General features: G+C 72.1%; 53 protein-coding genes and 2 pseudogenes (1 of these 55 only partly in view). 48 read left to right on the forward strand and 7 right to left on the reverse strand.

All coding sequences use genetic code 11. The annotated features are described in order from the left end of the window. Positions 1 to 257: 257 nt before the first annotated feature. Positions 258 to 443 (reverse strand): 50S ribosomal protein L28, encoded by a 186-nt coding sequence (rpmB, locus tag AC07BF_RS20420; protein ID WP_014138233.1) that lies wholly within the window; start codon positions 441 to 443, stop codon positions 258 to 260. A 299-nt stretch (positions 444 to 742) separates the two neighbouring features. On the opposite strand from rpmB, the gene AC07BF_RS20425 reads away from it, so the two are divergent. From AC07BF_RS20425 to mutM, 10 genes are all read left to right on the forward strand, one after another. Further along, the gene (locus AC07BF_RS20425; RefSeq protein WP_363624916.1) at positions 743 to 2,374 is read left to right on the forward strand and encodes a DAK2 domain-containing protein; all 1,632 of its coding nucleotides are present in this window, start codon (positions 743 to 745) and stop codon (positions 2,372 to 2,374) included. Between the two features lie 51 nt (positions 2,375 to 2,425). Beyond that, complete coding sequence (gene recG / locus AC07BF_RS20430) at positions 2,426 to 4,642, forward strand: ATP-dependent DNA helicase RecG (protein WP_478333704.1); 2,217 nt, start codon at positions 2,426 to 2,428, stop codon at positions 4,640 to 4,642. 105 nt (positions 4,643 to 4,747) lie between these two features. After that, a complete protein-coding gene (locus AC07BF_RS20435) occupies positions 4,748 to 5,281 on the forward strand; it encodes a hypothetical protein (protein WP_363585723.1) in 534 nt (177 codons plus the stop codon). 132 nt (positions 5,282 to 5,413) lie between these two features. After that, positions 5,414 to 5,998, forward strand: coding sequence for a 16S rRNA (guanine(966)-N(2))-methyltransferase RsmD (gene rsmD / locus AC07BF_RS20440; protein WP_363585724.1), 585 nt, complete (start codon positions 5,414 to 5,416; stop codon positions 5,996 to 5,998). A gap of 49 nt (positions 5,999 to 6,047) precedes the next feature. Further along, a complete protein-coding gene (gene coaD / locus AC07BF_RS20445; RefSeq protein WP_363585725.1) occupies positions 6,048 to 6,539 on the forward strand; it encodes a pantetheine-phosphate adenylyltransferase in 492 nt (163 codons plus the stop codon). 206 nt (positions 6,540 to 6,745) lie between these two features. After that, a complete protein-coding gene (locus AC07BF_RS20450) occupies positions 6,746 to 7,957 on the forward strand; it encodes a cell division initiation protein (protein ID WP_363585726.1) in 1,212 nt (403 codons plus the stop codon). Positions 7,958 to 8,129: 172 nt separating this feature from the next. Then, positions 8,130 to 8,774: a YceD family protein gene (locus tag AC07BF_RS20455; RefSeq protein WP_063347695.1), complete on the forward strand. Its 645-nt coding sequence runs from the start codon at positions 8,130 to 8,132 to the stop codon at positions 8,772 to 8,774. Positions 8,775 to 8,776: 2 nt separating this feature from the next. Then, positions 8,777 to 8,950 carry a 50S ribosomal protein L32 gene (gene rpmF, locus AC07BF_RS20460; protein WP_030056747.1) on the forward strand — a complete coding sequence of 58 codons (174 nt, stop codon included), beginning with the start codon at positions 8,777 to 8,779 and terminating at the stop codon, positions 8,948 to 8,950. 20 nt (positions 8,951 to 8,970) lie between these two features. Next, on the forward strand, positions 8,971 to 9,762 hold the full coding sequence (rnc, locus tag AC07BF_RS20465) for a ribonuclease III (protein WP_350882931.1): 792 nt from the start codon (positions 8,971 to 8,973) through the stop codon (positions 9,760 to 9,762). 51 nt (positions 9,763 to 9,813) lie between these two features. Beyond that, positions 9,814 to 10,692 (forward strand): bifunctional DNA-formamidopyrimidine glycosylase/DNA-(apurinic or apyrimidinic site) lyase, encoded by an 879-nt coding sequence (mutM, locus tag AC07BF_RS20470; protein ID WP_363624908.1) that lies wholly within the window; start codon positions 9,814 to 9,816, stop codon positions 10,690 to 10,692. A 31-nt stretch (positions 10,693 to 10,723) separates the two neighbouring features. Here the strand turns inward: mutM and AC07BF_RS20475 are convergent, their stop codons facing one another. Further along, the gene (locus AC07BF_RS20475) at positions 10,724 to 11,644 is read right to left on the reverse strand and encodes a DMT family protein (protein WP_363585728.1); all 921 of its coding nucleotides are present in this window, start codon (positions 11,642 to 11,644) and stop codon (positions 10,724 to 10,726) included. Between the two features lie 293 nt (positions 11,645 to 11,937). Here AC07BF_RS20475 and AC07BF_RS20480 point away from each other — a divergent pair, with 293 nt between their 5' ends. The 5 genes from AC07BF_RS20480 to ftsY all read left to right on the forward strand — a co-directional run bounded on the left by AC07BF_RS20480 (position 11,938) and on the right by ftsY (position 19,654). Beyond that, positions 11,938 to 13,296 (forward strand): hypothetical protein, encoded by a 1,359-nt coding sequence (locus AC07BF_RS20480; RefSeq protein WP_478333705.1) that lies wholly within the window; start codon positions 11,938 to 11,940, stop codon positions 13,294 to 13,296. A 121-nt stretch (positions 13,297 to 13,417) separates the two neighbouring features. Beyond that, positions 13,418 to 13,717, forward strand: coding sequence for an acylphosphatase (locus tag AC07BF_RS20485; protein ID WP_350882923.1), 300 nt, complete (start codon positions 13,418 to 13,420; stop codon positions 13,715 to 13,717). Positions 13,718 to 14,119: 402 nt separating this feature from the next. Then, positions 14,120 to 14,323 carry a hypothetical protein gene (locus AC07BF_RS20490; RefSeq protein ID WP_063347689.1) on the forward strand — a complete coding sequence of 68 codons (204 nt, stop codon included), beginning with the start codon at positions 14,120 to 14,122 and terminating at the stop codon, positions 14,321 to 14,323. A gap of 190 nt (positions 14,324 to 14,513) precedes the next feature. Continuing rightward, positions 14,514 to 18,164: a chromosome segregation protein SMC gene (smc, locus tag AC07BF_RS20495; protein WP_478333706.1), complete on the forward strand. Its 3,651-nt coding sequence runs from the start codon at positions 14,514 to 14,516 to the stop codon at positions 18,162 to 18,164. 239 nt (positions 18,165 to 18,403) lie between these two features. Beyond that, positions 18,404 to 19,654 (forward strand): signal recognition particle-docking protein FtsY, encoded by a 1,251-nt coding sequence (ftsY, locus tag AC07BF_RS20500; protein ID WP_363585731.1) that lies wholly within the window; start codon positions 18,404 to 18,406, stop codon positions 19,652 to 19,654. A gap of 213 nt (positions 19,655 to 19,867) precedes the next feature. Here ftsY and AC07BF_RS20505 read toward each other — a convergent pair whose 3' ends face one another. Next, positions 19,868 to 20,545, reverse strand: coding sequence for a bifunctional DNA primase/polymerase (locus tag AC07BF_RS20505; RefSeq protein WP_363585732.1), 678 nt, complete (start codon positions 20,543 to 20,545; stop codon positions 19,868 to 19,870). A gap of 604 nt (positions 20,546 to 21,149) precedes the next feature. On the opposite strand from AC07BF_RS20505, the gene nsdA reads away from it, so the two are divergent. The 7 genes from nsdA to ftsH all read left to right on the forward strand — a co-directional run bounded on the left by nsdA (position 21,150) and on the right by ftsH (position 31,861). Next, on the forward strand, positions 21,150 to 22,604 hold the full coding sequence (gene nsdA, locus AC07BF_RS20510; RefSeq protein ID WP_350882914.1) for a transcriptional repressor NsdA: 1,455 nt from the start codon (positions 21,150 to 21,152) through the stop codon (positions 22,602 to 22,604). 309 nt (positions 22,605 to 22,913) lie between these two features. Continuing rightward, positions 22,914 to 24,350 (forward strand): ammonium transporter, encoded by a 1,437-nt coding sequence (locus AC07BF_RS20515; protein ID WP_363585733.1) that lies wholly within the window; start codon positions 22,914 to 22,916, stop codon positions 24,348 to 24,350. Further along, on the forward strand, positions 24,347 to 24,685 hold the full coding sequence (locus AC07BF_RS20520; RefSeq protein ID WP_063347683.1) for a P-II family nitrogen regulator: 339 nt from the start codon (positions 24,347 to 24,349) through the stop codon (positions 24,683 to 24,685). Before AC07BF_RS20515 ends, AC07BF_RS20520 begins: the two co-directional genes overlap by 4 nt. Positions 24,686 to 24,888: 203 nt before the next feature. Next, a complete protein-coding gene (locus AC07BF_RS20525) occupies positions 24,889 to 27,312 on the forward strand; it encodes a [protein-PII] uridylyltransferase (RefSeq protein WP_400806211.1) in 2,424 nt (807 codons plus the stop codon). Between the two features lie 242 nt (positions 27,313 to 27,554). After that, positions 27,555 to 29,120, forward strand: a complete 1,566-nt coding sequence (ffh, locus tag AC07BF_RS20530; protein ID WP_350882982.1) for a signal recognition particle protein — start codon at positions 27,555 to 27,557, stop codon at positions 29,118 to 29,120. A 59-nt stretch (positions 29,121 to 29,179) separates the two neighbouring features. Beyond that, the gene (locus AC07BF_RS20535) at positions 29,180 to 29,722 is read left to right on the forward strand and encodes a GNAT family N-acetyltransferase (protein WP_363375916.1); all 543 of its coding nucleotides are present in this window, start codon (positions 29,180 to 29,182) and stop codon (positions 29,720 to 29,722) included. A gap of 195 nt (positions 29,723 to 29,917) precedes the next feature. Further along, positions 29,918 to 31,861, forward strand: coding sequence for an ATP-dependent zinc metalloprotease FtsH (gene ftsH, locus AC07BF_RS20540; RefSeq protein ID WP_363585735.1), 1,944 nt, complete (start codon positions 29,918 to 29,920; stop codon positions 31,859 to 31,861). A gap of 186 nt (positions 31,862 to 32,047) precedes the next feature. On the opposite strand, the gene AC07BF_RS20545 is transcribed toward ftsH, so the two are convergent. Then, positions 32,048 to 32,872 carry a class I SAM-dependent methyltransferase gene (locus AC07BF_RS20545; RefSeq protein WP_400806205.1) on the reverse strand — a complete coding sequence of 275 codons (825 nt, stop codon included), beginning with the start codon at positions 32,870 to 32,872 and terminating at the stop codon, positions 32,048 to 32,050. A 274-nt stretch (positions 32,873 to 33,146) separates the two neighbouring features. Between AC07BF_RS20545 and proS the strand changes: the two genes are divergently transcribed. The 17 genes and pseudogenes from proS to AC07BF_RS20630 all read left to right on the forward strand — a co-directional run bounded on the left by proS (position 33,147) and on the right by AC07BF_RS20630 (position 48,278). Then, entirely contained in the window at positions 33,147 to 34,559 is a 1,413-nt protein-coding gene (gene proS / locus AC07BF_RS20550; protein WP_363585737.1) for a proline--tRNA ligase, read from the forward strand. 398 nt (positions 34,560 to 34,957) lie between these two features. After that, entirely contained in the window at positions 34,958 to 35,536 is a 579-nt protein-coding gene (locus tag AC07BF_RS20555) for a hypothetical protein (RefSeq protein ID WP_063347677.1), read from the forward strand. Positions 35,537 to 36,005: 469 nt separating this feature from the next. Then, complete coding sequence (gene rpsP / locus AC07BF_RS20560) at positions 36,006 to 36,434, forward strand: 30S ribosomal protein S16 (protein ID WP_063347676.1); 429 nt, start codon at positions 36,006 to 36,008, stop codon at positions 36,432 to 36,434. Between the two features lie 2 nt (positions 36,435 to 36,436). Continuing rightward, entirely contained in the window at positions 36,437 to 36,676 is a 240-nt protein-coding gene (locus AC07BF_RS20565) for an RNA-binding protein (protein ID WP_030056773.1), read from the forward strand. Between the two features lie 129 nt (positions 36,677 to 36,805). Beyond that, positions 36,806 to 37,438: a ribosome maturation factor RimM gene (gene rimM / locus AC07BF_RS20570; protein ID WP_478333707.1), complete on the forward strand. Its 633-nt coding sequence runs from the start codon at positions 36,806 to 36,808 to the stop codon at positions 37,436 to 37,438. Positions 37,439 to 37,473: 35 nt separating this feature from the next. Further along, complete coding sequence (gene trmD, locus AC07BF_RS20575; protein ID WP_063351119.1) at positions 37,474 to 38,292, forward strand: tRNA (guanosine(37)-N1)-methyltransferase TrmD; 819 nt, start codon at positions 37,474 to 37,476, stop codon at positions 38,290 to 38,292. 154 nt (positions 38,293 to 38,446) lie between these two features. After that, complete coding sequence (rplS, locus tag AC07BF_RS20580) at positions 38,447 to 38,797, forward strand: 50S ribosomal protein L19 (protein ID WP_063347674.1); 351 nt, start codon at positions 38,447 to 38,449, stop codon at positions 38,795 to 38,797. A gap of 323 nt (positions 38,798 to 39,120) precedes the next feature. Then, the gene (lepB, locus tag AC07BF_RS20585; RefSeq protein ID WP_363631480.1) at positions 39,121 to 39,837 is read left to right on the forward strand and encodes a signal peptidase I; all 717 of its coding nucleotides are present in this window, start codon (positions 39,121 to 39,123) and stop codon (positions 39,835 to 39,837) included. A 211-nt stretch (positions 39,838 to 40,048) separates the two neighbouring features. Next, positions 40,049 to 40,906, forward strand: a complete 858-nt coding sequence (lepB, locus tag AC07BF_RS20590) for a signal peptidase I (RefSeq protein ID WP_478333708.1) — start codon at positions 40,049 to 40,051, stop codon at positions 40,904 to 40,906. A 240-nt stretch (positions 40,907 to 41,146) separates the two neighbouring features. After that, positions 41,147 to 42,163, forward strand: a complete 1,017-nt coding sequence (lepB, locus tag AC07BF_RS20595) for a signal peptidase I (RefSeq protein ID WP_478333709.1) — start codon at positions 41,147 to 41,149, stop codon at positions 42,161 to 42,163. A 145-nt stretch (positions 42,164 to 42,308) separates the two neighbouring features. Then, positions 42,309 to 43,064, forward strand: a complete 756-nt coding sequence (gene lepB / locus AC07BF_RS20600; protein WP_478333710.1) for a signal peptidase I — start codon at positions 42,309 to 42,311, stop codon at positions 43,062 to 43,064. Positions 43,065 to 43,176: 112 nt separating this feature from the next. Then, positions 43,177 to 43,650, forward strand: a complete 474-nt coding sequence (locus AC07BF_RS20605; RefSeq protein WP_363585743.1) for an NUDIX hydrolase — start codon at positions 43,177 to 43,179, stop codon at positions 43,648 to 43,650. Positions 43,651 to 43,705: 55 nt separating this feature from the next. Continuing rightward, the gene (locus AC07BF_RS20610) at positions 43,706 to 44,032 is read left to right on the forward strand and encodes a DUF2469 domain-containing protein (RefSeq protein ID WP_030056781.1); all 327 of its coding nucleotides are present in this window, start codon (positions 43,706 to 43,708) and stop codon (positions 44,030 to 44,032) included. A 168-nt stretch (positions 44,033 to 44,200) separates the two neighbouring features. After that, positions 44,201 to 44,770: a YraN family protein gene (locus AC07BF_RS20615; RefSeq protein WP_363631477.1), complete on the forward strand. Its 570-nt coding sequence runs from the start codon at positions 44,201 to 44,203 to the stop codon at positions 44,768 to 44,770. Between the two features lies 1 nt (position 44,771). Beyond that, positions 44,772 to 45,503, forward strand: a pseudogene (locus AC07BF_RS20620) (magnesium chelatase domain-containing protein); the annotation flags it as partial. Positions 45,504 to 45,531: 28 nt separating this feature from the next. Next, positions 45,532 to 47,067, forward strand: coding sequence for a recombinase family protein (locus AC07BF_RS20625; protein ID WP_478333711.1), 1,536 nt, complete (start codon positions 45,532 to 45,534; stop codon positions 47,065 to 47,067). Positions 47,068 to 47,465: 398 nt separating this feature from the next. Continuing rightward, on the forward strand, positions 47,466 to 48,278 hold the full coding sequence (locus tag AC07BF_RS20630; RefSeq protein WP_478333712.1) for an HNH endonuclease: 813 nt from the start codon (positions 47,466 to 47,468) through the stop codon (positions 48,276 to 48,278). A 216-nt stretch (positions 48,279 to 48,494) separates the two neighbouring features. On the opposite strand, the gene AC07BF_RS20635 is transcribed toward AC07BF_RS20630, so the two are convergent. The 3 genes from AC07BF_RS20635 to AC07BF_RS20645 form a co-directional block, all read right to left on the reverse strand. Next, positions 48,495 to 48,656 carry a hypothetical protein gene (locus tag AC07BF_RS20635; protein ID WP_478333713.1) on the reverse strand — a complete coding sequence of 54 codons (162 nt, stop codon included), beginning with the start codon at positions 48,654 to 48,656 and terminating at the stop codon, positions 48,495 to 48,497. 322 nt (positions 48,657 to 48,978) lie between these two features. Beyond that, a complete protein-coding gene (locus tag AC07BF_RS20640) occupies positions 48,979 to 49,560 on the reverse strand; it encodes a recombinase family protein (protein ID WP_478333714.1) in 582 nt (193 codons plus the stop codon). Positions 49,561 to 49,713: 153 nt separating this feature from the next. Further along, positions 49,714 to 49,929, reverse strand: a complete 216-nt coding sequence (locus AC07BF_RS20645; protein WP_478333715.1) for a hypothetical protein — start codon at positions 49,927 to 49,929, stop codon at positions 49,714 to 49,716. A gap of 449 nt (positions 49,930 to 50,378) precedes the next feature. On the opposite strand from AC07BF_RS20645, the gene AC07BF_RS20650 reads away from it, so the two are divergent. The 9 genes and pseudogenes from AC07BF_RS20650 to AC07BF_RS20690 all read left to right on the forward strand — a co-directional run. Then, positions 50,379 to 50,606, forward strand: coding sequence for a hypothetical protein (locus tag AC07BF_RS20650; RefSeq protein ID WP_400843047.1), 228 nt, complete (start codon positions 50,379 to 50,381; stop codon positions 50,604 to 50,606). A 46-nt stretch (positions 50,607 to 50,652) separates the two neighbouring features. Further along, on the forward strand, positions 50,653 to 51,096 hold the full coding sequence (locus tag AC07BF_RS20655; protein WP_400803970.1) for a DUF6879 family protein: 444 nt from the start codon (positions 50,653 to 50,655) through the stop codon (positions 51,094 to 51,096). Then, positions 51,093 to 51,920 (forward strand): helix-turn-helix domain-containing protein, encoded by an 828-nt coding sequence (locus AC07BF_RS20660; RefSeq protein WP_478333716.1) that lies wholly within the window; start codon positions 51,093 to 51,095, stop codon positions 51,918 to 51,920. Before AC07BF_RS20655 ends, AC07BF_RS20660 begins: the two co-directional genes overlap by 4 nt. A gap of 718 nt (positions 51,921 to 52,638) precedes the next feature. Further along, positions 52,639 to 52,890 (forward strand): DUF7848 domain-containing protein, encoded by a 252-nt coding sequence (locus tag AC07BF_RS20665; RefSeq protein WP_478333717.1) that lies wholly within the window; start codon positions 52,639 to 52,641, stop codon positions 52,888 to 52,890. After that, positions 52,890 to 53,066, forward strand: a complete 177-nt coding sequence (locus tag AC07BF_RS20670) for a hypothetical protein (RefSeq protein ID WP_478333718.1) — start codon at positions 52,890 to 52,892, stop codon at positions 53,064 to 53,066. The genes AC07BF_RS20665 and AC07BF_RS20670 overlap by 1 nt, the downstream gene beginning before the upstream one ends. Positions 53,067 to 53,170: 104 nt before the next feature. Continuing rightward, positions 53,171 to 54,049: pseudogene (locus tag AC07BF_RS20675) on the forward strand (ATP-binding protein); the annotation flags it as partial. A 266-nt stretch (positions 54,050 to 54,315) separates the two neighbouring features. Beyond that, complete coding sequence (gene dprA / locus AC07BF_RS20680) at positions 54,316 to 55,482, forward strand: DNA-processing protein DprA (protein WP_363631474.1); 1,167 nt, start codon at positions 54,316 to 54,318, stop codon at positions 55,480 to 55,482. A gap of 338 nt (positions 55,483 to 55,820) precedes the next feature. Continuing rightward, positions 55,821 to 56,768 (forward strand): RNA polymerase sigma factor WhiG, encoded by a 948-nt coding sequence (gene whiG / locus AC07BF_RS20685; RefSeq protein WP_478333719.1) that lies wholly within the window; start codon positions 55,821 to 55,823, stop codon positions 56,766 to 56,768. 272 nt (positions 56,769 to 57,040) lie between these two features. Beyond that, on the forward strand, positions 57,041 to 57,316 hold the 5' portion of the coding sequence (locus AC07BF_RS20690; protein WP_363585763.1) for a TetR/AcrR family transcriptional regulator. It continues 309 nt past the right edge of the window; the window shows 276 of its 585 coding nt (coding positions 1-276); it begins with the start codon at positions 57,041 to 57,043; its stop codon lies beyond the right edge, outside the window.

Genomic DNA, 57,316 nt, shown 5'->3' on the forward strand with positions numbered 1-57,316 from the left:
ACATCTGGAGCAGAGGCGCGGGTTCTCTCGCTTGCTGGTCTGACGTCTTCCCGCCCACCCCCACCGGGCCCTGGCGCCCCCCCGCCGGGGTGTCCCCCCCGGCCCCCCCCCCACCACCACGGATGTGGCGGGGAACACGGGTGCGGCGGGAAGCCGGCGGGAAATCAGCGGCCGGAAAGCGCGGCGGAAAAACAGTGAAGCCGGTTCATCCGAGGATGAACCGGCTTCACTGGAGGACCGGCATGCCGGTCTGCGCGTCAGCGCGAGACCTTACCGGCCTTGATGCACGAGGTGCAGACGTTGAGCCGCTTCGGCGTCCGCCCAATCACAGCGCGCACCGTCTGAATGTTGGGGTTCCAACGACGGGGGGTACGGCGGTGCGAGTGGGAGATGCTGTTGCCGAAGCCCGGCCCCTTGCCGCAGACGTCGCAGTTGGCAGCCACAGGAGTCACTCCAAGACTTCAGATCATTTACGTTCGACAACCCCGCTGGACCAGCGGAGCACTCGCGTGAACCTGACCGGACCGAGGGGTGAGCCTGGATTGTTCCAGGCAACCGGAAGAGCATACAACGCCTGTTCCGGTTCAACGAAACTACCATGTCCGGCAGGGTGATCGCTCCGGTCGCCGGTCCGGGCGACCCTCCCCGGCCCCCGATAACCTGCCGGTATCACCCCTCGCCGCGGCCTTGGCCGTGCTGCTGCCCCGCAGGCCGTCGCGGCGTCCCACCCGGAGGAGACCTGGTGCTGCACACGCTCGACGCCCCGGCCGTGCGCACCTGGTGCCAGCTCGCCCTGCGTGCGCTCGGCCAGGCCCGCGAGGAGATCGACGCGCTCAACGTCTATCCCGTCCCGGACGGTGACACCGGCACCAACCTCTACCTGACCGTCGAGTCCGCCGCCGCCGAGGTGGAGAGCCGCTTCGCCGACCCCGCCGCCGACCCGGCCCCCGGCCTGGCCGACACCGCACGGGCGATGGCCCGCGGCGCGCTGGTCGGCGCCCGCGGCAATTCCGGGGTGATCCTCGCCCAGTGGCTGCGCGGCACCGCCGAGACGCTCGCCGAGGGCGGCGGCGCCGACCAGCTGCGGGCCGCCCTGCAACGGGCCGCCGACTCCGCCTACCAGGCCGTCGCGGAGCCCGTCGAGGGCACCCTGCTGACCGTCGCCCGGGTCGCCGCCCGGGAGGCCGTCCGGGCCGGGGACGGGCTCGCGCAGGTCGCCGACACCGCCTACCGGGCCGCCCGGGACGCGCTGCGGCACACCCCCGAACAGCTCGCCGTGCTGGCCGAGAACGGGGTCGTGGACGCCGGCGGACGCGGCCTGGTCGCCGTGCTCGGCGCGCTCGCCGACGCCGTCGCCGGGCAGCAGCCGATGGGCCCGGTCGCGCTGCGCGGGGACGTCCGGGAGGTCGACAGCTGCGCGGTGCACCTGAGGCCGCCGGGCCCCGGCCACCCCGCGTTCGAGGTGATCTACCTGCTCGACGCGCCCGACGAGGCCCTGCCCGCGCTGCGCGAGCGGCTCGGCGCGCTCGGCGACTCCCTGGTGGTCGGCGGCGGCGACGGCCTGTGGAACGTGCACGTCCACGTGGACGACGCGGGCGCCGCCGTCGAGGCCGGGGTCGAGGCCGGGCGGCCGCACCAGATCCGGATCACGCACTTCGCCGAGGCCGCCGCCCGGGCCGGCAGCGCCGCCGAGCGCGGCGAACGCCGGGACCGGGCCCGCGCGGTGCTCTGCGTGGTGTCCGGCGGGGGACTGGCCGAGTTGTGCGAGCAGGCCGGCGCCGTCGCCCTGCACGCCGACCCGGACCGCCCGCCGGCCAGTGCCGAACTCGCCGCCGCCGTGCGCCGCTCGGCCGCCCGCGAGGTCGTCCTGCTGCTCAACGACCCCGAACTGCGCGCCGCCGCCGGGGCCGCCGCCGACCAGCTGCGCGAGGAGGGCGTGCGGATCGCCGTGCTGCCGACCCGCTCGCCGGTGCAGGGCCTGGCGGCGCTCGCGGTGCACGAGGGCGGGCGCCGCTTCGACGAGGACGTGGTCGCCATGACCTCCGCGGCAGGTGCCACCCGGTACGCCGAACTCGCCGTGGCCGAGGGGGAGTCCTGGACGATGGCCGGGGTCTGCCAGGCCGGGGACGTGCTCGGCCTGATCGACGGCGACGTCGCGGTGATCGGCACCGGGCTGGCCGAGGTCGGGGCGAGCGTGCTGGACCGGATGCTCGGCGCGGGCGGCGAACTCGTCACCCTGGTCCTCGGCGAGGGCGCCGACGAGGCGCTCGCCGACCGCCTGGTGGCACACGCCCGGCACCGGCGGCCCGAGGTCGACGCGGTGGTCTTCCACGGCGGCCAGGAGTCCGCGCCGCTGCTCATCGGGGTGGAGTAGGGCACGCCGCGGAGCCCGGAATGTCGGCCCCGTGGTGTAAACAGGGGCCTGATGGGCGCTCTCGATGAACCACTGACCAAACTCGTCGGCGACCGCACCGCGAAGGTGCTCGCCGACAGCCTCAAGCTGCGCACGGTCGGGGACCTGCTGCACCACTATCCGCGCCGCTACGTCGAGCGCGGCCAGCTCACCAGCCTGGACGAGCTGGAGATCGACGAGCACGTCACCGTGCTGGCCCGGATCGAGAAGGTCACCCTGATCCCGTTCCGCGGCCGCAAGGGCGACCGGCTGGAGGTCGTCGTCACCGACGGCCGCAGCCGGCTCTCGCTGGTCTTCTTCAACCAGGGCTGGCGGCAGAAGGAGCTCAAGTCCGGCGCCCAGGGCCTGTTCGCGGGCAAGGTCGGGGTCTTCAACCGCAGCCGCCAGCTGGTCTCGCCGGACTACCAGCTGCTCGACGAGGAGGCCGGGTCGGACGCCGCCCGGCAGTTCGCCGGCCGGCTGATCCCGGTCTACGGCGCCAGCGCGCAGATGCCCAGCTGGAAGCTGTCGATCTGCGTCGAGACGGCCCTCACCAAGCACCTGGGCGACGTCGGCGAGCCACTGCCCGCCGAACTGCGCGAGCGGCACGGGCTGATCCCGCTGCCCGAGGCGCTGGAGCTGATCCACCGCCCGCGCGGCCAGGCCGACCGCGAGCTCGCCCAGAGCCGGTTGCGCTGGGACGAGGCCTTCGTCCTCCAGGTCGCCCTGGCCCAGCGCCGGGCCGCCGAGTCCGCGCTGCCCGCCGTCCCGCGCAGGGCCCGCGCGGGCGGCCTGCTGGACGCCTTCGATGCCCGGCTGCCGTTCACCCTCACCGAGGGCCAGCAGAAGGTGTCCGCCGAGATCGCCGCCGATCTCGCGAGCGAGCACCCGATGCACCGGCTGCTCCAGGGCGAGGTCGGCTCCGGCAAGACCCTGGTCGCGCTGCGCGCCATGCTCGCCGTGGTCGACGCGGGTGGCCAGGCCGTGCTGCTCGCGCCCACCGAGGTGCTGGCCCAGCAGCACCACCGCTCGATCGTCGAGATGATGGGAGACCTGGCGGAGGGCGGCATGCTCGGCGGCTCCGACCTCGGCACCCGGGTGGTGCTGCTGACCGGCTCCATGGGCGTCCCGGCCCGCCGCCAGGCGCTGCTCGACATGGCCTGCGGAGATGCGGGCATCGCCATCGGCACCCACGCGCTGATCGAGGACAAGGTCCAGTTCCAGGACCTCGGCCTGGTCGTGGTCGACGAGCAGCACCGCTTCGGCGTCGAACAGCGGGACGCCCTGCGCGCCAAGGGCGAACAGCCGCCGCACCTGCTGGTGATGACCGCCACCCCGATCCCGCGCACCGTCGCGATGACCGTCTTCGGGGACTTGGAGACCTCCGTCCTCGACCAGCTGCCGGCCGGCCGCTCGCCGATCTCCACCCACGTCGTCCCCGCGCTGGAGAAGCCCAACTTCCTCACCCGGGCATGGGAGCGCGTGCGCGAGGAGGTCGCCAAGGGCCACCAGGCGTACGTGGTCTGCCCCCGGATCGGGGACGAGGAGCCCGCCGCCGAGCCGAAGAAGAAGCGGAAGGCGGCCGAGGAGGACCTGGAGGACGTCGCCGACGCCGGTGCCGGGAGCGACGAACGGCGGCCCCCGCTCTCGGTGGTGGAGACCGCCGGGAAGCTGGTCGGGGGGCCGTTGCAGGGCCTGCGGGTGGAGATCCTGCACGGCCGGCTGGCCCCGGAGGCCAAGGACGAGGTGATGCGCCGCTTCACGGCCGGCGAGGTGGACGTGCTGGTCGCCACCACCGTCATCGAGGTCGGCGTCAACGTCCCCAACTCCACCGCGATGGTCATCATGGACGCCGACCGCTTCGGTGTCTCCCAGCTCCACCAGCTGCGCGGCCGGGTCGGCCGCGGCAGCGCCGCGGGCCTGTGCCTGCTGGTCAGCGACATGCCCGCGGGCAGCGCCGCCCGGGCCCGGCTGGACGCGGTGGCCGGCACCCTGGACGGCTTCGAGCTGTCCCGGATCGACCTCGAACAGCGCCGCGAGGGCGACGTGCTGGGCCAGGCGCAGTCCGGGGTGAAGTCCTCGCTCAAGGTGCTCTCGGTGCTGGAGGACGAGGAGGTCATCCTCACCGCCCGGACGGAGGCCACCCGGCTGGTCGCCGAGGACCGCGAGCTGACCGCCCACCCGGAGCTGCGCACCGCGCTGGAGAGCCTGCTCGACGAGGACCGCGCGGCCTACATGGAGAAGGGCTGAGCGGCCGCCGCCGGCCCCGGAATTGTCAGACCCCCGCGAGAGAATGAAGGTGTTCAGGGCGCACCCCCAAGGTGCGTACCTGGCACGACATTTGGGGGTCCTGCCATGGCATTCCGTCATCTCAACGAGCTCCCGCTGGGCGACAAGGTCTTCCGGATCGAACTCGCCAGCGACGACGACCGCGAGGTCACCCTCACCCTGACCGGCTGGCGCGAGGGGGCGGCCGCCCAGCCGCTCGCCTCGGGCAAGCTCCGCCTGCCGGTCGAGGACGTCGCCTCGCTGCGGATCGCGCTCAACCGCGCGCTGCGGGCGCTGGCGATCGTCGCCGACGTCTCCGAGCCCATCCCCGACCGTGACGTGCTGCGCGAGCTGTACCCCGGCCACGGCGCCCCCTGGGTCCCGCAGCACGAGGAGGAGCTGGTCCGGCGCTTCCACGACGGCGAGACCGTCGCCCGGATCGCCGCCCGCTTCGGCCGCACCCCCGACTCCGTCCGCACCAAGCTGCGCGAGCTCGGGCACGACCCGCGCCGCCCCGAGTTCTGCCCGCCCGACGGCTGCCTGTCCTGGTCCCGCTACGCCTCGCCGGCGCTGCTCGGCGCGGCCGTCCCGACCCCGCCGGCGGGCTCCGAGGCGAGCTGAGACGCGCCCCGGGGCCGGCTGAGGCGGGCTCCGGGGCGGGCTGAGCCGTGACCCGGGGGCCCCACCGATCCGTCGGTGGGGCCTCGACCCGTATAGCGTGGTCGGGCAGCGACGAAAGGACCTTCCCCCACCATGACCCGCGTGATCGCCGGGCTGGCCGGCGGCCGCCGGCTGGCCGTACCGCCAGGCCGGGGCACCCGCCCGACCTCCGACAAGGCCCGTGAGGCGATGTTCTCCACCCTGGAGGCGCTGCGCGGCACCCTGCACGGGATCCGGATGCTCGACCTGTTCGGTGGATCGGGCGCGGTCGGCCTGGAAGCGCTGTCGCGCGGCGCCGAGCACGTCCTGCTGGTCGAGGCGGACGGCCAGGCGGCCCGGGTGATCCGGGAGAACGTCCGCACGATCGGCCTGCCGGGCGTGGAGGTGAAGGCCGCCAGGGCCGAGCAGGTGATCGCGGGCCCGCCCCCGCAGACCCCGTACGACCTGGTCTTCCTCGACCCGCCGTACGCCGTGACGGACGACGAGCTGCGCGAGATGCTGATCACACTCCTGGCCGGGGGCTGGCTCGCGGAGGACGCACTCGTCACCGTGGAGCGCAGCACCCGTGGCGGCGACTTCGGCTGGCCCGAGGGCTTCGAGGTGCTGCGCTCGCGCCGCTACGGCGAGGGCACGCTCTGGTACGGTCGCGCCGCCGCCGAGACCAGTCAGCACGAGTAGCGGGCCGAGGCCCGCAGCAGCCGTCACCCCACGAGGGAGCACCCACGCCATGCGCCGCGCCGTCTGTCCCGGTTCGTTCGACCCGATCACCAACGGTCATCTCGACATCATCGGGCGGGCCTCGAAGCTGTACGACGTCGTGCATGTCACGGTCCTGATCAACCGCAACAAGCAGGGCATGTTCAGCGTCGAGGAGCGGATGGGCCTGATCGAGGAGGTCACCGCGGACTTCGGGAACGTGGTGGTCGAGTCGTACCACGGCCTGCTGGTGGACTTCTGCCGGGAGCGCGGGATCCCCGCGATCATCAAGGGCCTGCGCGCGGTCAGCGACTTCGACTACGAGTTGCAGATGGCCCAGATGAACCACGGCCTGTCCGGGGTGGAGACGCTGTTCGTGCCGACCTCCCCGACGTACAGCTTCCTCTCCTCGACGCTGGTCAAGGAGGTCGCCTCGTACGGCGGGGACGTCTCCCACCTGCTGCCGGAGACGGTGCACCGGCGGCTGGTCGAGCGGATCGCGGAGCGCAGGGCCCAGCAGTAGGCGGGAGCGTCGGCATCGCGGGGCGGGCGTCCGTTTCTGCTGGTTCGTCATGACTTGTCCGATGCCCGGTCGACCGGTTCGGCTCGGGCGTTGTGACCACGCCGCGCGGTGGCCGTACAGTCTGTATTCCTGCCCCTGCGGTGAGGTTCACCGCGTCGGGCCTGCCTCCGCCGGACCGTCGGCGGCACACGGAAAGACGAAGCCCCGTGGACGTGCAGAACAAGGTCGACGAGATCGTCGCGGCGGTCGAGAACGCCCGCTCGATGCCGATGTCGGCCTCCTGCGTGGTGAACCGGGCCGAACTGATCGGCCTGCTCAACGCCCTCAAGGCGGAGCTGCCCGCCGAACTCGCCCAGGCCCAGTCGATGATGGCCGACCACGAGCAGGTGGTGGCCGGGGCCCAGGCCGAGGCCGACCGGATCATCCAGGGTGCGCACGCCGAGCGCGGCTCGCTGATCTCGGACACCGAGGTGGTCCGCCGGGCCCAGGCCGAGGCCGACCGGATCCTCGCCGAGGCCCGTGGCGAGACCGAGGCCAAGCGTGCCGAGGCCGACGACTACGTGGACAGCAAGCTCGCCAACTTCGAGGTCGTGCTGACCAAGACGCTCGGCGCCGTCGGCCGCGGCCGGACCAAGCTGCGCGGTGACTCCAGCGTCTTCGAGACCGAGTTCGACGGCGAGACGGACGGCGAGGAGTTCCAGCCGCAGCGGATCACCCCCAGCCCCGAGGTCGACGAGTACGTCGATGTGAAGCTCGCCACGCTGGAGAACGTCCTCAGCGCCACCCTGGAGGCCGTCGGCAAGGGCCGCGACAAGCTGCTCGGCAAGCGGCCGATCGACGAGCTGGGCGCCTACCTGGCCGCCGCCGACGAGGCGCAGCAGGCCAAGGAGCGCGCCGAGGCGGTGGCCGCCGGCTTCGCCACCGACGCCGAAGCCAACGGCGACGACATCGCCTGGTACCGCGAGGACGTCCCGCAGCAGCAGACCTGGCCGGAGCAGACTCCGGCCGCGGCGGGCTGGCAGGCCCCCGGCGTCGACCAGTACGCGGCCGCCCAGCAGCAGGGCGGGCAGCAGCAGGGGCAGTACGCCGAGGTGTACGCCGGCGGCTACGACCCGGCCGGCCAGGGCGACCCGTACGGTGCCCAGTGGGGGCACCAGCAGCAGGGCGCCGCGGACGGCTACCCACAGCAGCAGCACCCGGACTACGCGGCCCAGCAGCAGCACGGGGACTACGGCTATCCGCAACAGCAGCAGCCGGGTTACGGCGCGCAGCAGTACGACGCCTACACCTACCCGCAGCAGCCCGCCGCCCCGCCGGCGGTGCCGCAACAGCAGCAGCAGCCGGGTCTGGACGAGACCAGCTTCTTCGACACCAGCATGATCGACATGACCCGGCTCCGGGAGCTGGGCGGTCGCTGAGCCGGCCCCGCGCGGGCCCGGCGGAAGCTCCTGACGGGAGCGAAGTTGGGCCTGGCGGGAGACTCCGGTAGGCTGACCACTCCGGCCTTTTCGTGTCGGACTGTCGGCTTGCCCGCGCACCGTTGGTGCGGTGGCACCGCGATCGAAGATTCCCCATGGAAGTCAGGACACCTTGAACCGCCTCGACCACCGCGACCCCCTCGTGTTCGACACGCACGAGCTGGGACGTCGCCCGGGCTCGCTGCGCAAGGTGTCCCGCACTCTGGAGGCCCCCGCGGGCCTGGGGATCATCGACGTGATCGGCGTCCCCGAGAAGAGCGAGCTCCGGCTGGAGCTCCGCCTGGAGTCCGTGGTCGAGGGCGTGCTGGTCACCGGCACCGCCGAGGCCCAGGTCGAGGGCGAGTGCGCCCGGTGCCTGGAGCCCGTCGAGGACGACCTCGACGTCGACTTCCAGGAGCTGTACTACTACCCGGAGTCCGACGAGCGTCACCGCGCCCGGACCGCCGGGGCCGAGGACCTCGACGAGGACTCGGAAGAAGATACTTACCGCCTGGAGGGCGACTTCTTCGACCTCCAGCCGGTGCTGCGTGACGCGGTGGTGCTCGCACTGCCGCTGCAGCCGGTGTGCCAGGAAGACTGCCTGGGTCTGTGCTCCGAGTGCGGAGCGCGCCTGAGCGACGACCCGACGCACCACCACGACGCCGCCGACCCCCGGTGGGCGGCTCTGCAGGGACTCTCCGCCGCCCCCGGCGACGAGGGTGACGGGATCAAGAACAGCGACACCCGTGAGGGTCTCGCCGAGAACCAGGAGAAGTAGCCGTGGCTGTTCCGAAGCGGAAGATGTCGCGCAGCAACACGCGCCACCGTCGGTCCAACTGGAAGGCCGTTGTTCCGGCCCTCGTGGCGTGCGACCGCTGCCACGAGCCGAAGCTGGGTCACATCGCGTGCCCGAGCTGCGGCACGTACAACCGTCGCCAGGTCCTCTCGGTCTGATCGGCGGGGTGCACGGATCGATGTCGGACGGTAACTCCACCCGCAAGGCGTCCTCCGCCCCGAAGGGTTCCTCTTCGGGCGGTGGCAAGGCCGGTGGGCCGGCTTCGACCGAATACGACGTCCTGGAAGGGCGCCTCGGGTACACGCTCGAGCGCGCCCTTCTGGTGCGTGCCCTGACCCACCGCTCGTACGCGTACGAGAACGGGGGTCTGCCCACCAACGAGCGCCTGGAGTTCCTCGGCGACTCGGTGCTGGGCCTCGTGGTGACCGACACCCTCTACCGCGTCCACCCGGACGTGCCGGAGGGCACGCTCGCCAAGCTGCGCGCCGCGGTGGTGAACTCCCGCGCGCTCGCGGACGTGGGCCGGGGCCTGGAACTCGGCACGTTCATCCGGCTCGGCAAGGGCGAGGAGGGCACCGGCGGCCGCGACAAGTCGTCGATCCTCGCCGACACGGTCGAGGCCGTGATCGGGGCCGTCTACCTGGACCAGGGTCTGGACGCGGCCACCGAGTTCGTCCACCGGCTGTTCGACCCGCTGATCGAGGAGTCCTCCCAGCTGGGCGCCGGCCTGGACTGGAAGACCAGCCTCCAGGAGCTCACCGCCTCGGTGGGCATCGGGGTGCCCGAGTACGTGGTCATGGAATCCGGTCCGGACCACGAGAAGACCTTCACCGCGGCGGCCCGGGTGGCCGGCGAGGACTTCGGCAGCGGCGTCGGCCGCTCGAAGAAGGAGGCCGAGCAGAAGGCCGCCGAGAGCGCCTGGCGGGCGATCAAGGAGAAGTACGCCGACCGGCTGCCCGCCGGGGCGTGAGGGAGCAGTAGCCTTCCTCCTGCTGATCCCTTCCGCAGGAGGCCTGTTCCCGTGCCCGAACTTCCCGAGGTCGAGGTCGTCCGCCGCGGTCTGGCGAACTGGGTCGCCGGGCGGACCGTCGCCGACGTCCAGGTGCTGCACCCGCGCGCGGTGCGCCGCCAGCCCGCCGGCGCCGCCGACTTCGCCGCCCGGCTGACCGGCACCACCCTCGGCACCGCGCAGCGGCGCGGCAAGTACCTGTGGGTGCCGCTGGCGGGGTCCGGCACGGGCTTCTCGCTGATCGGCCACCTCGGCATGAGCGGCCAACTCCTCGTCCAGGACCCGTCCGTACCCGACGAGACGCACCTGCGGGTGCGGCTGCGGTTCACCGACGGCGGGCGCGAACTGCGCTTCGTCGACCAGCGGACCTTCGGCGGCCTCGCGGTCGAGGAGGCCGAGGACGGCGACCCGGAGGGCACGCCGCTCTCCATCGCGCACATCGCCCGCGACCCGCTCGACCCGCGCTTCGACGACACCGCCTTCGCGGCCGCGCTGCGGGCCAAGCGCACCACCGTGAAGCGGGCGCTGCTCGACCAGACGCTGATCAGCGGGGTCGGCAACATCTACGCCGACGAGGCGCTCTGGCGCTCCCGGCTGCACTACGACCGCCCGACCGCGACGCTCACCCGCCCGCAGGCCGCCGAACTGCTGGCGAACGCCCGCGAGGTGATGACGGCGGCGCTCGCCGTCGGCGGCACCAGCTTCGACAGCCTGTACGTCAACGTGAACGGCGAGAGCGGCTACTTCTCCCGCGACCTCGACGCGTACGGCCGCGAGCACGAGCCCTGCCGCCGCTGCGGCACCCCGATCCGGCGGGCCGCCTGGATGAACCGCTCCAGCTACTTCTGCCCCCGCTGCCAGCGGGTGCCGCGGGCCCGCAGCGGGGGCTGACAGCGAGGGCTGGAAGCGGGGGCAGGGGAGCTCAGTGCTTGGCGAGTTCCGGCTGGTCGGCGGCCGCCTCGCCGGGGGAGCCGTGGGTGTCCTGGCCGAAGTAGGCGACCCCGACCGCGGACACCACCGCGAGCAGGAAGCCGACCACGCCGAGCCAGCCCAGGCCGGACTTGGAGGAGTCGCCGAGCCAGAGCACGCCGATCGCGCCGGGCAGCACCGTCTCGCCGACCACCAGCGCCGCCGTCGCGCCGTTCACCGAGCCGATCTGCAGCGCCACGGTGTGCACGTACATGCCGCCGAGGCCGCCGACCAGGATCGCGTACAGCGCCGGGTCGGAGAGCAGCTTGGCGACGTCGAACGGGTCGATGCCGTTCAGGATGCGCACGCCGACGCCCAGCGCGCCGAAGCCCAGGCCGGAGAGCAGGCCGGCGACGATCGCGCCCTTGGAGCCCATCCGCCGCACCAGCAGGCCGCCGCCGACCAGCAGCACGGTGGTGACCAGCAGCAGGCCCCAGTGGAAGGACATCGACGCGTGGTGGCCGCCCTCCGGGCCGGCCGAGACGGCCAGCAGCACCAGCGCCGAGCAGAGCACGCCGATCGAGGCCCACTCCAGTTGCTTGAGCCGGATGCCGAGCAGCTTGATGCTCAGCACCGCGGTGATCACCAGGTTGGCGCTGATGATGGTCTGCGAGAGGAACAGCGGCAGCAGCCGCGCGGCCAGCGCGCCCAGCCCGAAGCCGATCAGGTCGAGCACCGTGCCGACGATGAACTCCCAGGTGACGGCAGCCTTCGCGGTGGAGGACAGGCTCGGCCCGCCGTGCTCGGTGGTGGCGCCGGCGGCGCCCTTGGCGGCCTCCTCGCGCGCGGAACGGCGGGATCCGACGGCCTGGAGGACTGAGCCGGTGCCGTAGCAGGCGGATGCCGCCACGGCGGTGACGAGGCCGATGATCACCGGGTGCTCCGATCGGGAGATGGGTCAAGAACAGGTAATGGGACCAGTGGTCCGGGACCACTATGCCCGTCCGCGCGGTACGGTCGGCGCACCGCCCGGAACACCCTGGGCCCGCCGGGACGTACGTCCGGGCGCCGGCCGCGGTTCCCGCGCACCACCCGCGTCAGGGGCGAGTGGGGGAAACATCATCCCCGAGGAGGGGTGCGGCCCCGGCGGTCGGCGGGGAATCTTGTCACTACCAGTATGCGAAGGGTATGCCGTGCCTTGACGCCCGTCGGGGTAGCGTCGAGGGCATGAGAACCCTTGCACGACGTTCCCGGGGCGCCGGGCCGCTTGCCCTGGTGGCGGCGCTGCTGGGGCTGCTGCTCCTGCTCGCACCGACGGCCTCGGCCGCGGGCGGGCTGGACGACGCGGCCTCCACCCTGAAGCAGGGTCGGGTCTACGTCGACCCGGCGATGACCAGCCGATTCAGCCAGAGCCAGGCCGACGCCCTGACCGAGAAGATCAAGAAGGCCGACAAGCCGATCTTCGTCGCGGTCGTCCCGGCCAGCGCCCCCTACGGCGAGCGGACCGTCTTCAACGACCTGCGCACCAAGGTCGGCATCGACGGGGCCTACGCGATCTGGCGCGGTGACCAGTTCGCGGCCAGGGCCGACCGCGGCGCGATGGCGCAGGGCAGCGCCGAGCGGATCGCCGGCGCCGCCTTCCGCTCCCACAACGGCGACATCGACGCCACCCTGAACGAGTTCGTCGACAGCGCCGCCCCGCAGGCCAAGGGCACCGGGGTGAACCACAGCACCTCGATCGCCTGGGTGGTCATCCCGGTCGTGCTGCTCGCGCTGGCCGGCGCCGGCGTCTTCCTCCTCTTCCGCCGCGCCAAGACGCGCAAGGAGGAGCAGGCCCGGGCCGAGCTGGAGCAGCTGCGCCGGGTGGTCGACGAGGACATCACCGCCTTCGGCGAGGAACTGGACCGGCTCGACTTCAACCCGGCCGCGACCGGCGCCGACGACACCCAGCGCACCGACTACACCCACGCCCTGGACTCGTACGAGAAGGCCAAGCGGCTGATGGACGAGGCCAAGCGGCCGGACGACGTCAAGCCGGTCACCGAGGCGCTGGAGGACGGCCGGTTCGCGCTGGCCACCCTGGCCGCCCGGCGGGAGAAGCGCCCGGTGCCCGAGCGCCGTCCCCCGTGCTTCTTCGACCCGCGCCACGGCCCGTCGGTCAAGGACGTCGACTGGGCCCCGGCCGACGGCGCCGCCCGCACCGTCCCGGTCTGCCGGTCCGACGCGGACCGGCTGGCCTCCGGCCTCGACCCGGCCATCCGTACCGTCGAGACCGAGCACGGCCCGCAGCCGTACTGGAACGCCGGCCCGGCCTACGCCCCCTGGGCGGGCGGTTACTTCGGCGGATTCGGCGGCGGCCTGCTGCCGGGCCTGCTGGTCGGCACCATGCTCGGCTCGATGATCAGCAGCCCGGCCTACGCCGCGGCGCCGATGATGGACCAGGGCTACCAGGACCAGCACGAGGGCGGCGACTTCACCGGCGCCGACTTCAACTCCTCCGACTTCAGCGGCGGCTTCGGCGACGGCGGCGGATTCGGTGGCGGGGACTTCGGTGGTGGCGGGGACTTCGGCGGCGGCGACTGGTGACCCGCTGAGCCCCACCGCGACACCCCTGCGGCCCCGCCGGACTTCCTCCGGCGGGGCCGCTCCGCGTGGTCGACGGCCCCGTGGACCTGTGACCGTCCGTCGCGTTGGTTAGGCTCGGGGCATGCACGGTCGCGACGCCCACAGTGAGGAACCGGTCCGGGTGACCGCCTGGGTCCGGGGGAAGGTCCAGCAGGTCGGGTTCCGCTGGTGGACCAGGGCACGGGCGCTGGAGACCGGCCTGACCGGCTACGCGAGCAACCTCGGGGACGGCCGGGTGCAGGTGGTCGCCGAGGGCCTGGCCGCCGACTGCGAACTGCTGCTGGACCTGCTGCGCGGCCCGGACACCCCGGGCGAGGTCAGCGGCGTCACCGAGATCTGGACGGCCGTGGGCCCCGGCTACGAGGGCTTCGAGATCCGCTGAGCCCGGCAACACCCGCGCGGGCCGGAACTGATCCGCAACTGCCGGTGTCATGCGGTTGCCATTCGGGCAGACTCGTGGTTGACTCCGCATCGAACGATGATCCACGAGCAGCTGGTGGACCCGGCCCGAGGCCCCCAGGCGTGACGACACCGCCAGGCAGGTGACAGGGTCGCGGTAGCGTGCGGTGATCGTGTTGACCCTTTCCGTCTTTGGTGAGACGCTGGAAACCCGCGCACACGACCGCGTTTTCCCGGCAGGCGCCTGCCCTCGTGAGCCCAGCTCACGATGGTTGTGCCGTAAGTGCCCAGCCAGCACTACCGGTGACGCGCCGCGCGTGCGTCCCCCTTCCCCCTAGACCTGTACCGTTCCGGTTCGGTCACTCAGCGTGGAGGACCATTCATCATGGCAAAGGCGCTTCTCGGGTACGTCGGCGGCCCCGACCCGCGAATGCTCTCCGAGATGCGACGGCTTCAGCAGCGCGTCCAGGACCTTGAATCCGAGCTCCTTCGGATGCAGGCCGAGAACGACGCGCTCGCCGCTGTCGCTGACGGGCACTCGCTGCTCAACAGCATCGATCTGGATCAGCGGGAGCCGGCTCTCACCTGAGTCCCGCCCGGTCCTCGCAGATCGACGCCGCTGTGCACTGAGCCGCTCCGAAAGGGACGCAGCTTGCAAGGGACGCCCGGTTGTGGCGTCCCTTCGTCGTGTCCGGGCCCGGGGCTCGCGGCCCGCCGGGGATACAGTCGCCGTTGACGACAGGCCCTGGGCCCTGGCGAGCGACGAGGAGACCGGCCGCGTGCACCTGAAGAGTCTGACGCTGCGCGGGTTCAAGTCCTTCGCCTCCAGCACCACCCTGCGCTTCGAGCCCGGCATCACCTGCGTGGTCGGCCCGAACGGCTCCGGCAAGTCGAACGTCGTCGACGCGCTGTCCTGGGTGATGGGGGAGCAGGGCGCCAAGTCGCTGCGCGGCGGCAAGATGGAGGACGTCATCTTCGCCGGGACCAGCGGGCGCGCCCCGCTCGGCCGGGCCGAGGTCAGCCTCACCATCGACAACGCCGACGGCGCCCTGCCGATCGACTACTCCGAGGTGACCATCACCCGGACCATGTTCCGCAACGGCGGCAGCGAGTACGCGCTCAACGGCGAGACCTGCCGCCTGCTGGACATCCAGGAGCTCCTCTCCGACTCCGGCATCGGCCGCGAGATGCACGTCATCGTCGGCCAGGGCCAGCTGGACTCCGTCCTGCACGCCGACCCGATGGGCCGCCGCGCCTTCATCGAGGAGGCGGCCGGCGTCCTCAAGCACCGCAAGCGCAAGGAGAAGGCGCTGCGGAAACTGGACGCGATGCAGGTCAACCTCAACCGCGTCCAAGACCTGGTGGCCGAACTGCGCCGCCAGCTGGGACCGCTCGGCCGGCAGGCCAGGATCGCCCGCCGCGCCGCCGGCATCCAGGCCGACCTGCGCGACGCCCGGCTGCGGCTGCTCGCCGACGACCTGCTGGCCCTCCGGCAGGCCGTCGAGGCCGAGATCGCCGACGAGCTGGCACTGCGGCTGCGCCGCACCACCGTCGAGCAGGAGCTGGCCGGTGTCGTCCAGCGCGAGGCCGTGCTGGAGGCACAGGTCCAGCAGCTCGGCCCGAGCCTGGAGGGCGCCCGGCAGACCTGGTACCGGCTCTCCGCGCTCGCCGAGCGCACCCGCGGCACCATCGGGCTGGCCGAGGCCCGCGCCCGGCACGCCGCCGCGGGCGGGCAGGCCGAGGAGCGGCGCGGCCGCGATCCCGAGGAACTGGAGCGGGAGGCCGCGCGGGTCCGCGAGGACGAGGCCGCGCTGGCCGAGGCGCTGGAGGAGGCGCAGTACGCGCTGGCCGAGGCGGTCGAACGCAGGAGTGGACTGGAGCGCGGGCTGGCCACCGAGGAACGTCGGCTGCGGGACGCCGCCCGGGCCATCGCGGACCGCCGGGAGGGCCTGGCCCGGCTGCAGGGGCAGGCCGCCGCCGCCCGCTCCAAGGCGGCCTCCGCCGAAGCCGAGATCGGCCGGCTGACCGAGGCCGGCGGCGAGGCACTGCTGCGGGCCGAGGCCGCGCAGGCCGAGTACGAGGAGCTCCAGCGGCAAGTCGGCGGCCCCGCCGGGGACGACGAGCGGGCCGAGGCCGCCCACCAGGAGGCCCGGGAGCGGCTCGCCGCCGTCGAACGCGACCTCGCCGCCGCCCGGGAGTCGGCCGGCGCCGCCGAGCGCGAACGGGCCGGGCTCACCGCGCGGCACGAGGCGCTCTCCCTCGGACTGCGCCGCAAGGACGGCACCGGCGCCCTGCTCGACGCGGGGGAGCGGCTGAGCGGACTGCGGGGCCCCGCGGCCGCACTGCTGCGGATCGCCCCCGGGTACGAGGTGCCGGTGGCGGCGGCGCTCGGTGCGGCCGCCGACGCGATCGCCGTCGACTCGCCCGGCACCGCCGCCGAGGCGCTGCGGCTGCTGCGTGCCGAGGACGCCGGCCGGGCCGCGCTGCTGATCGAGGGTGCCGGCCGGGCCGCGCTGCCGATCGGGGGTGCCGGTGAACCGCTCGCCGGCGTCGGAGAGTTGCCGGAAGGAGCCCGCTGGGCCGCCGAACTCGTCGACGGGCCGGCCGGGTTGGTCGGTGCCGTGCGGGGCCTGCTGGCCCGGGTGGCGGTCGTCGGCACCCTCGACGAGGCGCTGCGGCTGGTCGCCGACCACCCCGGGCTGACCGCCGTCACCGCCGCCGGGGACCGGCTCGGCGCCGACTTCGCGCAGGGCGGCTCCGACGGTGTGCCGAGCCTGCTGGAGATCCGGGCGGCGGTCGAGGAGACCGCCCGGGCGATCGCCGAACTCGCCCTCCGTTGCACCGAGTCGGCCGCACGCCTGGCCGAACTCGCCGAGCAGCGGCGGGAGTCGGACGCCGCCGTGGAGCAACTCGCCGAGCAGCGGCGGCGGCAGGAGAAGGAGCGCGCCCAGGTGGCGGGCACGCTCGGCCGCCTCGGCGGGCAGGCCAGGGCCGCCGCCGGCGAGGCCGATCGGCTGTCCGCCGCCGCCGCGCGGGCCGACCAGGGCCTGGCGGAACTCCTCGCCACCGCGGAGGAGTTGGCCGAACGCCTGGCCGCGGCCGAGGACTCGCAGGACTCCGGAGAGGACGAGCCGGACACCGCCGAGCAGCAGCGGCTGGCCGAGGCCGCCACCGGCTCCCGGCAGGCCGAGCTGGAGGCCAGGCTCGCGGTGCGCACCCACGAGGAGCGGGTCCGCGCGCTCGCCGGCCGGGCGGACCAGCTGGACCGGGCCGCCCGCGCCGAGCGCGAGGCGCGTGCCCGGGCCGCCGAGCGCCGCCGACGCGCCGAGCACGACGCCGGGGTGGCGAACGCCGTCGCGGCGGGCGCCCGACAGCTGCTGGCCTGCCTGGAGGTGTCGCTGTCCCGCGCGGACGCCGGGCGGGCGGCGGTCGAGCAGGCGCGCGCCGAGCGCGAGACCGAACTGCGGGCGCACCGCGAGCACGGACGCGGTCTCAAGGAGGAACTGGACAAACTGGTCGACGCCGGCCACCGGGACGAGGTGCTGCGGGCCGAGAAGCGGCTGCGGATCGAGCAGCTGGAGGCCCGGGCGCTGGAGGAGTTCGGCATCGACGGCGGCGAACTGCTCGCCACCTACGGGCCGGACCAGCCCGTCCCGCCGTCGACCCCGGAAGAAGGACGGGAGCCGGGCGAGCCGCGCCCGTACGACCGGGCCGAGCAGGAGAAGCGGCTCAGGGCGGCCGAGAAGGCGTACCAGCAACTGGGCAAGGTCAACCCGCTGGCGCTGGAGGAGTTCGCGGCGCTGGAGGAGCGCCACCAGTTCCTCGGGGAGCAACTGGACGACCTCAAGCGCAGCCGGCGCGACCTGCTGGACATCGTCCGGGAGGTGGACGAACGGGTCGAGCAGCTGTTCGCCTCGGCGTACCACGACACCGCCGCCCAGTTCGAGGGCGTCTTCGCCCGGCTGTTCCCCGGCGGCGAGGGGCGGCTGGTGCTGACCGACCCCGACCACATGCTCACCACCGGCGTCGAGGTGGAGGCGCGCCCGCCGGGCAAGAAGGTCAAGCGGCTGTCGCTGCTGTCCGGCGGCGAGCGCTCGCTGACCGCGGTGGCACTGCTGGTGGCGATCTTCAAGGCCAGGCCCAGTCCGTTCTACGTGATGGACGAGGTGGAGGCGGCGCTCGACGAGACCAACCTGCGCCGGCTGGTCGGGATCATGGAGGAGCTGCGGGAGAGCTCCCAGCTGATCGTGATCACCCACCAGAAGCTGACCATGGAGTCCGCGGACGCCCTCTACGGCGTGACCATGAAGGGCGACGGCATCTCGCAGGTGATCAGCCAGCGGCTGCGCGAGGGGCGCCGGGAGCGAAGGGCGCGCCCGATGCCTCCTCGGCGGCGCGAGGAGGCTGTTGTCTCCGGGTCGACAGACTGATCCACCGGCCTGGCCCGGGCAGATGCTCCCGGACGCTCCGATCACGGATACTGGAGCGGTTGTGACTCCTCCCCCTCGCTCGCGAGGGGGCTTCTCGTTCAGCCGTTTGACGACCTCATGACGGCCAAGCCCTGACCGGTGCCGCACGGCACAGCGGTCAGCGTAAGGGAGGCGGCGACGCTCCGTGCGTCGGTGACCGAAGGATCACTCTGTCGTGGGATCCCGAGAAGGAGATTTATGTGGAATACGTGATCCTTGCCGTAGTCATCGCCGTGGTCGCCATCGGCGCGATCGCCGGCCTCGTCGTTTCCGGCAGACGACGCCAGCAACTGCCCCCGAAGTCGCAGTCGCCGGTCATCACGGCGCCGCCGACCACCCCGCAGGAGCCCCAGGTCGGCGAGGAGGCCGCGCCGCCGACCGAGGAGCCCCGCCGCACCGTCGAGGAGGTGCAGCTCCCCGAGACCGAGGCTCCGACCGAAGCCTCGACCGGAGCCCCGGCGACGGCCCCGACCGAGGTCGAGGTCGAGGCCGCCGAGGCCGAGACGGCACCCGCCGTCGAGGTCCCCGAGCCCACCGCGGGCCGACTGGTCCGGCTGCGCTCCCGGCTCTCCCGCTCGCAGAACTCGCTCGGCAAGGGCCTGCTCTCGCTGCTCTCCCGCGAGCACCTGGACGAGGACACCTGGGAGGAGATCGAGGAGACCCTGCTGACCGCCGACGTCGGCGTGGCCCCCACCCAGGAGCTGGTCGAGCGGCTGCGCACCCGGGTGAAGGTGCTCGGCACCCGCACGCCCGACGAACTGCGCGCGCTGCTGCGCGAGGAGCTCGTCGAGCTGATCGGCAAGGACTCCGACCGCACCGTCCGCTCCACCAAGCACGCGGAGGGGCCGGCCGTGGTCCTGGTGGTCGGCGTCAACGGCGTCGGCAAGACCACCACCACCGGCAAGCTCGCCCGCGTCCTGGTCGCCGACGGCCGCAAGGTGGTGCTCGGCGCCGCCGACACCTTCCGGGCCGCCGCCGCCGACCAGCTGCAGACCTGGGGCGAGCGGGTCGGTGCGCGCACCGTGCGCGGCCCGGAGGGCGGTGACCCGGCCTCGATCGCTTTCGACGCGGTCAAGGAGGGCATCGCCGAGGGCGCCGACACCGTGCTGGTGGACACCGCCGGCCGGCTGCACACCAAGACCGGCCTGATGGACGAGCTGGGCAAGGTCAAGCGGGTCGTCGAGAAGCACGGCCCGGTGGACGAGGTGCTGCTGGTGCTGGACGCCACCACCGGCCAGAACGGCCTGATCCAGGCCCGGGTGTTCGCCGAGGTGGTCGACATCACCGGCATCGTGCTGACCAAGCTGGACGGCACCGCCAAGGGCGGCATCGTGGTCGCGGTCCAGCGCGACCTGGGCGTGCCGGTCAAGCTGGTCGGCCTGGGCGAGGGTGCGGACGACCTGGCGCCGTTCGAGCCGGGCGCGTTCGTGGACGCGCTGATCGGGGACTGAGGCCCCGTACGCACGAAGGGTCCGCTCCGCGAGGGGCGGGCCCTTTCGCGTTGCCGCCCGGGGGCCGGCGGGGTGCCCGGGACCGGAGGAGCGTGCCGAGGCGGAGGAGCGCGCCGAGCTGGAGGGGCGCGCCGAGCTGGAGGAGCGCGCCGAGCTGGAGGGGCGCGCCGAGCTGGAGGGGCGCACGCCGAGACGTGCGGGGCGCGCGGAGGCCTACGAGGCGAGCCAGGCAGGTTCGGCGGTGCGCTCGCGGCCGCGGTGGCAGGCGTAGGCGAGGGTGCCGAGCAGCAGCCGGGCCTCGGGCGGGCAGCCGGCGTTGTCGCGGGTGGGGCGGCGCAGCCAGCGGACCGGGCCGAGCGCGCCGAGCACGGTGGGCGGGGCGGCGACGTAGCTGCCCTCGCCGTGGCAGGTGAGGTCGAGCGCGGCGTCGTCCCAGCCCATCCGGTAGAGCAGGTCGGGCAGTCGGCGGGCGGCGCCGGCGGCGACCAGGAACTGCAGCCGGCCGGTGGGCGGGGCGAGCACCGGGCCGACCTGGGTGCCCATCCGCTCCAGCCGGACCAGCGCCTGTAGTCCGGCCTGCTCGGGGACGTCCAGGACGTCGAAGGCGCGGCCGGTGGGGAACAGCACCGAGCCCCCGGCGCCCGCTTCCCGGGACCGGTCCTCGCCGCCCGGTACGGGATGCAGGCCGGGCGCGGCGCAGCGGTCGGAGCCGCAGGGACAGCGGGTCGGGGCGGTGGCGGAGCCGGCCGGGGCGCCGGTGGCGACCGTCCAGCCCCAGCGGCCGGTGTACTCCGCGGCGGCTTGGGACGCGGTGACCTTGGTGCGGCGGCGCGCGCCCAGCGGAGTCAACCGCAGGTGTCCCAGTCGAAGTTCGCCGAACAGGTTGTCCATGCCTCCCCCAACAGGTTCCCGTCGCCGATGGTTACGGGATGGTGACTGTGTGTTGATTGTCCGTTGCGTGGTGCGTTGTGCGGTGGCGGCGTGCAGCGCCCGGTGTGCGCCTGTCGTGGTGGTGCGCCTCGGGCGCCGCCTTGTGGCTGGCGGCACCGATGCCGGATCGTGGGGTGGGCGAGGCGGCCGCCGATCAGGGTGGGCGTCGAACTCGCCTGTGACTGCGGTGGGTTGCCGGGGCTGCCGGGTTTCGCCGGAGGCCTTGGCGGCCCGCATATGCCGGGCCGTCGGACTTCCTAGTGAAGCGCGTGGGCCGTGGCTTCGGTTCACTCGTGGGGGTGGCGAAAGGTGGCGTTTCGCCAGGGCCGCTCCCGTGGGCGCCGCGCGGGGCATTACGTTCAGCACACGGACGTCATCGTGGAATCGACTCCGGTCCGCCAGGGCGCGGGAGTTGGGAATCTGACGGTCCGTCCGTAACGATGGCACACCAGTGCGAGAGCGTGGTACGGCGACACCTCAGGCACGGTACGTCTGGCAAGGGCCCGAAACCGTCGGGCGTCACGATCGGGGCCCCGAGGGGGCCGGGCGGGATGGGGACGTTCCCATGGCAGAGAAGCAACCCAACGAGAAGCTGACCACCTGGTTCGCCCGCAGCGGCTGGTCCAAGGGCGAGTTGGCCCGTCAGGTCAACCGCCGGGCCCGGCAGATCGGTGCCCACCACGTGTCCACCGACACCTCGCGGGTGCGCCGATGGCTCGACGGCGAACAGCCCCGCGAGCCGATTCCCAAGATCATGTCGGAGCTCTTCTCCGAGCGCTTCGGCTCGGTGGTCTCGATCGAGGACCTCGGCCTGCGCGCCGCGATCCCGGTCTCCACCGTGGGCGGCGGCGTCGACCTGCCGTGGAGCGCGCCGCAGACCGTCCAGCTGATCAGCGACTACTCCCGCAGCGACCTGATGCTCAACCGCCGGGGCTTCCTCGGCACCTCGCTCGCGCTGACCGCCGGCGCCGCGCTGATCGAGCCGATGCAGCGCTGGCTCACCCCCGGCCCGACCGGCGCCCCCACCCCGATCCTCGCCGCGGCCAACGGCGGCGATCCGTTCACCGGCCGGCTGTCCGAGCCCGAGCTCGAACTGCTGGAGCAGACCACGGTCATGTTCCGGCAGTGGGACGCGCAGAACGGCGGCGGGCTGCGCCGCAAGGCCGTCGTCGGCCAGCTCCACGAGGTCACCGACCTGCTCCAGGAGACGTACAACGAGAACACCACCCGGCGGCTGTTCCGGCTCACCGCCGAACTCGCCCACCTGGCCGGGTGGATGTCGTACGACGTCGGAATGCACCCGAGCGCGCAGAAGTACTACGTGCTGGCCCTGCACGCCGCCAAGGAGGCCGGGGACCGCCCGTTCGGCGCACTCATCCTCACCGACATGAGCCGCCAGATGATCCACCTCAACCGGGGCGAGGACGCCCTGGAGCTGATCCACCTGGCGCAGTACGGCAGCCGGGACACCGCCAGCGCGCGCCAGCAGTCCCTGCTGTACGCGATGGAGGCGCGCGCCTACGCCACCATCGGCGAGGTGAACCGCTGCGCCCGGGCCGTCCGGCTGGCCGAGGACACCTTCACCGACATCCGCGAGGGGGAGGAGGAGCCGGACTGGCTGAAGTTCTTCTCGCCGGCCGAGCTGAACGCCGAGAACGCGCACTCCTTCCGCGACCTCGCGTACCACTCCGACAACGCCCAGCTGTACGCCTCGATGTCCGCGCCGGTGATGGAGCGCGCGGTCGACCTGTTCCGCCAGGACGGCGACCACGTGCGCTCGTACGCCTTCAACCTGATCGGCATGGCCAGCGTCCACCTGTTGCAGCGGGAGGCCGAGCAGGCCGCGGTGATGGCCGAGCAGGCGGTGGACATCGCCACCAAGGTGCGCTCGGAGCGGCTGAACTCCCGGGTCCGCAAGACCACCGAGGCCGCGGCCGCCCGGTTCAAGGGCGTGGACGCGGTGAGCCGGCTCAAGGAGCGCGTCGTCCAGGACATCCCCGAGTACGTCTCGGTGGTCTGAGCACCCCGAGCCCGTGGGCCGCGGATCCGGCCCGAGGACCCCGCCGACCGTGACGGCCGCCGCCGCCACGGTCGGTGGCCGTCGTGCCACCGGCCGTCCCGTTCGGCGGCACGGTAACCCGTTCGGCCCTGCGGCACGGCCGTCGTTCACGAAGGCGTAACCCGCGCGTCGTACGCGTCACGGCCGCGAAACAACGGGCCGCACTGGCCGAAACCAGCCTTCGGCACTCTCCTCTTCATCGCCGACACCCCGGGTGGCACGGGACGGGTAATCCGGGTTTGGATCGGCTTCCACGCAGAGGAGACGCCGATGCCGGACGGCTTCAGCGCGGGCGACACCGCCTTCGTGCTCATCAGTGCGGCCCTGGTCATGGTGATGACCCCGGGCCTGGCCTTCTTCTACGGGGGCATGGTCAGGGCCAAGAGCACCCTGAACATGCTGGCGATGAGCTTCCTCTCGCTCGGCATCGTCAGCGTGCTCTGGGTCCTCTACGGGTACTCGCTCAGCTTCGGGCCCGACTCCTTCGCCGGTCTCATCGGCAACCTGGACTTCCTCGGGATGCGCGGCATCGGCCTGAACGACCTCACCGGGACCATCCCGGTCACCGCGTTCGCCACCTTCCAGCTGATGTTCGCGATCATCACCCCGGCGCTGATCAGCGGCGCGATCGCGGACCGGGCCAAGTTCGGCGCCTGGGGCCTGTTCATCGCGCTCTGGGTGACCGTCGTCTACTTCCCGGTCGCGCACTGGGTGTTCTTCTTCGACGGCGGCCACGGCGGCTGGCTGGGCGACCGCAACGGCGTGATCGACTTCGCCGGCGGCACGGCCGTGCACATCAACGCGGGCGTGGCCGGCCTCGCGCTCTGCCTGGTGCTGGGCAAGCGGGTCGGCTTCAAGAAGGACCCGATGCGCCCGCACAGCCTGCCGCTGGTGATGCTCGGCTCCGGGCTGCTGTGGTTCGGCTGGTTCGGCTTCAACGCGGGCTCGGCGCTGGCCGCCAACGGCGTCGCCGCGATGGCGATGGTCAACACCCAGGTCGCCACCGGTGCGGCGCTGGTCGGCTGGCTGGTCTACGAGAAGCTCAGGCACGGCGCGTTCACCACGCTGGGCGCCGCCTCCGGCGCGGTGTCCGGCCTGGTCGCGATCACCCCGGCCTGCGGCTCGGTCAGCCCGCTGGGCGCGGTGGCGATCGGCCTGATCGCCGGCGCGGTCTGCGCCGCCGCGGTCAGCCTCAAGTACCGCCTCGGCTTCGACGACTCGCTCGACGTGGTCGGCGTGCACGCGGTGGGCGGCGCGATCGGCTCGCTGCTGATCGGCCTGTTCGCCACCGGCGGGGTCGGCCAGACCGCCAAGGGCCTGTTCTACGGCGGCGGGCCGGCGCAGCTCGGCAAGCAGGCGATGGGCGTGGCCGTGGTCGCCGCGTACTCCTTCGTCCTCTCCTGGCTGCTGGCGAAGGCGATCGACAGGACGGTCGGCTTCCGGGTCGCCGAGGAGGTCGAGGTGGCCGGCATCGACCAGGCCGAACACGCCGAGTCCGCCTACGATTTCAGCGCGGTGGGCGCGGGCCTGGCGCGGGCCCTGCCGGGCCTGGTCGGCGCCGCCGCGGCCGCGAGGTCCGCGGAGAGGTCCGCCGCCGGGAAGGCCGCCGCCGAGCCCTCCGCCGAGCCAGCCGCCACGGCCGCCGGGAAGGCCGCCGACACGACCACCGCCGAGCCCACCGAGAAGACCGAGGTCGACGCCCGATGAAGCTCATCACCGCCGTGATCAAGCCGTACCGCCTGGACGAGGTGAAGGCCGCCCTACAGGCCTTCGGGGTGCACGGCCTGACCGTCACCGAGGCCAGCGGCTACGGCCGCCAGCGCGGCCACACCGAGGTCTACCGGGGCGCCGAGTACACCGTGGACCTGGTCCCCAAGGTCAGAATCGAGGTGCTGGTCGAGGACGAGGACGCCGACGAGCTGATCGAGGTCCTGGTGAAGGCCGCCCGGACCGGCAAGATCGGCGACGGCAAGGTCTGGAGCGTCCCGGTCGACACCGCCGTCCGGGTCCGGACCGGAGAGCGCGGGCCGGACGCCCTCTGAGGGCCCTTCGCCGAGGGCCCTTCGTCGAGGGCCCTGAACCGTAGGACGCGCCGCAGGCGGGCCCGCCGTCCCCGAGGGGTCGCGGGTCCGCCGACGGCGCATCGGCGCCAGGCCGCCCGGGCCGTCCGCAGATCTCCCATCGGCCGCCCGCAGGCCGTCCGGCGCCGCCCGCTCAACCGCACGACGGACGGGACCAAAACGCCATGACCACCGAGACCAGCCCTCCCGACTACGGCGCCGCCCGGGCCGCGCTGCTCGCCGGCCCCGGCCCGGCCGGGCGGCCCCGCCGCGCGGCTCTCGCCCGGCTCACCGACGACTGGCTGGCCGGTCTGCTCGCGGCCGCCGGCGGCCCGCCCGGCGTCGCGCTGGTCGCGGTCGGCGGCTACGGGCGCGGCGAGCTGTCCCCGCGCAGCGACCTCGACGTCCTGCTGCTGCACGACGGCCGGCTCGACCCCGACCTGCCCGAGCGGATCTGGTACCCGGTCTGGGACGCGGGCGCCGCGCTCGACCACTCGGTGCGCACCGTCGCCGAGGCCCGGTCCGTCGCCGCCGCAGACCTCAAGGCCCAGCTCGGCCTGCTGGACGCCCGCCACCTTGCCGGGGACCAGGAGCTCACCGCCGCCCTGCGCTCCGCCGTGCTCACCGACTGGCGCGCGAGCGCCCCCGCGCGCCTGCCGGAACTGCGCGACCTCGGGCGGGAGCGGGCCGAGCGGCACGGCGAGCTGTCGTTCCTGCTGGAGCCCGACCTCAAGGAGGCCCGCGGCGGCCTGCGCGACGCCGTCGCGCTCAAGGCCGTCGCCGCCACCTGGCTCGCCGACGCCCCCCGGGACGGCCTGGACGCCGCCGCGCTGCGGCTCGCCGACGTCCGCGACGCGCTGCACCTGGCCACCGGCCGGGCCACCGAGCGGCTCGGCCTCCAGGACCAGGACCAGGTCGCCGAACGGCTCGGCGTGCTGGACGCCGACACCCTGCTGCGCCAGGTCTACGAGGCCGCCCGCACCGTCGCCTACGCGAGTGACGTCACCTGGCGGGCGGTGGAGCGGGTGCTCGCCGCCCGGTCCGGCCGGGGCCGCCGGGCCGCCCGGCTGGCCTTCCCGTTCACCGGCGCCGGGCGCGGCGCGGGCGCGGTGGCCCGGGGCGCGGTCGCGCGCCGGCCGCTCGCCGAGGGCGTGGTCGAACAGGACGGCGAGGCGGTGCTCGCCCAGGGTGCCCGCCCGGCCGCCGACCCGGTGCTGCCGCTGCGCGCCGCGGCCGCCGCCGCGCAGAACGGGCTCACCGTCTCGTACGCGACGGTGCGCCGGCTGGCTGCCGAGTGCCGCCCGCTGCCGGTGCCCTGGCCGGACGAGGCGCGCGAGCAACTGGTCACCCTGCTGGGCGCGGGCGAGGCGGCCGTCCCGGTGTGGGAGGCGCTGGAGGCGGAGGGACTGGTCACCCGGCTGCTGCCGGACTGGGAGCGGGTGCGCTGCCGTCCGCAGCGCAACGCCGTGCACCGCTGGACGGTGGACCGGCACCTGGTGGAGACGGCGGTGCGGGCCGCGGCGATGACCCGCCGGGTGGCCCGGCCGGACCTCCTGCTGGTCGCCGCGCTGCTGCACGACATCGGCAAGGGCTGGCCCGGCGACCACAGCGAGGCCGGCGAGGTCATCGTCCGGGACGTCGCCGCCCGGATGGGCTTCGGCCCCGAGGACACCGAGACCCTGGCGGTGCTGGTCCGCCACCACCTGACCCTGGTCGACACCGCGACCCGACGGGACCCGGACGACCCGGCCACCGTCGAGGCGATCACCAAGGTGGTCGGCACCGCGGCCCAGCTGGAGCTGCTGCACGTGCTCACCGAGGCGGACGCGCTGGCCACCGGCCCGGCCGCGTGGAGCGGCTGGCGGGCCTCGCTGGTGGACGGCCTGGCGGCCCGGGTCGCCGCCCGGCTGGCCGGCGCCTACGCCGCGCCCGTGGAGACCGCGCCGACCGCCGCGCAGGAACGGCTCGCGGTGGAGGCCGCCCGGACCGGCGGGCCCGCCCTGTCGCTGCTGGCGCGGTCCGAGGGGGCGGAGCCGGGCGCCGAGCCGATGGGCGTCGAGCTGACCCTGGCCGTCCCGGACCGGCCCGGACTGCTCGGCACCGTCGCCGGGGTGCTCGCGCTGCACCGGCTGGCCGTCCGCTCGGCCGGTCTGCGCGAGCTGGACCCGATCGGCGCCGGCCCGGTGCTGCTGCTGTCCTGGCGGGTGGCCGCCGAGTTCGGCGAGCTGCCGGAGGCCGCCCGGCTGCGGGCCGACCTGCGCCGGGCGCTGGACGGCTCGCTGGACGTCGCGCGCCGGCTGGCCGAGCGGGACGCCGCCGCCCCGCGCCGCCGGGGCATCCCCACCCCGCCGCCGGTGGTCGCGGTGGCGCCTGCGGTGGCCTCGGCGACCGCGACCGTCCTGGAGGTCCGCGCGCACGACGCGCCGGGGCTGCTGCACCGGATCGGCCGGGCGCTGGACGGGGCGGGCGTGCGGGTGCGGACGGCGCACGTCTCGACGCTGGGCGCGGAGGCCGTCGACTCCTTCTACCTGACCGACGGGGAGGGGCGGTCGCTCTCCGCCGGGCGGGCCGGGGAGGTGGCGGCGGCGGTTCGGGCGGCGCTGGGCTGAGCCGTACCGGGGGCCTTCGGGGCTCGCCGGGGTGCGGTTCCGCCGGGTTCCGCCGGGTTCCGCCGGGTTCCGCCGGGGCCCGCCTGGGGCTGCCGGGGGTCGGCCCGCCGGGGCCCGCCGGCGCCTGCCGAGGTCCGTTCCGAGGTCGTGGCAACCCGGGTGGAGACCGTACCCGGGGCGGCCGGATACCCTGGGGGGCGACGACCGTACCGATACCGATGCCGCAGAGGACCCGCGACGACGTGTTCGACACTCTTTCCGATCGCCTCGCAGCGACGTTCAAGAACCTCCGGGGCAAGGGCCGCCTGAGCGAGGCGGACATCGACGCCACCGCCCGCGAGATCCGCATCGCGCTGCTGGAGGCGGACGTCGCGCTGCCGGTCGTGCGGGCCTTCATCAAGCAGGTCAAGGAGCGGGCGGCCGGCGCCGAGGTCTCGGGCGCGCTCAACCCCGCGCAGCAGATCATCAAGATCGTCAACGAGGAGCTCATCGCGATCCTCGGTGGCGAGACCCGCCGGGTCCGGTTCGCCAAGAACGGCCCGACGGTGATCATGCTCGCCGGTCTGCAGGGTGCCGGTAAGACCACCCTCGCGGGCAAGCTCGGCCACTGGCTGAAGAGCCAGAAGCACACCCCGCTGCTGGTCGCCTGCGACCTCCAGCGGCCCAACGCCGTCAACCAGCTCCAGGTGGTCGCCGACCGCGCCGGCGTGGCCTTCTACGGCCCGCAGCCGGGCAACGGCGTCGGCGACCCGGTGCAGGTGGCCAAGGACTCGATCGAGTACGCCAAGCAGAAGCAGTACGACGTCGTCGTCGTCGACACCGCCGGACGCCTGGGCATCGACGCCGAGCTGATGCAGCAGGCCGCGGACATCCGCGCCGCGGTCAACCCGGACGAGGTCCTGTTCGTCGTCGACGCGATGATCGGCCAGGACGCGGTCACCACCGCGCAGGCCTTCCTCGACGGCGTCGACTTCACCGGTGTCGTGCTCTCCAAGCTCGACGGCGACGCCCGCGGCGGTGCCGCCTTGTCGGTCGCCCACGTCACCGGCCGGCAGATCATGTTCGCCTCCAACGGCGAGAAGGTCGACGACTTCGACGCCTTCCACCCCGACCGGATGGCCTCGCGCATCCTCGGCATGGGTGACGTCCTCTCGCTGATCGAGAAGGCCGAGCAGACCTTCTCGCAGGAGGAGGCCGAGAAGATCGCCGCCAAGCTGCGCGGCGGTCCGAAGGCGTTCACCCTGGACGACTTCCTGTCGCAGCTGGAGCAGGTCCAGAAGATGGGCTCGATCTCCAAGCTGCTGGGGATGCTGCCCGGGATGGGCCAGATCCGCGACCAGATCAACAACATCGACGACAAGGACGTCAACCGGGTCGGCGCGATCATCAAGTCGATGACCCCGGCCGAGCGCGCCGAGCCGGAGCTGATCAACGGCTCCCGCCGGGCCCGCATCGCCAAGGGCTCGGGTGTCCAGGTCGGCGAGGTGAAGAACCTGGTCGAGCGGTTCTTCGACGCCCGCAAGATGATGTCCGCGATGGCCTCCGGCAAGGGCGTGCCCGGCATGCCGGGGATCCCGGGCATGGGCGGCGGCGCCAAGAAGTCCGGCAAGAAGGCCCCGCAGGCCAAGGGCAAGCGCAAGAGCGGCAACCCGCTCAAGCGGGCGCAGGAGGAGGCCGCGGCCGCCCAGCGCCGCGCGCTCGGCCCGGGCGGCGACCAGGACCCGGCCGGCGGCGGCGCGTTCGGCCTCGGTGCGGGCAAGGGCCCGGCCGACTTCGAGCTGCCCAAGGAGTTCAAGGACCTGCTGTAGACCGGTCCGTCGTTCGAGCGGCCCGCCGTCCGGGACCTTCCGGGCGGCGGGCCGCTCGCATGCCCGATGATGGTGGTGTGCGAGTGACGATCAGGGCCCCGCGGGCCGAGGACAAGGACGTGTACGCCGAGGCGGTCCGACGGTCCGCCGACCACATCGGGCGGTGGAACCCGGTCGAGCCGGACGGCCTGGCCGAACTGCTGGACCGCCAGGGGCCGGGCCTGCGCACCTTCCTGATCGTCGACCGGGACACCGGCGGGCTGGTCGGCAAGGTGAACGTCGCCAACATCGTGATGGGCCGGTTCTGCAACGGCGCGCTGGGCTACGACGCGTACCTGCCGTTCGCCGGCACCGGGCGGATGACGGAGGGGCTGCGGCTGGTCCTGGACCGCTGCTTCGCCCCGCAGTCGGCCGGCGGGCTGGGCCTGCACCGGCTGGAGATCAACGTGCAGCCGGACAACGAGCGGTCGGTCGCGATGGCCAAGCGGCTGGGCTTCCGGCACGAGGGCTTCACCCCCCGGATGCTGTTCCTCCAGGGCGACTGGCGGGACCACGAGCGGTTCGCGCTGACCGCCGAGGAGTGGCCGGGCGCGGAGGCGTAGCCACGGGCGGGGCGCTGCGCGGCCACTGACGGGGCGGCGAGGCCTCTGAGCCACGGGCGGGGCTCCGGGCGGCACGGCAACTGACGGGGCACCGGTGCTCAGCCACTGGCGGGGCCCCGTCGCGGCTGGTCAGGGGCGTGCTCGGCGCGGCGTTTCGGGTGGCTCGCCCGAGCCCGCGTCCGTATCGTCCGATGGGTGACCGAACCCGTGCCGCCGCGCCAGACCCCCGACCAGCCCTGGCGGTCCGAGGGCGCCCCGCCCCCGCCGCCGCCCCGCCGCCGGATGCCCGGCGGCTGGATGGGACTCGCCCTCACCGCGCTCGTGGTGTTCCTGATCTCCGACCTGCTGCTGTCCTTCTTCGGCAACGCCGGCGCCACCACGATCTCCTACACCGAGTTCAACAACCAGCTGAACAAGGGCAACATCACCAAGATCTACTCCAAGGGCGACGCGATCGAGGGCACCCTCAAGAGCGCCCAGCCCAAACCGGACGGCGGCAAGGGCGACTACACCGACTTCGCCACCCAGCGGCCGTCCTTCGCCAACGACAACCTGTGGACCACGCTGCAGCAGCAGGGCGTCGAGGTCACCGCCACCTCCCCGGTGGTCCAGCAGCGCAGCTTCCTCGCCAACCTGCTGATCTCGCTGGCCCCCATGGTGCTGCTGATCCTGATCTGGGTGCTGCTCGCCCGCCGGATGGCCGGCGGGCTGGGCGCCGGCGCGCTCGGCCGCAAGGCCCCGCCCAAGCCGGTCACCGCCGACCAGGGCAAGCGCACCACCTTCGCCGACGTGGCCGGCATCGACGAGGTCGAGGCCGAACTCACCGAGGTGGTCGACTTCCTGAAGAACCCGCAGCAGTACCGCAGGCTCGGCGCCAAGATGCCGCGCGGCGTGCTGCTGAGCGGCCCGCCCGGGACGGGCAAGACCCTGCTCGCCAGGGCCGTCGCCGGCGAGGCGGACGTGCCGTTCTTCTCCGCCTCCGCCTCCGAGTTCATCGAGATGATCGTCGGCGTCGGCGCCAGCCGGGTCCGTGAACTGTTCGCCGAGGCCCGCAAGGTCGCCCCGGCGATCATCTTCATCGACGAGATCGACACCATCGGCCGCCAGCGCGGCGCGGGCGGCGGCATGGGCGGGCACGACGAGCGCGAGCAGACGCTCAACCAGATCCTCACCGAGATGGACGGCTTCACCGGCTCCGAGGGCGTCATCGTGATCGCCGCGACCAACCGCGCGGACGTGCTCGACCCGGCGCTGCTGCGCCCCGGCCGGTTCGACCGGCGGATCACCGTCAGCCCGCCCGACCGGGACGGCCGCGCCGCCATCCTGCGCATCCACACCCGGACCGTCCCGCTGGCCGGCGACGCCGACCTCACCCGGCTGGCCAAGGTCACCCCCGGGATGACCGGCGCCGAACTCGCCAACCTGGTCAACGAGGCCGCCCTGCTGGCCGTCAAGCGCAAGCAGGACGCGGTGAACGAGCGGGACCTCTCGGACGCCCTGGAGAAGGTCCAGCTCGGCGCCGTCCGGCCGCTGGTGATGCCGCAGGAGGAGCGCGAGCGCACGGCCTACCACGAGAGCGGGCACGCGCTGCTGGGCATGCTGCAGCCCGGCGCCGACCCCGTCCGCAAGATCACCATCGTGCCGCGCGGCCGGGCGCTCGGCGTCACCCTGTCCACTCCGGAGAACGACCGCTACTCGTACACCGAGCCCTACCTGCGCGGCCGGATCATCGGCGCGCTCGGCGGGATGGCGGCCGAGCAGGTGGTCTACGGGGTGATCACCACCGGGGCGGAGAGCGACCTGGAGCAGGTCACCAACATCGCCCGCGGGATGGCCGGCCGGTGGGGGATGAGCGAGCGGGTCGGGCGGCTGACCGCGGTGCCCGCCGACCCGCAGGGCGCCTACGGGCTCTCCGCCGCGCCGACCACCCTCGACGCGGTGGACGAGGAGGCCCGGCGGATCGTCGCCGAGTGCTACGAGGACGCGGTGCGGCTGCTGACCGAGCAGCGGGCCCGGCTGGACGCGCTGGCGGCGGCGCTGCTGGAGGGGGAGACGCTGGACGAGGAGCAGGCGTACCGGGCGGCCGGGGTGCCGCGGAAGGGCTCCGGCTCCGACCAGAAGTCGCTCGACCAGGCGTGAACCGGCGGGCCGGGGGCGCTCGCCGCGCTGGCGGGCGCCCCCGGTTTCGTCGTTGCCGGATCTGTTGTCGCCCGGGGCCGTTCCGATCGCCGCCGGGGGTCTCGTTCCCAGTGCCGTCGGGGTCTCGTTCCGGGCGTCGCCGTGGGCCCCGTTCCCAACGCCGTCGGGGTCGGCCGCCGCCAGCCGCTACCGGGGCCGTTCGGCGATCAGGTAGCGGAAGACGTTCTCCATCCGGACCGAGCCGTCCGCGCGCAGGTACGGCTGCAGCGCCTCCTCCAGCTCCTTGGCGACCAGCGACGCGCCGGAGAACTCCTCGGCCGCCTCGAACAGACCGGTGGAGAGCAGGCCGCGCACCGCGCTGTCCAGGTCCGCGTAGGCGAACGGGCAGCTCACCCGCCCGCTGCCGGCCGGGCGCAGGCCGGCCGGGGCGAGCAGGTCCTCCAGCGTGCCGGGCGTGCTCAGCTCGAACGGGTCGCGCGCGGTGGTCCGGCCCGCCCGCCGACGCGCCACGTCCAGCACCGGGGCGCTCTGGCAGCGCTCCGGAGGGCCCCAGGCGGCCAGCACCACGTGCCCGCCCGGGAGGGTCAGCCGGGCGGCCTCGACGACCACCGCACCCGGCTCGGCGCAACCGGGCAACTGCTCGAACACCGTCACCAGCGAATGGGCCGAGCGGGGGACGGCAGCGGTCGGCCGGGCCCCCGCGCACACCCGCAGCCGACGGTCATGGGCCAGCTCGCGCAGCTCGTCCCGCGGCTCCTGGCCGGTGACCTGGGCACCGCGCCCGGCGGCGAGCAGCAGCGCCAGTCCGGACCGGCAGCCCAGGCCCAGCACGCTGGTCGCCGGGCCGACCTCCAGCCGGTCGTGGACCGCCTCGTAGAGCGGCACGAGCATGCGCTCCTGGATCTCCGCCCAGTCGCGCGCCCGCGCGGGCCGCGCCGCCCCGGGCTGCGGGTGGTGCGGTCGTGCGCCTGTCGGTCGTACGGTCGTGCCGGTCGTCCGAGCTGAAGCCATCGCGGCCTCCCATCCGGTCCTTCGGTGTGCTGCTACGGCTCCCCCAAAGTCCCGCCCCACTCCAGCGAACAGCGGGTCGGGCCCGGCGTCCAGAGGGGTGCAGGGTGGTGCGCGCGTGTCGCGGTCGTGCGCCCCCTGCGGTCGGCGGGTGCCGCCTCCTGCCGCCGGCGGGTGCGCGGTCGCCCGTCCGGCGGGTGCGGCGGTCGTCCGTCCGGCGGCCGCGGGCGTGTTATCGATTCGAAGTCAGGGGGCCGCGCCCCGTACCATTCGGGCCATGGCTAAGGCACCCGTTCTCACCCCTCAGGCGGAAGACTTCCCGCGCTGGTACCAGGACCTCATCAACAAGGCCGAGCTGGCCGACAACGGTCCGGTGCGCGGCACCATGGTCATCCGACCGTACGGCTACGGCCTGTGGGAGCGGATGCAGCAGGAGATGGACGCGCGGATCAAGAAGGCCGGCGCGCAGAACGCCTACTTCCCGATGTTCATCCCGCAGTCCTACCTGACCAGGGAGGCCGAGCACGTCGAAGGCTTCGCCCCCGAGCTCGCGGTGGTCACCCACGGCGGCGGCAAGCAGCTCGACGAGCCGGTCGTCGTCCGGCCCACCTCCGAGACGATCATCAACGAGTACTTCTCGAAGTGGGTGCAGAGCCACCGCGACCTGCCCCTGCTGATCAACCAGTGGGCCAACGTGGTCCGTTGGGAGCTGCGCCCGCGCGTCTTCCTGCGCACCACCGAGTTCCTCTGGCAGGAGGGCCACACCGCCCACGCCACCTACGAGGACGCCCGCGCGTACGCGTCGATGATCCACACCCAGGTCTACGGCGACTTCATGACGAACGTGCTCGGCATCGACGTCGTGCTCGGTCGCAAGACGGCCAAGGAGCGGTTCGCCGGCGCCATCAACACCCTCACCCTGGAAGGCATGATGGGCGACGGCAAGGCGCTGCAGATGGGCACCAGCCACGAGCTGGGCCAGAACTTCGCCAAGGCGTTCAACACGACCTACCAGCTCCAGGGCGGCGAGCGCGAGCACGTCTGGCAGACCTCGTGGGGCGTCTCGACCCGCATGGTCGGCGGCCTGATCATGTCCCACGGCGACGACAACGGCCTGCGGGTGCCCCCGCGACTGGCCGCCGTCCAGGCCGTCGTGCTCGCCATCAAGGGCGACGACGCGGTCATCGCCAAGGTGCGCGAGATCGGCGCCACGCTGGAGGCCGCCGGTGTCCGGGTGGTCGTCGACGACCGCACCGACACCCCGTTCGGCCGCCGCGCGGTGGACTGGGAGCTCAAGGGCGTGCCGCTGCGCATCGAGGTCGGCCCGCGCGACCTCGAGAACGGCACCGCGATGCTGGCCCGCCGGATCCCCGGCGGCAAGGAGCCCGTCTCCATCGACTCCCTGGCCGCGCTGGTCCCGGGCATCCTGGAGGAGGACCAGGCGCTGCTGCTGCGCCAGTCCCGCGAGCGCCGCGAGGCCCGTACCGTCGACGTCAAGACCATCGAGGAGGCCGCCGAGGCCGCCGCGACCGGTTGGGGCCGGATCTCCTGGGCCGACCTCGGCCCGGAGGGCGAGGCCAAGCTGGCCGAGCAGGGCGTTTCGGTGCGCTGCATTGTCGCGGCCGACGGCTCGGTGCCGCTGGCGGACGACCAGGACGGCAATATCGCGATCGTGGCCCGCGCGTACTGATGCCTGTTACCAGCAGGTAATGACCGTTGCCGGCGACATTTGCCCGGAATGCGGATGAGTAAGAATCCGGTAACTGTCCGAGGGGCGCCCCGACCGCGGACATCCCTACTGGCCGGTCAACTGCCGGTATTAACGCAATAGCGGTACGGTGTACGGCCCGTGGCCCTGTCAACTCGACGGGTCCACGGGCCGTACGTCCAGGGGGCGACAGCCCGCCCCCGGACGGAATTCACGAGGCCCGCCGAGCTGCGGCGAGCCGAAACCGGCAGGGGGTTGGTCTTGCGTCAGATCCGGAACGCGCAATTCGCGCGCGACCATGCATTCCTGGGAGTTTCCTGGGAATTCCCGAAGAACGAGAACATGCGGAACATCGGCTCGCACTCCATCGTTGGTCTAGCGTGAGCACGACACAGCCCCTCGTCCTCGCGGCCGAACTGGCCGCCGCCTGGAGTGACATCCAGGCCCACCACCAGGACCTCCCCGACCTGGCCTCGCCCGAGGCCCTGATCGGCGAATCCTCCTCGGCCTGTGGCACCCGGCTCGGTTTCGAGCGGCTCCTCCACGAGGCTGCCCACGGTCTGGCCGCGGCCCGGGACATCCGGGACACCTCGCGAGCCGGCCGCTACCACAACCGGCGCTTCCTGCTGCTCGCCTCCGAGCTCGGACTGGCGCACCCGGTCGAACCGCACGCGAGCAGCGGCTTCTCCCAGGTGACCATGCTCAAGGAGACCCAGGAGCGCTACGCGGAGACCATCGAGCGACTGGACCGCGCCCTCGGCGCGCACCAGGAGGCGGTGGCCGGCGACGGTACGACGCGGGCCTTCCGCGGCCCGGCCGCCCGGCACGGCTCCTCCGGGGGCGGCGTCCGGGTCAAGGCGGTGTGCGGCTGCGGACGGAACGTCCGGGTCGTGCCGTCGGTGCTCGCCCAGGCGTCCATCGTCTGCGGCGCGTGCCAGCAGCCGTTCAAGATCTCGTGACCGATCGGTCCACCGGACCGGGAGATCGTTAGACCGGAACACCAGAAGACGGGGAAGGCCGGCGGACGGCTGTGCGGGCAGCGGATCCGGCCGGAGCGAGCGGTACATCGGTGAGTTCGTGGGCGGACCGGGAGCGAGGGCTCCCGGTCGCGCCTTGTGGACGGGCCTGCGGAGGCGGTCGGGGGGCGGCCTCCGGAGGGTCGTGCGCGGCCCGCGGACGGCCGGGCGCGCCGCTGGGGCACGGCTGGGTGCGCGGCCGGGGTACGGCTGGGATGCAGCCGGGATGCCTCCTGCGGATGGCCGAGCGAAGGCGGTTCGCGCCGGTATGGCAGAATGGACAGCTGAGTACTCGGCAGCCGAGCAGGACCCCTCTCTCCTACGGCTGGCGTGTCCCTTGAACGGCCCACGGCGCAACCCCACGCGACGGCGCGGCCGCTCACCCACGTCAACACCAGGAGAATCCACTCCCGTGGCAGTCAAGATCAAGCTCAAGCGTCTCGGCAAGATTCGCTCCCCGCACTACCGCATCGTCGTCGCCGACTCGCGCACCAAGCGTGACGGCCGCGCGATCGAGGAGATCGGCATCTACCAGCCGACCTACAACCCCTCGAAGATCGAGGTCGACACCGACCGGGCCCAGTACTGGCTGTCCGTCGGCGCCCAGCCGACCGAGCCGGTGCTCGCCATCCTCAAGCTGACCGGCGACTGGCAGAAGTTCAAGGGCCTCCCGGCCCCGGCGCCGCTGCTGGTCGCCGAGCCCAAGGTCGAGGACTTCTCGCACCTGTTCGCGAAGGCCGTCGCCGGCTTCGAGGACGCCACCACCGGTGTTGCCATCACCCCGAAGGCCAAGAAGTCGGACAAGGTCGAGGCTGAGGCCGACGCCGCCGCCGAGGCCTGAGCGTGATCGAGGACGCCCTCGACCACTTGGTGAAGGGCATCGTCGAGCACCCCGACGAGGTGCAGGTGCGCTCGCGCAACCTGCGTCGGGGCAACACCATCGAGGTGCGAGTGCACCCCGATGACCTCGGCAAGGTGATCGGCCGGGGTGGCCGCACGGCGCGCGCACTGCGCACCGTGGTCGGCGCCCTCGGCGGTCGCAACGTCCGGGTCGACCTGGTCGACGTGGACAACATTCGCTGACGCAGCTGCTCGTTCAGCCGTCAGGGCTTGTGAGGCCGGCCGGGACGCATGTCGTCCCGGTCGGCCTTTCGCGTTTCTCGCGCTTCCCGCATTCCGTCCCGCTTCAGGAACTCCAGGAGAACGATCACCGTGCAGCTCGTCGTCGGCAAGATCGGCCGCGCCCACGGCATCAGGGGGGACGTCAGCGTCGAGGTCCGTACCGACGAGCCGGAGCTCCGGCTCGGCCCCGGTGCCGTCCTGTTCACCGACCCCGCGTCGGTGGGCCCGCTGACCATCGAGTCCGGCAAGGTGCACAGCGGCCGGCTGCTGCTGCGCTTCGCCGGCGTCAAGGACCGCAACGCGGCGGAGGCGCTGCGGGGCACGCTGCTCATCTCCGAGGTCGACCCGGAGGAGAGCCCCGAGGACCCGGAGGAGTACTACGACCACCAGCTGATCGGCCTGGACGTGGTGCTGCTCGACGGCACCCTCGTCGGCGAGCTGACCGAGGTCGTCCACCTGCCGTACCAGGACCTGCTCACGGTGGAGAAGGCCGACGGGACGGAGGTGCTGGTGCCCTTCGTCCGCCAGATCGTGCCGACCATCGACCTGGAGAACCAGCGTGCCGTGATCACCCCGCCGGTCGGCCTGATCGAACCCGAGCAGGCCGAGGTCGCCCGTGGTGCCTCCGCCGAGGGCGAAGACGCCGAGGATGCTGAGGGTGTCGAGGGCGCCGAGGGTGCGGCCGGCGCCAAGGGCGCCAAGGGCGCGGAGGGGTCGGAGTGACGGTGGAGGAGGGCGTCGCGCAGGTCCAGGACGGGATGCGGATCGACGTCGTCTCGATCTTCCCCGAGTACCTGGAACCGCTGAACATCTCGCTGGTCGGCAAGGCCCGCTCCCGCGGCCAGCTGGACGTGCACGTCCACGACCTGCGCGAGTGGACCCACGACGTGCACCGGACCGTGGACGACAGCCCGTACGGCGGCGGCCCCGGCATGGTGATGAAGCCCGAGCCGTGGGGCGAGGCGCTGGACGCGGTGGTCGCCGGCGGGCCCGAGGGTCAGCTGCCGACGCTCGTCGTGCCCACCCCCAGCGGGCGGCCGTTCACGCAGGAACTCGCCCAGGAACTGGCGAGCCGCCCGTGGCTGGCGTTCACCCCCGCCCGGTACGAGGGCATCGACCGGCGGGTCATCGAGGAGGCGGCCACCCGGATGCCGGTGGTCGAGGCCTCGATCGGCGACTACGTGCTGGCCGGCGGCGAGGTCGCCGTGCTGGTGATGGTCGAGGCGATCGCCCGGCTGCTGCCCGGGGTGCTCGGCAACGCCGAGTCCCACCGGGACGACTCCTTCGCGCCCGGTGCGATGGCCGACCTGCTGGAGGGCCCGGTCTACACCAAGCCCGCCGAATGGCGCGGCCGGACCGTGCCGGACGTGCTGCTCAGCGGAAACCACGGCCGGATCGCCCGCTGGCGGCGGGAACAGGCCTTCGCCCGGACCCTGGCGAACCGCACCGACCTGGTCGAGCGCTGGCGCTACGGAGCCTTCGACAAGAAGGACCGGGAGGCGCTCAGCATCCTCGGCCTGGCCTGGGACGAGGAGCTCGGCCGATTTCGGTCCGTGGCCGTCGGTGTGGAAGAATAGGCCGCTGCTGTCTGTTGCTGGGCCCCCTTCGTAGGGGCCACGTGGACCGGCGCCCTCGCCACGGGGGGATCGTCGTCAGCCGATGCGGCCCGCAGCAAACCCCATTGTGACGAACTTCCGTGGGCGGCCCGTGGCGCCTGCGATGGAGAGCAACATGAGCAACAAGCTCGCTGCTGTCGACGCGGCCTCGCTGCGTAGCGACATTCCGGCCTTCCGCGCCGGTGACACCCTGAAGGTCCACGTCCGGGTCATCGAGGGCAACCGCTCCCGCGTCCAGGTCTTCCAGGGCGTCGTCATCCGCCGCCACGGCGCCGGCGTCGGTGAGACCTTCACCGTTCGCAAGGTCAGCTTCAACGTCGGCGTGGAGCGCACCTTCCCGGTGCACACCCCGGTCGTCGAGAAGATCGAGGTCGTGACCCGCGGTGCGGTTCGCCGCGCCAAGCTGTACTACCTGCGTGACCTCCGCGGCAAGGCCGCGAAGATCAAGGAGAAGCGCGACCGCTGATCCACCGTCCCCCGGCCTCGCCGGGGGATCGGATCGCTCTGAGGGGCCGGGCCGCCGCACGGTAAGCTCAGCCCCCGATGAGCACGCACGAACCACCCGCGGACCGCGACGGCAGTCCCGTACCCACCGGTGCGGACTCGCTGTCGCGGTCCGCGGTCGTTTCGGGGGCCGTCCCGGGGCCCGGTGGGGAGGGATCCGGCCCCGGTGGGGACCCGCGGGCGGACGCCGGGGGTGCGCCGGAGGGCGAGGCCGCTTCCGAGGACGAGGACGCACCAGAGGGTGAGAACGCGCCGGAGGGCGAGCGTGCACCGGAAGGTGGGGGCGTGCCGGAAGGTGAGCGCGCGCCGGGGGATGAGGATCCGGGCCACTCGCGCTCGCGGGACCTGTTGCTGCTCGTGGGGATCTGCCTGCTGGCCCTGCTGCTGGTGAACGCCTTCGTCGCGCGCCCGTTCTCGGTGCCGTCCGGTTCGATGGAGGAGACCCTGCGACCGGGCGACCGGTTGATCGCGAACCAGCTCGCTTATGCCTTCGGCGGCCACCCCCAGCGGGGCGACGTCGTGGTCTTCGACGGGACGGGCTCCTTCCTGCCGGGGTCGGGCGGGCCGACCGGCTTCTGGGACGGGCTCAGCTCGCTCGGCCGGGACCTCGGGCTGGCCCCGGCCGGGAACACGGTCTACGTCAAACGGGTGATCGGCGTCGGCGGGGACCGGGTGACCAGCACCGGCCCGGGCGGGCCGATCACCGTCAACGGGGTGCCGATCGACGAGTCCTCCTACCTGGCCCCGGGGGACCAGCCGTCGAGCGTGGCCTTCGACGTGGTGGTGCCGACCGGCAAGCTCTGGGTGATGGGGGACCACCGCAGCGCCTCCCGTGACTCCCGCGACCACCTCGGCGAGCCCGGCGGCGGCTTCGTGCCCGAGAGCAGGGTGATCGGCCGGGCGGACTGGGTGGTCTACCCGTTCTCGCGCTTGACCGGCCTGGACCGGCCCGCAGCCTTCGCCGCGACTGCGGGGACGGGCGGTCATGGGGAGCAGAGGTAGCAGGGGCAGGGGCCGGGTGGCGGACCGCCCGGCTCCGGAGCCGGGCGCCGGCGGACCGGTCGGCGCCGGATCCGCAGGTGCCGGACCTGCGGAGGCCGGACGTGTGAAGGCCAGACGTGTGGATGCCGGGCGTGTGGAGGCCGATCCCGCGAGTGGCGGATCTGACGGTGCCGGACCAGGAGACGCCTCCCCCGGGGGTGCGGGCCCAGCCGTGGTGCTGCCGGTCCGGGGCCGGGCCGATCGCCGCCGCAGCGCCCGACGCGCGGCCCGGCGGCGCAAGCGGTCGCTGCTGAGGGAGTTCCCGCTGATCATCGTGGTGGCGTTGCTGGTCGCGCTGGTGATGAAGACCTTCCTGCTCCAGGTGTTCGTGATTCCCTCCGGCTCGATGGAGCAGACCATCCAGGTCGGGGACCGGGTGCTGGTGGACAAGCTGACCCCCTGGTTCGGCAGCGAGCCGCAGCGCGGCGACGTGGTGGTGTTCAAGGATCCGGGCGGTTGGTTGGAGGGCGACCACAAACCGTCCGGCGACGGTCCGGTGCTGGGGGCGGCCAAGCAGGTCCTCACCTACGTCGGGCTGCTGCCGTCGGACAGCGAGCAGGACTTGATCAAACGGGTCATCGGCGTCGGCGGGGACACCGTGGAGTGCTGCGATACGCAGGGCCGGTTGAGCGTCAACGGCACGCCGGTGGACGAGCCGTACCTCGCGCCCGCCAACCCGCCGTCCCGGCAGCCCTTCAAGGTGCGGGTGCCGCAGGGCCGGCTCTGGGTCATGGGCGACCACCGGGACGTGTCCGCCGACTCCCGCTTCCACATGGGGAACCCGGGGCAGGGGACCATCCCGCTGAGCGGTGTGGTCGGCCGGGCCTTCATGAACGCCTGGCCGCTGGACCGCCTCCATCAACTTGGCGTGCCGAGTTCACTCTCCTCGTTGGCCCGGGTTCCGCAGGCGCGCGGAACTGCGCCGGAATCCGTGGGCGTTGGGCCGGTTCCGATGGAACCTCCGCTCGTTATGGGTGTGTTGGGCATCCTTCCGGCCGTCGTTCGCCGGCCAGGGCGGCCGCCCGAGTGAGCCGGGCCGGGCGTCTCGCGGCCGGGCCGCGCGCGTGGGACCGCGAGCCGGATGCCTTGGAGTGATAGAGAAGTGCAGGTGCGGCCGGGAGGTCCCGGTCGTGCGTCGAGGCTGTGCTGGTGTCAGGGGAGCCCGCGATGGGCAGTCCCGAAGCGTCCATGGTCGTGGTGAGCGTGGTGCCCGCTGTGCGGCACTGTGAGCGCGGGCGCGCGGGCGTCCGCACAGCAGGGAGGAGACGTTGTGGGGGATGTGGTGATCGGCGCCCGCTCAGGTGCCGGCGAGCCCGAGGGCTCTGGCGGTCGAGCGGCCCGGTCCGCCGAGTCCGGTGCGTCCTCGGCCTCGGTCGAGGACGCGGCGGCCCAGACCGCCGACGAGCATGGCGACGGGACGGAGGGCCCCACCGGGGGCTCTTCGGAGTCCCACCGGCCCGACGTCGAGTCGGCGGACCAGTCGGAGTCGCAGGCCCCCGGCAAGCAGCGCAAGCAGCGTTCCTTCTGGAAGGAACTGCCGATCCTGGTCGGCATCGCGCTGGTCCTGGCGCTGGTGATCAAGACCTTCTTCGTCCAGGCCTTCTCCATTCCGTCGGAGTCGATGCAGAACACGTTGCAGGTCGGTGACCGTGTCCTGGTGGACAAGCTGACCCCCTGGTTCGGAGCGGAGCCCGAGCGCGGTGAGGTCGTGGTGTTCCACGACCCGGGCGGCTGGCTGAACGACGAGCCGACCCCGCAGAGCAGCAACTCCTTCGTCCGGGGCGTCCAGGACGTGCTCAGCTTCGTCGGTCTGATGCCGTCGGCCAACGAGAAGGACCTGATCAAGCGGGTCATCGCGGTCGGCGGGGACACCGTCGAGTGCCAGGGCACCGGGCCGGTGAAGGTCAACGGTGTCGCGCTCAACGAGCCGTACGTCTACCAGGGCAACACCCCCTGCGGTGACCACCCGTTCGACCCGGTGAAGGTGCCCAACGGCCGGATCTGGGTGATGGGCGACCACCGCGCCGACTCGCTGGACTCCCGCTTCCACATGGACCAGCCGGGTGGCGGCACCGTTCCGGTGGGCAACGTGATCGGGCGGGCCTTCGTCGTGGCCTGGCCGGTCGGCCACTGGTCGACGCTCTCGGTGCCGAACACCTTTGACCAGAAGGGTCTGGCGGCGGCCGCGCCTCTGGCGCCTCCCGTGGCCGGCGCGGTGGGCGCGGTCGCGCTGCTTCCGCTGGTGCGTCGGGTGCGGGAGCGGAGGGACGGCCGGAAGGACTCCTGAGCTCCACCGGGTTCTCCCCAGCCCTTGCGCGGGCCGTGGTACCGACGAGTAATCTGCTCGGACGTGCCACGGCCCGTCGGCTTTTCCGCCGGTGCCCCCGGCGTGCCAGTGGTGTTCTCCGGTCGGCCAGAGGTGGACGGATTCGATGAGCGGTGTCGTTGATCAGACGGCCGACCACCCGGCTTCGCTCGCCCGTCCGGGCCGCCGGCCCGCGGCGGTGCTGCAGGGCGTCGCGATCGCGCTCGGGCTGGTGCTGATGATCGGCGGCTTCGCCTTGATCGCGATCGACTACCGGCCGTACAGCATCCCGACCGCCTCGATGTCCCCCACGCTTCGGATCGGGGACACCGTGCTCGCCCGGAAGATCGACGGCGGGGCCGTCGGCCGGGGGGACGTCGTGGTCTTCCGGGACCAGGACTGGGGTGGCGAGCTCATGGTCAAGCGCGTGGTCGCGGTCGGCGGGGACACCGTCGCGGCCACCGGCAACGACCACCGGCTGACGGTCGACGGACAGACGGTGGAGGAGCCGTACTTCGCGGCGCAGGGTCCGCAGGGCTCCTCGTTCAGCGTCACGGTGCCGCCGGGGCGGCTGTTCCTGCTCGGCGACAACCGGTTGGGCTCGCTCGACTCCCGCACCCACCTGGAGGTCGACGGCGGGACCGTCCCGGCCGGCGCGGTGGAGGCCAGGGTCGAGGCCACCATGATGCCGTTCGGCCGGGTGGGCGACCTCGGCCGGACCGCGGCCTTCGACGGGCTTCCCGGACCGAAGGCCGGTGCGCCCGGGCCGCTGCAACCGGCCGCCTTCGCGACCGTTGCGGGCGCGGCGCTGATCCTCGTGACTTCGGCGGTGGGCGGGGTGGCGGGCCTGGCCCGCCGGCTCAGCCGGGGGCGCAGCTCCTGATCGCGGTCGTCGCGGCCCGGGCCGCTCTGCCGAACATCGCCCCGGACGGCGGCGCCGGGTGGCAGGATCGGTAGCGCCACCGATGCGAACGGAAGGAGCGTGGAGCGCTGCCATGACGGCACAACGGCGCAGGGCGGCGCGGATCCTGCTGCTGGACGGGCAGGACCGCATCCTTCTCTTCCTGGGCTCCGACCCGGCGACGCCGGGGGAGGCGTGGTGGTTCACGCCCGGCGGCGGCTTGGAGCCCGGGGAGGACGTGCGGGAGGCCGCCGCGCGGGAACTCGCGGAGGAGACCGGCCTGCGGGGTGTGGACCTGGGGCCCTTGGTGGCGTACGGCACGGTGTCGTTCTCCTTTCAGGGACGGCGTTACGAGCAGGATCAGTGGTTCCATCTGGCCCGGACCACGGAGACGGGGCTCGACCACTCGGGGATGGGCGAGGAGGAACACGCCCAGCTGCTCGCGGCGCGCTGGTGGACGGTCGAGGAGCTGAGGGGGACCGCCGAGACGGTCTACCCGGCCGGATTGGCGGACTTCCTGGAGCGACTGCTGGCCGAGGGCCCGCCGGTCGCCCCGGTACGGCTCTGAGCGTGGGTGCGGTGGTCCACAATGGGTGGACGTGACAAGTTGAGGGGACGCCTGGATGAGTGCCGAAGATCTCGAGAAGTACGAGACCGAGATGGAGCTCAAGCTCTACCGGGAGTACCGGGACGTCGTCGGCCTGTTCAAGTACGTGATCGAGACCGAGCGACGGTTCTACCTCACCAATGACTACGAGCTGCAGGTGCACTCGGTGCAGGGCGAGGTCTTCTTCGAGGTGTCGATGGCGGATGCGTGGGTCTGGGACATGTACCGGCCGGCCCGGTTCGTCCGTAAGGTCCGGGTGCTGACCTTCAAGGACGTGAACATCGAGGAACTCGCGAAGAGCGATCTGGAGCTGCCCTCGGACGAGTCCGGCTTCGGGAACTGACGTTGGACTGCTCGGACCGGCGTTGTCCAGCGGAATTTCGCGCGATCGGGGCGTCTCACTCCTGCGGGTGACAAAAGTTATCCACAGGCTCGAGTTATCCACAGGGAACCGGAAATCCCCGGCCCCGCCGTGCGCGACGGTGCAACCTCCACGGCGGAGGTGGTCACCGTGCAGAACACGATCACGCAGGACCAGGCCGTACCGGGTGCGGCCGTACTGGACCAGGCCGCAGCGGCCGCAGCCGTGCGGGACGGCACGAAAGACGACACGAGGGACGGAACCGGACCGGGCCCGGGCCGCAGTGCCGGCGGCCGCAGTACCAACAACGGGCTCGGCCGCTACGGCGAGCGGGTCGCCGCCCGCCGTCTCACGGAGGCCGGGCTCCGCATCCTGGACCGCAACTGGCGCTGTGTCGAGGGTGAGTTGGACATCGTCGCCCTCGACGGCGACACCGTGGCGGTCTGCGAGGTGAAGACCCGCTCCGAGCGGGGCTTCCAACAACCCAGCGAGGCCATCGGCCAGGCCAAGGCCGCCCGGTTGCAACGCCTGGCGGAGCGCTGGATGGCCGAACGCTGGCCGGGCCACTTCGCGCGGCTGGCCGGTCCCGGGTACGACCCCGGGCCCACGGACCCGCACTGGCCGCCCGCTCCGCCCGGGGGCGTGCGGATCGACCTGGTGGCCGTGGTCAACCGGGCCCGGGGTGCGGCCCTGGTCGACCACCTGCGGGGGGTGGTCTGAGATGGCCTTCGCCCGTACCTGTTCCGTCGCGCTGGTCGGCGTCGACGGAGTGATCGTCGAGGTCCAGGCCGACCTGGAGCCCGGGGTGGCCGCGTTCACCCTGGTCGGCCTGCCCGACAAGGCGCTGTCCGAGGCCCGCGACCGGGTGCGCGCGGCCGTGGTCAACAGCGGTGAGGCCTGGCCGCAGCGCAAACTGACCGTCGGGCTCAGTCCGGCCTCGGTGCCCAAGAGCGGCAGTGGCTTCGACCTCGCGGTGGCCTGTGCCGTCCTGGCCGCGGCCGAGCGGCTCGACCCTTCCTCCATCGCCGAGCTGCTGATCATCGGCGAACTGGGGCTGGACGGCCGGGTGCGGCCGGTCCGCGGGGTGCTGCCGTCTGTGCTGGCCGCAGCCGACGCGGGATACCAGCGGGTCGTGGTCGCGGAGCAGACCGCGCCCGAGGCCTCGCTTGTCCCGGGCGTGACCGTGATCGGCGTCCGCAGCCTGCGGCAGCTGATCGCCGTCCTGACCGGCGCGCCCGCGCCGGAGGAGCCGCCCGACCCGATCGGCGGCCGGCCGGATCCGCTGATGGCCGGCCTGATGCTGCCCAGCGCCGGCGTCCGGGGACTGTCCGACGACAAGTCGGCGCGCCTCGACCTGGCCGACGTGGCCGGACAGTACGAGGCCCGGCGCGCCCTGGAGATCGCCGCCGCCGGAGGTCACCACCTGTACCTCAAGGGCCCACCGGGTGGTGGGACATACTGTCCGAGATACAGGAGGACAAGTGCCCAACCCCATACGTGCGGCCATCTACCTGCGGCTTTCCCGTGACGCAGAGGACAGCACGTCCATCGCATCGCAGGAGCAGGACTGCCGAGACTTCTGCCGGCTTCGAGGCTGGGAAGTCGTGCAGGTTGCGAGTGACGTTGACGTGTCTGGGTCCATCCGGCCGGAGGACCGTACTGGTTTTGGTGAAATCCTAGACAACCTGTCCGGCGTTGATGTGGTGGTCGCCCGGTCCGTTGACAGGTTCTCGCGGGTCACGGCCCACTTCGCTGGACTGGTCGAGACACTGACCAGCGAAGGCGCAACGCTTGCGGACGTTCATGGGCAGGTTGACCTGACCAGCCCCTACGGCAAGTTCGTCACCACCATCATGGTTGCCTTCGCTGAGATGGAACGGGAGACGATCAAGGCCCGAATCCTGCGGTCGCGCGGCGAGCTGAGGCGTCAGGGACGTTGGCTCGGTGGTGCCGCGCCGTATGGCTTCCGGTTGGTCGAGAAGGACGGCGGAAAGGTTCTCGACCGGGACGACTACGCCGCTGGAGTCCTTGGCAATGTGGTCGCCCGCATCACCAAGGGTGTGACCCTCTCTCAGGAGATCGACCGGCTGACCAGCAGCAGCGAGGCTTCCCCGGGCACGTATCGAAAGATCACGCGGGGTGAGTGGCACCCGCCGATGGTCTGGGAAGCGTGGACGTACTCCGCTCTGTATCAGCTCCTCCGATCTGAGGTTCTGCGCGGGTACCGGGTGGTCGGGAAGCGCTCGGAGCGTCGCGCGGTCCGTGATGAGTTCGGCGCACCCGTCAGGGTCGGCCCTGCGCTGGTGGACGATGAGACGTGGTACGCACTACAAGACGCACTGGACCGGGCAGGGCAGACCAACAGGCGTCCCCGGCGTAAGGCGACCCTCCTGCTCCACGTCGCGTGGTGCGCCGACTGCGATGACACGCTGTATTACAACTCCCGCGTGTACAAGGGGAAGACGCTTGACCTCTACACCTGCGAGGCAGCCCGCAACAAGCGAGTGCGGGATCAGGGGCGCTGCTCCGGCATCTCCGTCAACGCTGCCCGCCTTGAGAAGCAGGTTGAGGAATGGCTCCTGACTCGCTTCGGACGCATGGACATGAGGGTTCAGCGCCGGGTCGGCGGGGGCAACGACCGCAGGGTCAAGCTCGACCAGCTCAGGGCTGACATTGACGCGCTGGCCGCTGACCTGGCAGGGCTCAGGGGCGCATCGAGGGCTGCCGTCCTTCGACAGCTTGAAGCCCGGCAGGAAGCCCTAGAAGAGATTGAGGCTGAGCCGGAGGTCCCGGAGCGCTGGGAGTGGGTTTCTACCGGCCGAACGGTGGCTCAGGAGTGGGAAGCGCGCGACGTAGCGGAGCGGCGTTTGATGCTGTTGGAGTTCAAGATCAGGGCAGCGATAGCCCCGGCATACGGACGTAGGGCCTGGAACCCTGAGCGCGTGCAGGTGGGCCGGTACGTCGAAGACCCCGAGGCTGAGATTCTGGAAGCCATAGCCCGCGAAGAACTCATGTAGCCCCCTGGCCGCCCCGTAGCGGCCTCCCTAGCCCCGTCAGGCTCCCCGTGGGTCCGGCGGGGCTTCTTCGCGCCCGCAGACGGCCGTGCAGCCGTTCGGCTCGCACCAGCCTGGCTGTGCTGCTCGCCGGCCTGCCCCGGGAAATCCGGTGGTGGGTTGTTCAGCGTTCCTGGCAGCGTGTGTGACCTGCGGGATTGCTGTCGGGGGCGCCGGTTAGGGTCACGTGTGACACCCGCACTTCGGTCACGGTTTCGTCGGGGGTATGACGAACTGTCGTTTGGGGGGTGGGGTCTGCTATGCGCTGCTTTGCTTCTTTGCCCCCGGTTGGCTGTGCGGCCCTGGCCCTTGCGGTTGCTGGCCTGTGGCGCCCTCGCCGAGACGCTTCATGATCAACAAAAATGGAAAGGCGGGTTCGCTTGTCGGCCCTTGAAGAGACACGCGCGACATGCTCAGAGTGTGGCGCTCCACGCCCCCGCACTGACCGTGCGACGTGCGGTGCGGCGCTGTGTGGCGAGTCGGCCCGGTTGCAGGTTGCTGCCCGTCGTGCGCGTGAGGCGGTGCGTGCTGCCGTCGGTGCTCCCCGTTGCTACCGCTGCGACCAACCGCACGGTCGGGAGGCGTGGGCGCAGTACTGCGTGCCGTGCGCCAGGGAGGTGGACGAGTCACGTCGGGCCGACCGCCGGAAGCTGGCGGAGAACAGGCGCGAGAAGGCTGCCGAGAAGCCCTGTCAGGGGCCGAAGTGCTCGAATCCGGTGGGGCTGTCGGCGAACAATGACCGGTCCTACTGCTCGGAGCAGTGCCGCCGTGCCGCTGAGCATGTGCGCAAGCGTGCCCGGACCAAGCGTGAGCCGGTGCCGTGCCGTCGCTGCGGGAAGCCAGTGGTTCTCAAGTTCCGTGATGGGGTTTGCAGTTCATGTCAGACGGTGCAGCGCACGGTAGCCCGCCGGGTCACGCTGCAACGGAAGGTGCGTGCCGCGCATGGGGATGCCGGGTGCTTCCACTGCTCCGCCCCGCTGCCCGAAGGGGGCGTGATTGATCACCTGGAGCCCATATCGCGGGGTGGTCTCTCGACCGTGGCGAACATGCGCGTGGTCTGTGTGCTCTGCAACGCGTCGAAGAAGGATCAGCTGTTGGACGAGTGGTCGCCGCCGCATCTGACGGTGACCGCCACCCTTCCCCCTGGGGGTGGACTCCCCTCCCTCGCTTGTTGATCGCTGCGCCATAGGTGGCGCCGGTACCAACTCGTAGCCCCCGCCCGCTTCCTTGGGCGCCCCCTTGTAGCCCCTGAGACGCCCCGGTACGGCTCTGAGCCTGCCGGGGCTTTCTCCTTCCCGCGCACGGGCGTTCAGGGGTTGGACAGCGCGACACCCCGGCGCAGGCTCAGGAAGTCCGTGCCGGGGTGTGATGCCAATCAAGGCGAGCTGCGACTACTCCCGGTCGTCCAGGTCGTCCTGGATGTCGTCGAACTGCTGCTGGCTCCGCTGCCTGGCCTCCTCGGCGTGCTGCTTGAGACGCTCCTGCTGCTCCTTGGGCAGGCTGCCCTCAGCTGTTGCACCCTTGTCGGCCTGCTTCTCGTCCTTGATGCCCATCGGGTTACTCCATTCAGTCAGAGGGGGTCGATCCCCCGGCCACCGTGGCATGGCCGAGCGCGCCCCTGCATTCGGAACCGGCCAATAACGCCCGTTCGGGGTAAGCCCCCGCTATGCCAGGGGGCCCACGCATGGGTTCTGAGAGGAGGCATCGCGTGCCCCACTGGCAAGGCAGCGACCGGGCCAGGTGCCTGCCGCGTGACTGGCCGGCCCTCCGTTTGCCCATGGCACCCTTGAAAGTCGCTCAGCGGCCCCTTTGAAGCCGGAAGGGCCACCGATCCTCATTGAGAGTCGGTGGCCCCTGTGTTCTGCCTGCTGCGGTCTACTCGGCGGTTAGCGCCCGGTGCACGGTGCCCTTGCCGACCCCGAGGGCCTTGGCAATCTCTCCGTAGGACTCTCCGGCGGCCTTGCGGCGCTGTGCAGCGGCGAGCATGTCCGGGGTCATGGCCTTGGGTCGTCCGCCGGTTCGCCCCTGCGCCTTGGCGGCTTCGAGACCGGCGCGAGTGCGGTCCTGAATCAGGCTGCGCTCAAACTCGGCCATAGCGCCGACCACCTGGAGCATGAGCCGTCCGTCCGGCGTGTTCGGGTCGATGCTGGCCAGTGCGCCGGTCAGGACCTTGAAGCCGATCCCGCGCGCCGTGAGGGCGTCCACGGTGGTCACAAGGTCGATGAGCGAGCGGGCGAATCGGTCGAGCTTCCAGACGACCAGGGTGTCACCGGGGCGGAGGTAGTCCAGAGTGGCGGCAAGCTCGGGCCGGTCGGTGTTCTTGCCGCTGGCTTTGTCGGTGAAGATCCGGGTGCAGCCGGCTTCGGTCAGCGCGTCGTGCTGGAGCTGCGCGTCCTGGTCGTCGGTGGAGACTCGGGCGTAGCCGATCAGGTGGCCGGTGGTCTTGTTCGTCGTCATGCCCCGATCGTTCCAAAACTCGTTCCGAAACTCAAGGGGTTTCGGGCATGTTCTGGGACGACTTTTGGAACAGATCTGAGCCCCGATCAGGGGTTCGGCGTGACCGTTCCACTAACCATCGTTTGTGGAACGCTCGGCGACCGTGACGCTCAGCTACGCCCGGCCGTCCGTGCGGTCCAGCTCCATGAACCGTTCGGCGAACACCCGCTCTGCTGCCCATGCCTCTGCGCGGGCTCGCTGGAGTCGGTCAGTGGCCGGTGCGCCGATCGGGATTTCGTCCTCGACTCGCGTCAGGATGGCGTGCGCCTGAGCCATGCGCCGCCGAGCCAGGGAGAGCTGACCATCGTGGTACCAGGTAGGTGCGTTCATGCCGCTGATGATGGCAGCCGGCACTGACTGTTGGTGCCATCCCAGGGGGGTGACTCCCCTCCTCCTCCGCTTCTGAGCGGCAGGGAGAGAAAACTCTCGCATGGCTGATCAGAGCGTTTGCGCGGGAGCTTGGCGGGGCGTAGGCGCTGCGGAAGTTCGGCGCCGTGCTGCTCGGCGATCCCGGCCCCAGCTCGCCGCACGCACGCTAGGTGTGGTGCCGTTTTTTTGCTGGTCAGTGGGGTACCGGGGGGTGGGTCAATCTCTGGGCGCATGAGCCTTGGGGACCCGGCCCCCATGCCCGCGCACGCCGCCGCGAATTTATGACCGGGGGGTATCGGCGGTCCGGCTGACCTTTCCTGTCTTGGAAAGCCCTGGTCCTTGACGATGGTCCCGGCGTCTCGGGAGCATCGAACGAGACAGGAACCACTTACGACGCAAGGGGGCACATGATGCTGCGCTGGCTGTCCGGGGAAGGGTCCTGCAACGATGGGACGTGCCCAACGCTGTGGGGCACCGAGGAGGGGAAGTACGTGGTTCAGGGTTACGTGATCACTGACCCGGCGCGACTGGCGGAGCTGAACTTGCCCGCAGGTGAGTCGGCGGTCGAGGTCCCCGAAGCGGTGCTGGATAACTACTTCCGCACGCGACTGGAGGCGCACCTCCGTGCTCAGGGGTGAGGACTTCGGCCGACTGTTTCAGACATTCGATCGGACGGCGTTCCGATTGGAGACGCTGGCCGAGTATGACGTGGACGCAGAGCGACAGGAATTCTCCGACTTCCTGGCAGGCAAAGGACTGCCAGCGAAGCGCTCAGATAATCCATGGGTGCGATCCATGACTGACCTCGGAAAGCAGGTTGGCCGAGTGCACGTCCTCAGCTCTCCGCTGAGCGACTACTTGCGCTATCAGATGGCTTCGTATCCCGGCAACATCAAGGCCGGGGAGTCCATCGGAATCATCGACACGGCACGACAGGCTGTCGCTGGGCTGCCAAATCACGACTTCTGGCTGTTCGATGACGCCCGGATCTACCGAATGCACTATACCGAGGCCGGACAGTTTATTGGCGGCGAGTTGCTGCCGGATGACCGGCTGGACGAGTATCGCCGGTATCGGGATATTGCCCTGGCTCATGCCGTGCCCTTCGCGGATTACGTGGCCGCTTGAGCGAGGAGCAGCAGCACAGCTTGGGGACGGCCCTGCGGGCACTTCGGATCGCTGCGGATAAGACCGCAGAGGCCATTGCCCGTAGGGCTTCCATGTCTCCGGCCAAGCTGTCGAAGATCGAGAATGGCCGAGTTCTGCCCACCGTGCAGGACGTAGAGCTGATCCTGACGGCAATCGGGGTGTCAGAGGCCGCCAAAGCGGAGTTCCTGGCCCAAGCCAGGTCGGCAGCCACAGAGGCCACGGCATGGCGTGAGCTGCGCCGCATGGGCCATTGGAAGCACCAGCAAGCCATCCGGGCCATAGAAGCCCAGACGGGCACTCTCAGGCTATTTCAGGGCCAGTTGATCCCTGGCCTACTCCAAAGCGCCGAATACGTCTCTGCGCTGTTCGCGATGAAGCCCGAGCTGACCGACGAAGCCAAGGTAAAATCTATTGCCGCACGACTTGAGCGGCAGACAGCGCTCTATGACGCGCGTAGGTCGTTTCATTTCGTGATCTGCGAACACGTGCTGCGCTGGCGCATTGGAGCGCCGGCCATTATGGGCACGCAGATGGATAGGCTTGTATCTCTGTCCAGGCTCCCCAATGTCACTATCGGAGTTGTACCTCTCGACCGACAGATGCCCAACTTCCCGATGACCTGTTTCAGTGCCCACGACGACCGGCTAGTGATTGTTGAGACGTTCCACTCAGAGGTCACCACGCGTGACCCGAGGGACGTTCAGGTATACCTCTCGACCTTTGCTCAGTTCGACGCCGTAGCTGTCCACGGGAACGAGATGCGGGCCATGATTGAGGGCATCCGAGACGAGTTCTTTCGGTAACAGGAAAGATCCTGGCTAGCGGCCCCGGCAGGTCTTACGTTGATCTCTCGTCCAGAGATATCCGTGAGCCACGGGAGCCAATCATGCCCGCAGCAGCCCCACCCGGTACCCCGACCCGGCGTCGGAGGACAGTCAGTCCGGCGGAGATGGCGGCTATTCAGGCTGAGTACGACCCGCTGTTCTTCGAGAAGTCGCGGGGTGGCGTCCGTGGCACGCCCAACGGTTGGCCATTCTGCGAGTGCGGCAGTGAGACCTGTCCGGACAAGGGGAAGACCGAGGGCAGCGCGCTGGGCCCGGTTCTGGGCCGTTCCGTCTCCCAGGGGCTGACCGATGCTGCATGAGACGGCCACCAAGCCAACGGCGCAGCGGGAGTGCGCCGAGTGCATCCGGCTGGACGCCATGGCGAGCGCTGCTCTGCGTGTCGGCCTTCCCAGGGGTGGCTGGTACCGGGATGAGTCGGCGCTGACGGATGTTGCGATCCTGCGGCAACAGCATGCGCCCGTGTGCGAAGTCCCCCGGGGCGGTGGTGAGTTGTGACTACCGAATCCCGCCGCGAGCACGGCCCACAGTGCGGTTACTTCGCCGCCCATCCGCCCCGGTCGGCCTACCTGCCCGCGCACCGGTCGTGCGTTCGGCCGCCCGAAACGGAAGCCCCTGCCGTGCCCGTTCAGCAGTCCGTTGACGATCTTCCGGCCGTGCCGGTTGAGGAGGTGGCGGAGTGACCGTCAGGCAGCGTTTCCGCTACCGGACTTACACGGTCATGCACAACCCGGAAACGGCCCCGGTCGGGGTCGCTCGGTGCGCTGACGGCGAGGGGCTGTGCATGTGGAGTACGGACGGAAGCCCGAGCGACATAGATGAACTGGCGAAGGCTGTGAGCGGGCACACGGCAGAGTCGGGCCACACGGCGTTTCTGCGGACTGTGACGGACGCTGTGACGGTCGTTCCCGGCCCCTGGGACGGCGAGTGATGCACGAGGTCATGTTCCTCGCGGTGCTGGCCCTGGTGGGGCTTGGCGGGATCGACTGGGACCGGGACGACCGGAAGCCCGGCCGTCTGTGGTGGGTCCGTGTGAGCCCCCAGCGGACGGTTGAGGTCTGGCGCCGTGGTCTCGGCGTGCACGTCGTGATCACCGACTGCAAGTAACACCCGAAGCGGCCCCGACCGTGCGTCTCCCCGTGGCGCATGGGCGGGGCTTCGAGCTGTCCTCTATATGTGCACCACAAGAGTCGTATATCGTTCACTGAGTCCCACCGGGCGCGGGCAAGACGATGCTGGCGGAGCGGCTGCCCTCGCTGCTCCCGCCACTGACCCAGAAGGAGGCTCTGGAGGTCACCGCCGTGCACTCGGTGGCCGGGCTGCTCCCGGCAGGGCGCCCGCTCATCGACACGGCGCCGTACTGCGCCCCGCACCACTCCACGACGATGCCGGCGATCGTCGGCGGCGGCAGCGGCCTGCCGAGACCGGGGGCGGTCTCGCTGGCCCACCGGGGCGTGCTGTTCCTGGACGAGGCGCCGGAGTTTCCGGTCCGGGTGCTCGACTCACTGCGCCAGCCGCTGGAGTCGGGCGAGGTGGTGATCGCCCGCTCGGCCGGCTCACTCCGGCTCCCGGCCAGGTTCCTCCTCTGTCTGGCCGCCAACCCCTGCCCGTGCGGTCGGCATTCACGGCGGGGTGAGGGCTGCGAGTGCACTCCTACGATGGTCAGCCGCTACCAGGGGCGGCTCTCAGGGCCGCTGCTGGACCGGGTCGACCTCCAGGTCCAGGTCGCCCCGGTGACGAGGATCGAACTCATGGAACGGGACGCCACGGCGGAGAACACCGAGACCGTCGCGGCCCGGGTGCTGGCCGCGCGGGAACGGGCGGCGGCCCGGCTGGCGGCCACCCCGTGGCGGACCAACGCGGAAGTCCCGGGCCACGAACTGCGGACCCGCTGGCAGCTCGCCCCCGGCGCACTGAACGATGTCGCCCGCCAGTTGGAGCGAGGGGTGCTGACCGCCCGCGGCCTGGACCGGGTGCTCCGGGTCGCCTGGACGGTCGCCGACCTCGCCGGTCGCGATCGGCCGGACCAGCGGGACGTCCGCACCGCACTGGTCCTGCGTACCGGCGTCGAGCAGGGGCTGCCGCTGGGCGAGCGGGTCTACGGCCGACTCGGTGGCATCCCGGCCCAGCGCAGCGGGCCGGTCGACGAGCCGCCCGAAGGGCAGAGCCGGTCGGGCCGGTTCGAGAAGCCCGATCGTCCCGACTGCCCTGGCCCGGAGAGTCCTGGCCCGGAGAGTCCTGGTCCGTCGGACCGCCCCGATGCCCCTGGCCGATCCATCCGGTCCGGCTCCGCCAAGCGGTCCGGGAAACGCGACCAGCATCCGGCGAACGAGGGCGGTGAGGCATGAACCCGATGATGACGCACCTTCAGCCTCCCGGTCGGGCAGAGCCCGAGTCCGGTCCCGAACCGGAGCGCCTCGCCCGCGCCGTACTCAGCCGGCTGAGCGAGCCCGGGGACGCGGTGGTCGGCCGGTGGCTCGGTCAGCTCTCCGCAGCCGACGTCGTCCGGGCGATCCGCGACGGGACGGTGCCCGCGCACCCCGGACTGGACGGCCCCCGGCTGGCCGGCTACCAGGCGAGGCTCCCCGGTCTGGACCCGGCCGAGGACCTGGAACGGGTACGAGCCGTCGGTGGACGCTTCATCATTCCGGGGGACACGGAATGGCCCAGCCAACTGGACGATCTGGGCGACGGGCGCCCGATCGGGCTCTGGACGACCGGCACGGGTTCGCTGCGGCTACTCGCGCTCCGCTCGGTGGCGATGGTCGGCTCCCGGGCCTGCACGGCCTACGGCGCCCACGTCGCTGGGGAACTGTCGGCCCAACTGGCCGAGCGAGGTTGGGTCGTGGTGTCCGGAGCCGCCTACGGGATCGACGCGGCCGCCCACCGAGGGGCGCTCTCCGTCGGCGGGATGACCATCGCGGTGCTCGCCTGCGGGGTCGACGTGGCCTACCCGAAGGGGAACGCCGAACTGATCCGGCGGATCGGCGCCCAGGGGCTGCTGGTCAGCGAACTCCCGCCCGGGGAGCACCCGAACCGCTTCCGCTTCGTGCTCCGCAACCGGGTCATCGCGGCGCTCACCCGGGGCACGGTGGTGGTCGAGGCGGCGATGCGCAGCGGCGCGCTGAGCACGGCCAGACGGGCGCGGGACCTCAACCGCCACACCATGGGCGTCGCCGGCCCGGTGACCTCGGAACTCTCGGCCGGGGTGCACGCCCTGATCCGCAGCGGCGGCGCCACGCTGGTCACCGACTCCGCCGAGATCGCCGAACTGATCGGGGCGATCGGGGACGACCTGGCGCCGCAGCGCAGCGGCCCGGTCCTGCCCAGGGATCTGCTGGAGCCGGCGGTGGCCCAGGTGCTGGAGGCCGTCCCGGCGACGGCGGAGGGCGCGCCGATCGAGCGGTTGGCCCGACAGTCCGGACTCCCTCCGGACGAAGTACTGCAGCGGCTCTACGAGTTGGGCTCGCTCGGTTACGTCGAGCGGCACGGCGCGCACTGGCGCCTGGTGCGGAGGAGGTGACGGTCGGAACGAAGCGCACATCCGTGCCGTGGAGAGGGAGTGTCGGAATCGCCTGGCTGACCTGCTGCTCCGGTTCGTCCGTTCGCGTGCCCGGATCCGGTGGCGCGAACGCCACCGGATCGGGGGACGACCGAGTGGCGGTAGCGCATTGCAGCGAGTCGGTCACGCTACGCTCCACATGCCTTCCCTATCAGCACATGACTCGGCAGAACGGCGCAGACCAACGCATGCCCACACACATTCCCGGACACAGAGTGACCGGTGGCGCCCGGTCCTCGGGAGGGCCGCGGACCGAGCGGCGCCCCGTGACTGAGTTCCCGCCCAAGGCGACGGGGACGATGGGGGGCCTGTCGCGCCAGGGCGGCCGGCCGACGGCGGTGCCGGGCCAGCCCGCCGACGCGGTCGCCGCCGCCGCCACCGGCGACGGCGCAGCCCGCCCGATCGCTGCCGGTGCCCTGCCACCGGACGGCACCCCCCCGCCAGGCCCGGAGCAGGGGCCGAGCGGTCAGGGCCCCGGAGCCCAGGGGCGCACCGCGCTCGAAGAGCTCTGGCGCTCCTACAAGGAGACCGGCGACCAGCGGCTGCGCGAGCAGCTGATCCTGCACTACTCACCGCTCGTCAAGTACGTGGCGGGGCGGGTCGGGGTCGGCCTGCCCTCCAACGTCGAGCAGGCCGACTTCGTCTCCTCGGGGGTCTTCGGGCTGATCGACGCGATCGAGAAGTTCGACGTCGACCGCGCGATCAAGTTCGAGACCTACGCGATCAGCCGGATCCGCGGCGCGATCATCGACGAACTGCGTGCCCTGGACTGGATCCCGCGCTCGGTGCGGCAGAAGGCGAAGGCCGTCGAGCGGACGTACGCGACGCTGGAGGCCCGGCTGCGCCGTACGCCGCACGAGCCCGAGGTCGCGGCCGAGATGGGCATCGCGATCGAGGATCTGCACGCGATCTTCAGCCAGCTGTCCCTGGCCAACGTGGTGGCCTTGGACGAACTGCTGCACCCGGTGGGGGAGGGCGGCGACCGGCTGAGCCTGATGGACACCCTGGTGGACCACGGTGCCGACAACCCGGTCGAGGTGGCCGAGGACCGCGAGCTGCGCAGGCTGCTGGCCCATGCGGTCAACACCCTCCCCGAGCGGGAGAAGACCGTGGTGACGCTCTACTACTACGAGGGCCTCACCCTCGCCGAGATCGGCCAGGTGCTGGGGGTGACGGAGAGCAGGGTGAGCCAGATCCACACCAAGTCCGTCCTCCAACTGCGCGCCAAGCTGTCGGACATCCGGTAGCGAGGGCCGGGGCCCGTCCCGGCCCGGCCGACCTCCGGGTCGCGACCCCGACCACGCCGCCGGTCCGCACCCGCCCGGCCGCGTGCCCGGTCCGCACCTGCCTGGCCGGAACCCTGGGCCGTTACTCCGGGCCGGACCCCGGGTTGCGCGCCCACTCGCACGCCTCGCCGCGCGCCTGCGCGCCCTCGCTCCCCGGCCAGATGCGCGGCGCCGTACCGGCCGAAGGTAGGGCTCCGTACAGTGGGAGCGTGCCGAAGATCCGAGCGGCCACGGTGGCCGAGCATCGCCAGCTGCAGCGCGCAGCCCTCCTTGACGCTGCCCGCACCCTGCTCACGGAGGGCGGCATGGAGGCGCTGACCTTCCCCGCGCTCGCTGCGCGCACCTCCCTGGCGCGCTCCTCGGTCTACGAGTACTTCCGCTCCCGGGCCGCCGTGGTCGAGGCGCTCTGCGAGGTGGACTTCCCGCTCTGGGCGGCCGAGATCGAGGCCGGGATGGAGAGCTGTGACAGCGCGGCCGACCGGATCGAGGCGTATGTCCGCGGCCAGCTG

This window comes from Kitasatospora sp. NPDC043950, assembly GCF_056435345.1.

Bases quoted from the DNA above. Each gene is read 5' to 3' on its own strand.
- AC07BF_RS20435 (WP_363585723.1), top strand. From the start codon at position 4,748: ATGGCATTCCGTCATCTCAACGAGCTCCCGCTGGGCGACAAGGTCTTC.
- AC07BF_RS20545 (WP_400806205.1), bottom strand. From the start codon at position 32,872: ATGGCTTCAGCTCGGACGACCGGCACGACCGTACGACCGACAGGCGCA.
- AC07BF_RS20490 (WP_063347689.1), top strand. From the start codon at position 14,120: ATGGCAAAGGCGCTTCTCGGGTACGTCGGCGGCCCCGACCCGCGAATG.
- lepB (WP_478333710.1), top strand. From the start codon at position 42,309: ATGAGCGGTGTCGTTGATCAGACGGCCGACCACCCGGCTTCGCTCGCC.
- AC07BF_RS20520 (WP_063347683.1), top strand. From the start codon at position 24,347: ATGAAGCTCATCACCGCCGTGATCAAGCCGTACCGCCTGGACGAGGTG.
- rnc (WP_350882931.1), top strand. From the start codon at position 8,971: ATGTCGGACGGTAACTCCACCCGCAAGGCGTCCTCCGCCCCGAAGGGT.
- AC07BF_RS20670 (WP_478333718.1), top strand. From the start codon at position 52,890: ATGCACGAGGTCATGTTCCTCGCGGTGCTGGCCCTGGTGGGGCTTGGC.
- AC07BF_RS20640 (WP_478333714.1), bottom strand. From the start codon at position 49,560: ATGACGACGAACAAGACCACCGGCCACCTGATCGGCTACGCCCGAGTC.
- proS (WP_363585737.1), top strand. From the start codon at position 33,147: ATGGCTAAGGCACCCGTTCTCACCCCTCAGGCGGAAGACTTCCCGCGC.
- whiG (WP_478333719.1), top strand. From the start codon at position 55,821: ATGGGGGGCCTGTCGCGCCAGGGCGGCCGGCCGACGGCGGTGCCGGGC.
- trmD (WP_063351119.1), top strand. From the start codon at position 37,474: ATGCGGATCGACGTCGTCTCGATCTTCCCCGAGTACCTGGAACCGCTG.
- AC07BF_RS20525 (WP_400806211.1), top strand. From the start codon at position 24,889: ATGACCACCGAGACCAGCCCTCCCGACTACGGCGCCGCCCGGGCCGCG.
- AC07BF_RS20635 (WP_478333713.1), bottom strand. From the start codon at position 48,656: ATGGGCATCAAGGACGAGAAGCAGGCCGACAAGGGTGCAACAGCTGAG.
- AC07BF_RS20610 (WP_030056781.1), top strand. From the start codon at position 43,706: ATGAGTGCCGAAGATCTCGAGAAGTACGAGACCGAGATGGAGCTCAAG.
- AC07BF_RS20535 (WP_363375916.1), top strand. From the start codon at position 29,180: ATGCCCGATGATGGTGGTGTGCGAGTGACGATCAGGGCCCCGCGGGCC.
- coaD (WP_363585725.1), top strand. From the start codon at position 6,048: ATGCGCCGCGCCGTCTGTCCCGGTTCGTTCGACCCGATCACCAACGGT.
- dprA (WP_363631474.1), top strand. From the start codon at position 54,316: ATGACGCACCTTCAGCCTCCCGGTCGGGCAGAGCCCGAGTCCGGTCCC.
- AC07BF_RS20485 (WP_350882923.1), top strand. From the start codon at position 13,418: ATGCACGGTCGCGACGCCCACAGTGAGGAACCGGTCCGGGTGACCGCC.
- rplS (WP_063347674.1), top strand. From the start codon at position 38,447: ATGAGCAACAAGCTCGCTGCTGTCGACGCGGCCTCGCTGCGTAGCGAC.
- AC07BF_RS20630 (WP_478333712.1), top strand. From the start codon at position 47,466: ATGGAAAGGCGGGTTCGCTTGTCGGCCCTTGAAGAGACACGCGCGACA.
- AC07BF_RS20505 (WP_363585732.1), bottom strand. From the start codon at position 20,545: ATGGACAACCTGTTCGGCGAACTTCGACTGGGACACCTGCGGTTGACT.
- AC07BF_RS20480 (WP_478333705.1), top strand. From the start codon at position 11,938: ATGAGAACCCTTGCACGACGTTCCCGGGGCGCCGGGCCGCTTGCCCTG.
- AC07BF_RS20515 (WP_363585733.1), top strand. From the start codon at position 22,914: ATGCCGGACGGCTTCAGCGCGGGCGACACCGCCTTCGTGCTCATCAGT.
- recG (WP_478333704.1), top strand. From the start codon at position 2,426: ATGGGCGCTCTCGATGAACCACTGACCAAACTCGTCGGCGACCGCACC.
- nsdA (WP_350882914.1), top strand. From the start codon at position 21,150: ATGGCAGAGAAGCAACCCAACGAGAAGCTGACCACCTGGTTCGCCCGC.
- AC07BF_RS20605 (WP_363585743.1), top strand. From the start codon at position 43,177: ATGACGGCACAACGGCGCAGGGCGGCGCGGATCCTGCTGCTGGACGGG.
- AC07BF_RS20645 (WP_478333715.1), bottom strand. From the start codon at position 49,929: ATGAACGCACCTACCTGGTACCACGATGGTCAGCTCTCCCTGGCTCGG.
- AC07BF_RS20650 (WP_400843047.1), top strand. From the start codon at position 50,379: ATGCTGCGCTGGCTGTCCGGGGAAGGGTCCTGCAACGATGGGACGTGC.
- rsmD (WP_363585724.1), top strand. From the start codon at position 5,414: ATGACCCGCGTGATCGCCGGGCTGGCCGGCGGCCGCCGGCTGGCCGTA.